Source organism: Streptococcus equi subsp. zooepidemicus (assembly GCF_015689395.1).
GTDB lineage: Bacteria > Bacillota > Bacilli > Lactobacillales > Streptococcaceae > Streptococcus > Streptococcus equi.
Genome location: NZ_CP065054.1, coordinates 2073959 through 2131629 on the forward strand (window position 1 = coordinate 2073959; position 57671 = coordinate 2131629).

The 57671-nt window shown below is 39.5% G+C and carries 56 protein-coding genes and 1 pseudogene (2 of these 57 running past the window's edge); 23 read left to right on the forward strand and 34 right to left on the reverse strand.

The window, feature by feature from the left end; all coding sequences use genetic code 11:
• On the forward strand, positions 1-352 hold the final stretch of the coding sequence (gene argS / locus I2432_RS09840) for an arginine--tRNA ligase (protein ID WP_206158792.1). The gene continues 1340 nt to the left of window position 1, outside the view; only the last 352 of its 1692 coding nucleotides appear in the window; its start codon lies beyond the left edge, outside the window; its stop codon occupies positions 350-352.
• Between the two features lie 47 nt (positions 353-399).
• On the opposite strand, the gene I2432_RS09845 is transcribed toward argS, so the two are convergent.
• The 8 genes from I2432_RS09845 to I2432_RS09880 form a co-directional block, all read right to left on the reverse strand.
• Positions 400-1794: an ATP-binding cassette domain-containing protein gene (locus I2432_RS09845; protein WP_206158793.1), complete on the reverse strand. Its 1395-nt coding sequence runs from the start codon at positions 1792-1794 to the stop codon at positions 400-402.
• Positions 1795-1965: 171 nt separating this feature from the next.
• Positions 1966-2880, reverse strand: a complete 915-nt coding sequence (locus I2432_RS09850; protein WP_206158794.1) for a YitT family protein — start codon at positions 2878-2880, stop codon at positions 1966-1968.
• Positions 2881-3023: 143 nt separating this feature from the next.
• Positions 3024-3905, reverse strand: coding sequence for a YitT family protein (locus I2432_RS09855; protein WP_206158795.1), 882 nt, complete (start codon positions 3903-3905; stop codon positions 3024-3026).
• A 15-nt stretch (positions 3906-3920) separates the two neighbouring features.
• A complete protein-coding gene (locus tag I2432_RS09860) occupies positions 3921-4868 on the reverse strand; it encodes a YitT family protein (RefSeq protein ID WP_115251416.1) in 948 nt (315 codons plus the stop codon).
• Positions 4861-6609 (reverse strand): aspartate--tRNA ligase, encoded by a 1749-nt coding sequence (aspS, locus tag I2432_RS09865; RefSeq protein ID WP_206158796.1) that lies wholly within the window; start codon positions 6607-6609, stop codon positions 4861-4863. Before aspS ends, I2432_RS09860 begins: the two co-directional genes overlap by 8 nt.
• 156 nt (positions 6610-6765) lie before the next feature.
• Positions 6766-7506 carry an ABC transporter permease gene (locus I2432_RS09870; protein ID WP_052495596.1) on the reverse strand — a complete coding sequence of 247 codons (741 nt, stop codon included), beginning with the start codon at positions 7504-7506 and terminating at the stop codon, positions 6766-6768.
• On the reverse strand, positions 7493-8413 hold the full coding sequence (locus I2432_RS09875; protein ID WP_042671458.1) for an ABC transporter ATP-binding protein: 921 nt from the start codon (positions 8411-8413) through the stop codon (positions 7493-7495). Before I2432_RS09875 ends, I2432_RS09870 begins: the two co-directional genes overlap by 14 nt.
• 10 nt (positions 8414-8423) lie before the next feature.
• Entirely contained in the window at positions 8424-9542 is a 1119-nt protein-coding gene (locus tag I2432_RS09880) for a ThiF family adenylyltransferase (RefSeq protein WP_206158797.1), read from the reverse strand.
• Positions 9543-9604: 62 nt separating this feature from the next.
• Here I2432_RS09880 and I2432_RS09885 point away from each other — a divergent pair, with 62 nt between their 5' ends.
• Both I2432_RS09885 and I2432_RS09890 read left to right on the forward strand, forming a co-directional pair.
• Positions 9605-10513 carry a LytR/AlgR family response regulator transcription factor gene (locus I2432_RS09885; protein ID WP_231140702.1) on the forward strand — a complete coding sequence of 303 codons (909 nt, stop codon included), beginning with the start codon at positions 9605-9607 and terminating at the stop codon, positions 10511-10513.
• Positions 10503-11795 carry a sensor histidine kinase gene (locus I2432_RS09890; protein ID WP_206158798.1) on the forward strand — a complete coding sequence of 431 codons (1293 nt, stop codon included), beginning with the start codon at positions 10503-10505 and terminating at the stop codon, positions 11793-11795. The genes I2432_RS09885 and I2432_RS09890 overlap by 11 nt, the downstream gene beginning before the upstream one ends.
• A 204-nt stretch (positions 11796-11999) precedes the next feature.
• Here the strand turns inward: I2432_RS09890 and hisS are convergent, their stop codons facing one another.
• Positions 12000-13280 (reverse strand): histidine--tRNA ligase, encoded by a 1281-nt coding sequence (gene hisS / locus I2432_RS09895; protein WP_206158799.1) that lies wholly within the window; start codon positions 13278-13280, stop codon positions 12000-12002.
• Between the two features lie 59 nt (positions 13281-13339).
• Complete coding sequence (locus tag I2432_RS09900; RefSeq protein WP_206158800.1) at positions 13340-14170, reverse strand: hypothetical protein; 831 nt, start codon at positions 14168-14170, stop codon at positions 13340-13342.
• 268 nt (positions 14171-14438) lie between these two features.
• On the opposite strand from I2432_RS09900, the gene rpmF reads away from it, so the two are divergent.
• Together rpmF and rpmG are read left to right on the forward strand one after the other, a co-directional pair.
• Entirely contained in the window at positions 14439-14621 is a 183-nt protein-coding gene (gene rpmF, locus I2432_RS09905) for a 50S ribosomal protein L32 (RefSeq protein WP_012516460.1), read from the forward strand.
• A 15-nt stretch (positions 14622-14636) separates the two neighbouring features.
• A complete protein-coding gene (gene rpmG, locus I2432_RS09910; RefSeq protein ID WP_001265622.1) occupies positions 14637-14786 on the forward strand; it encodes a 50S ribosomal protein L33 in 150 nt (49 codons plus the stop codon).
• Positions 14787-14890: 104 nt separating this feature from the next.
• Here rpmG and I2432_RS09915 read toward each other — a convergent pair whose 3' ends face one another.
• On the reverse strand, positions 14891-15640 hold the full coding sequence (locus I2432_RS09915) for a Panacea domain-containing protein (RefSeq protein ID WP_043039543.1): 750 nt from the start codon (positions 15638-15640) through the stop codon (positions 14891-14893).
• 4 nt (positions 15641-15644) lie between these two features.
• Positions 15645-16289 carry a nucleotidyltransferase family protein gene (locus tag I2432_RS09920; protein ID WP_206158801.1) on the reverse strand — a complete coding sequence of 215 codons (645 nt, stop codon included), beginning with the start codon at positions 16287-16289 and terminating at the stop codon, positions 15645-15647.
• Positions 16290-16700: 411 nt separating this feature from the next.
• On the opposite strand from I2432_RS09920, the gene I2432_RS09925 reads away from it, so the two are divergent.
• The 9 genes from I2432_RS09925 (at position 16701) to I2432_RS09965 (ending at position 29724) form a co-directional block, all read left to right on the forward strand.
• The gene (locus I2432_RS09925) at positions 16701-18527 is read left to right on the forward strand and encodes a cell surface protein (protein ID WP_206158803.1); all 1827 of its coding nucleotides are present in this window, start codon (positions 16701-16703) and stop codon (positions 18525-18527) included.
• Positions 18528-18778: 251 nt separating this feature from the next.
• Positions 18779-20581 carry a sensor histidine kinase gene (locus I2432_RS09930; protein WP_206158805.1) on the forward strand — a complete coding sequence of 601 codons (1803 nt, stop codon included), beginning with the start codon at positions 18779-18781 and terminating at the stop codon, positions 20579-20581.
• The gene (locus I2432_RS09935) at positions 20559-21158 is read left to right on the forward strand and encodes a response regulator transcription factor (protein ID WP_115251423.1); all 600 of its coding nucleotides are present in this window, start codon (positions 20559-20561) and stop codon (positions 21156-21158) included. Before I2432_RS09930 ends, I2432_RS09935 begins: the two co-directional genes overlap by 23 nt.
• 107 nt (positions 21159-21265) lie before the next feature.
• A complete protein-coding gene (locus I2432_RS09940; RefSeq protein ID WP_206158807.1) occupies positions 21266-22192 on the forward strand; it encodes an AvrD family protein in 927 nt (308 codons plus the stop codon).
• Complete coding sequence (locus I2432_RS09945; RefSeq protein ID WP_012516469.1) at positions 22185-22961, forward strand: AAA family ATPase; 777 nt, start codon at positions 22185-22187, stop codon at positions 22959-22961. The genes I2432_RS09940 and I2432_RS09945 overlap by 8 nt, the downstream gene beginning before the upstream one ends.
• A gap of 8 nt (positions 22962-22969) precedes the next feature.
• A complete protein-coding gene (locus I2432_RS09950; protein WP_115251425.1) occupies positions 22970-23641 on the forward strand; it encodes an ABC transporter ATP-binding protein in 672 nt (223 codons plus the stop codon).
• 16 nt (positions 23642-23657) lie between these two features.
• Positions 23658-25931: an ABC transporter permease gene (locus I2432_RS09955; RefSeq protein WP_206158809.1), complete on the forward strand. Its 2274-nt coding sequence runs from the start codon at positions 23658-23660 to the stop codon at positions 25929-25931.
• A gap of 497 nt (positions 25932-26428) precedes the next feature.
• A complete protein-coding gene (locus I2432_RS09960; protein WP_206158811.1) occupies positions 26429-28423 on the forward strand; it encodes an LPXTG cell wall anchor domain-containing protein in 1995 nt (664 codons plus the stop codon).
• 458 nt (positions 28424-28881) lie between these two features.
• Complete coding sequence (locus tag I2432_RS09965) at positions 28882-29724, forward strand: DUF368 domain-containing protein (RefSeq protein ID WP_206158813.1); 843 nt, start codon at positions 28882-28884, stop codon at positions 29722-29724.
• A gap of 86 nt (positions 29725-29810) precedes the next feature.
• Here the strand turns inward: I2432_RS09965 and I2432_RS09970 are convergent, their stop codons facing one another.
• Positions 29811-30437: an NUDIX hydrolase gene (locus I2432_RS09970; RefSeq protein WP_206158815.1), complete on the reverse strand. Its 627-nt coding sequence runs from the start codon at positions 30435-30437 to the stop codon at positions 29811-29813.
• Between the two features lie 202 nt (positions 30438-30639).
• Between I2432_RS09970 and I2432_RS09975 the strand changes: the two genes are divergently transcribed.
• Genes I2432_RS09975 through I2432_RS09985 form a run of 3 tightly spaced genes read left to right on the forward strand, consistent with a single transcriptional unit; the run spans position 30640 to position 32473 of the window.
• Positions 30640-30966 (forward strand): PadR family transcriptional regulator, encoded by a 327-nt coding sequence (locus I2432_RS09975; RefSeq protein ID WP_021321234.1) that lies wholly within the window; start codon positions 30640-30642, stop codon positions 30964-30966.
• Positions 30953-31399: a hypothetical protein gene (locus tag I2432_RS09980; RefSeq protein WP_206158816.1), complete on the forward strand. Its 447-nt coding sequence runs from the start codon at positions 30953-30955 to the stop codon at positions 31397-31399. The genes I2432_RS09975 and I2432_RS09980 overlap by 14 nt, the downstream gene beginning before the upstream one ends.
• Positions 31400-31417: 18 nt before the next feature.
• On the forward strand, positions 31418-32473 hold the full coding sequence (locus I2432_RS09985; protein WP_037579716.1) for a DUF1700 domain-containing protein: 1056 nt from the start codon (positions 31418-31420) through the stop codon (positions 32471-32473).
• Between the two features lie 102 nt (positions 32474-32575).
• On the opposite strand, the gene I2432_RS09990 is transcribed toward I2432_RS09985, so the two are convergent.
• Complete coding sequence (locus I2432_RS09990; RefSeq protein WP_206158818.1) at positions 32576-34855, reverse strand: YhgE/Pip domain-containing protein; 2280 nt, start codon at positions 34853-34855, stop codon at positions 32576-32578.
• 132 nt (positions 34856-34987) lie between these two features.
• On the opposite strand from I2432_RS09990, the gene I2432_RS09995 reads away from it, so the two are divergent.
• A complete protein-coding gene (locus I2432_RS09995; protein WP_111692878.1) occupies positions 34988-35521 on the forward strand; it encodes a TetR/AcrR family transcriptional regulator in 534 nt (177 codons plus the stop codon).
• A gap of 453 nt (positions 35522-35974) precedes the next feature.
• On the opposite strand, the gene I2432_RS10000 is transcribed toward I2432_RS09995, so the two are convergent.
• The 12 genes and pseudogenes from I2432_RS10000 to mnmA form a co-directional block, all read right to left on the reverse strand.
• A complete protein-coding gene (locus I2432_RS10000; protein WP_206158819.1) occupies positions 35975-36322 on the reverse strand; it encodes a type II toxin-antitoxin system RelE/ParE family toxin in 348 nt (115 codons plus the stop codon).
• Positions 36312-36599, reverse strand: a complete 288-nt coding sequence (gene relB / locus I2432_RS10005; RefSeq protein WP_012516482.1) for a type II toxin-antitoxin system RelB/ParD family antitoxin — start codon at positions 36597-36599, stop codon at positions 36312-36314. The genes I2432_RS10000 and relB overlap by 11 nt, the downstream gene beginning before the upstream one ends.
• Positions 36600-36703: 104 nt before the next feature.
• Positions 36704-37059, reverse strand: a pseudogene (locus tag I2432_RS10010) (ArpU family phage packaging/lysis transcriptional regulator).
• Positions 37060-37084: 25 nt separating this feature from the next.
• The gene (locus I2432_RS10015) at positions 37085-37393 is read right to left on the reverse strand and encodes a DUF1492 domain-containing protein (protein ID WP_043030268.1); all 309 of its coding nucleotides are present in this window, start codon (positions 37391-37393) and stop codon (positions 37085-37087) included.
• 349 nt (positions 37394-37742) lie between these two features.
• Positions 37743-38354, reverse strand: a complete 612-nt coding sequence (gene rpsD / locus I2432_RS10020) for a 30S ribosomal protein S4 (RefSeq protein WP_012516485.1) — start codon at positions 38352-38354, stop codon at positions 37743-37745.
• Positions 38355-38790: 436 nt separating this feature from the next.
• Positions 38791-39063 (reverse strand): Veg family protein, encoded by a 273-nt coding sequence (locus I2432_RS10025; RefSeq protein WP_012678721.1) that lies wholly within the window; start codon positions 39061-39063, stop codon positions 38791-38793.
• A 16-nt stretch (positions 39064-39079) separates the two neighbouring features.
• On the reverse strand, positions 39080-40456 hold the full coding sequence (gene dnaB / locus I2432_RS10030) for a replicative DNA helicase (RefSeq protein WP_172454094.1): 1377 nt from the start codon (positions 40454-40456) through the stop codon (positions 39080-39082).
• A 20-nt stretch (positions 40457-40476) separates the two neighbouring features.
• Positions 40477-40929, reverse strand: coding sequence for a 50S ribosomal protein L9 (gene rplI, locus I2432_RS10035; RefSeq protein WP_012516488.1), 453 nt, complete (start codon positions 40927-40929; stop codon positions 40477-40479).
• Positions 40926-42902, reverse strand: coding sequence for a DHH family phosphoesterase (locus I2432_RS10040; protein ID WP_206158821.1), 1977 nt, complete (start codon positions 42900-42902; stop codon positions 40926-40928). Before I2432_RS10040 ends, rplI begins: the two co-directional genes overlap by 4 nt.
• An 84-nt stretch (positions 42903-42986) precedes the next feature.
• Positions 42987-44888 (reverse strand): tRNA uridine-5-carboxymethylaminomethyl(34) synthesis enzyme MnmG, encoded by a 1902-nt coding sequence (gene mnmG / locus I2432_RS10045; RefSeq protein WP_206158823.1) that lies wholly within the window; start codon positions 44886-44888, stop codon positions 42987-42989.
• Between the two features lie 2 nt (positions 44889-44890).
• Positions 44891-45355, reverse strand: a complete 465-nt coding sequence (locus I2432_RS10050; protein WP_206158825.1) for an NUDIX hydrolase — start codon at positions 45353-45355, stop codon at positions 44891-44893.
• 204 nt (positions 45356-45559) lie between these two features.
• Entirely contained in the window at positions 45560-46681 is a 1122-nt protein-coding gene (gene mnmA / locus I2432_RS10055; protein WP_043041253.1) for a tRNA 2-thiouridine(34) synthase MnmA, read from the reverse strand.
• A 283-nt stretch (positions 46682-46964) separates the two neighbouring features.
• Between mnmA and sdaAB the strand changes: the two genes are divergently transcribed.
• Genes sdaAB through I2432_RS10070 form a run of 3 tightly spaced genes read left to right on the forward strand, consistent with a single transcriptional unit; the run spans position 46965 to position 49189 of the window.
• Positions 46965-47636 (forward strand): L-serine ammonia-lyase, iron-sulfur-dependent subunit beta, encoded by a 672-nt coding sequence (gene sdaAB, locus I2432_RS10060; RefSeq protein WP_206158827.1) that lies wholly within the window; start codon positions 46965-46967, stop codon positions 47634-47636.
• 11 nt (positions 47637-47647) lie between these two features.
• On the forward strand, positions 47648-48520 hold the full coding sequence (gene sdaAA / locus I2432_RS10065; RefSeq protein ID WP_012516494.1) for an L-serine ammonia-lyase, iron-sulfur-dependent, subunit alpha: 873 nt from the start codon (positions 47648-47650) through the stop codon (positions 48518-48520).
• Between the two features lie 33 nt (positions 48521-48553).
• On the forward strand, positions 48554-49189 hold the full coding sequence (locus tag I2432_RS10070; protein WP_206158828.1) for an HAD hydrolase-like protein: 636 nt from the start codon (positions 48554-48556) through the stop codon (positions 49187-49189).
• Positions 49190-49250: 61 nt separating this feature from the next.
• Here I2432_RS10070 and I2432_RS10075 read toward each other — a convergent pair whose 3' ends face one another.
• The 8 genes from I2432_RS10075 to yfmF all read right to left on the reverse strand — a co-directional run bounded on the left by I2432_RS10075 (position 49251) and on the right by yfmF (position 56717).
• A complete protein-coding gene (locus tag I2432_RS10075) occupies positions 49251-49862 on the reverse strand; it encodes a transglycosylase SLT domain-containing protein (protein ID WP_037579670.1) in 612 nt (203 codons plus the stop codon).
• Between the two features lie 254 nt (positions 49863-50116).
• Complete coding sequence (locus tag I2432_RS10080) at positions 50117-50926, reverse strand: energy-coupling factor transporter transmembrane component T family protein (RefSeq protein WP_206158830.1); 810 nt, start codon at positions 50924-50926, stop codon at positions 50117-50119.
• Positions 50919-51761, reverse strand: coding sequence for an energy-coupling factor transporter ATPase (locus I2432_RS10085; RefSeq protein WP_206158832.1), 843 nt, complete (start codon positions 51759-51761; stop codon positions 50919-50921). Before I2432_RS10085 ends, I2432_RS10080 begins: the two co-directional genes overlap by 8 nt.
• Positions 51737-52576 carry an energy-coupling factor ABC transporter ATP-binding protein gene (locus I2432_RS10090; RefSeq protein WP_206158834.1) on the reverse strand — a complete coding sequence of 280 codons (840 nt, stop codon included), beginning with the start codon at positions 52574-52576 and terminating at the stop codon, positions 51737-51739. Before I2432_RS10090 ends, I2432_RS10085 begins: the two co-directional genes overlap by 25 nt.
• Positions 52577-52578: 2 nt before the next feature.
• Positions 52579-53121 (reverse strand): CDP-diacylglycerol--glycerol-3-phosphate 3-phosphatidyltransferase, encoded by a 543-nt coding sequence (gene pgsA, locus I2432_RS10095; protein WP_206158836.1) that lies wholly within the window; start codon positions 53119-53121, stop codon positions 52579-52581.
• Positions 53122-53133: 12 nt separating this feature from the next.
• Positions 53134-54138 (reverse strand): helix-turn-helix domain-containing protein, encoded by a 1005-nt coding sequence (locus tag I2432_RS10100; RefSeq protein ID WP_014623681.1) that lies wholly within the window; start codon positions 54136-54138, stop codon positions 53134-53136.
• A gap of 49 nt (positions 54139-54187) precedes the next feature.
• Positions 54188-55471 carry an EF-P 5-aminopentanol modification-associated protein YfmH gene (gene yfmH, locus I2432_RS10105; RefSeq protein WP_206158838.1) on the reverse strand — a complete coding sequence of 428 codons (1284 nt, stop codon included), beginning with the start codon at positions 55469-55471 and terminating at the stop codon, positions 54188-54190.
• Between the two features lies 1 nt (position 55472).
• On the reverse strand, positions 55473-56717 hold the full coding sequence (yfmF, locus tag I2432_RS10110; RefSeq protein ID WP_206158840.1) for an EF-P 5-aminopentanol modification-associated protein YfmF: 1245 nt from the start codon (positions 56715-56717) through the stop codon (positions 55473-55475).
• Positions 56718-56931: 214 nt separating this feature from the next.
• Here yfmF and yaaA point away from each other — a divergent pair, with 214 nt between their 5' ends.
• Positions 56932-57345 carry a S4 domain-containing protein YaaA gene (gene yaaA, locus I2432_RS10115; protein ID WP_111710909.1) on the forward strand — a complete coding sequence of 138 codons (414 nt, stop codon included), beginning with the start codon at positions 56932-56934 and terminating at the stop codon, positions 57343-57345.
• Between the two features lies 1 nt (position 57346).
• On the forward strand, positions 57347-57671 hold the 5' end (the start) of the coding sequence (recF, locus tag I2432_RS10120) for a DNA replication/repair protein RecF (protein WP_206158841.1). The gene runs 785 nt beyond the window's last position; only the first 325 of its 1110 coding nucleotides appear in the window; the start codon lies at positions 57347-57349; the stop codon falls past the right edge of the window.

The following is a 57671-nucleotide window of genomic DNA, read 5'->3' on the forward strand; positions in this document are numbered from 1 at the left end:
TCCTTACGTCCAATATGCACACGCGCGTATCCAATCTATCCTGCGTAAAGCAAGCTTTACACCAACTGCCGATACAAGCTATAGCCTTAAGGACCCTGAAAGCTGGGAAATCATCAAGCTTATCCAGGACTTCCCTCGTATCATCAAGCGTGCTTTTGATAACTTTGAGCCATCAATCATGGCAAAATTTGCTATTCATTTGGCACAAAGCTTTAACAAATATTACGCTCATACCCGTATCCTCGAAGACGATCCAGAGCGTGACAACCGCTTAGCACTTTGCTATGCAACTGCAATCGTCCTCAAAGAAGCGCTTCGTCTATTGGGTGTTGAAGCACCAAACGAAATGTAGACTAACAAGCCTAAGCTAGTGAGAATAAGCTAGCCTAGGCTTTTTTGCTAGTCTTCAAAATGATAGGCTATTAAACGATGGTCCTTAACCTCATAAATTTCTGTTGCTACCTTATTAACAAATGCTAGGTCATGAGAAATCAATAAAAGAGCAGCTGGATAATCAAGCAAGCAAGACTCCAAGGCCTCAATAGCGACAAGATCCAAATAAGTTGTCGGCTCATCTAAAATCAAAAACTGATGATCTGTCAGCAAGGCAGCCACTAACGCCAAACGAACCCTTTCCCCACCAGATAAGACAGCTACCTTTTGATTGGCCTTATCATAATCAATGCCCATCATAGCTAGATAATTTAAAATGGTTACCCTATCTTGATTGGACTGCCGACTAATGAGCTCTACTGCTGTCTGATCCAGCTCCCAGTCAGCCTGGTCCTGTTTAAAATAGGTTATCCTTAGATTTTGCGCATAAAATCCAGACAAGGCCTGGGCTGCAAGCTGATCTAAAAAGCTGCTTTTACCAGCCTTGTTTCTCCCGATAATCGCTATCCTGCTATGTGATCTGATCACAATACCAGGATAGTCAAACAATAGCTGATAGTCCTTTGTAAGGGTACCTTCTTGTAGGTGTAAAAGAGTATTTGGTAGTGTACCTTCGTTTGGATCCTTTTTTAATTTTGCCCAAGCCTTTTTGCGCGGACTGTTAACCTCTTTCATTCGAGTGAGTCGATGTTCCATAGCTTTAGCTGCTTTTGCCATAGCCTTGGCCTGTGAATCATAGCTGCCCGCAAAGGAATTGGTTTTCCAATCTGACCGAGAAACCGACTTTTTCTTTACAGCCATTTTGTTGGCCTGCACTTTTTTTCTGGTCAGGCTTTTTTTCAACTGATTAGTCTTTCGTCGGTATTCCAAGAAAGCTCTTAGCTGCTTATCCTCCTCCAGCTGTCTAGAACGCTGATAATCATCATAATTGCCATGATAAATCTTGATCGTTTGATGCTCAAGTAGCCATATTTTCTGACTTACTTGATTAATCAAGTACCTATCATGACTGACCACCAGCAAGGTTCCTCGGTAGCGCTTCAATTGATTAATGAGCCAATCACGATTAGCATGGTCTAAATAAGAGCTTGGCTCATCTAAAATTAACAGAGAAGGCCTTGCTTGAAGAGCCTCTTTTAGGTAAGACATCGCCCTCTCACCTCCAGACTGAGGGCTAGCTGACTTGATTTGCGGAACATAAGCAATGTCCCCATGCACCTGCAAAAAGCCGCTATAATCGGTGCTTTCTCCGATAATTGTCTTTAAAAAGCTAGTCTTTCCAACTCCATTGTCACCAATGATGAAAACCCTCTCGCCTTGGTTTAACATGAGAGAATCTATTGTCAATAAGTTTTTTTCTGCTGTATCTAAAACATAATGCTGAATATTAAGCGCTTCCATATTTATTCCTTTCTATCATCAGAAAGGCCTGAAAAAGTGCGCACAAAAAGCCATGATTTCCAAGCCTCAAAGCAGACACTAATCCCTTGCTTTTAATCATAGATTAGTGCTTGACAATGAGTTAATTGTTAATCATGGCTTTTTTCAACCTCTTATTTCTGCTTATTTTCTTTATTTTAACATGTTTGATTTTTTCTGTAAAGCCTTCTCAATTGGCTTGTCAAAATTTTTGCGACGAATCTTGAAGTCTGAGCTGATTACCTCATCAACATCAATAATAGAGATAAAGGCGTCTGGATCTAGCTCTGCTAAAATACGCTTCACCTCTCGCACCTCTGTTGGATTGAGCGTCACGTACATAATATTATAATCATGACCAGAATAAGCACCTTGTCCCTTTAAATAAGTCACTCCTCGATTGATTTCTGTCAAGATAGCCTGCGCTGCAGCCTGCGACTGCTTTGTGATAATAATCATACCACGAATAGTATAGCCACCATTTTGAACAACGCTAATCATCTGGCTAAAGACAAAGCTGGCCACTAATGTATAGAGCATATGCTTCAAATCAACATAAGTGAGAGAAGCTGTCAGTACCAAGGCATCTACAAGTAACAGGGTTTGTCCCAGCTTAGCGCCAAACTTTTCCTCTGCAATGCGGGCAATAATATCAGTCCCACCAGTTGTCGCTCCATATCGAAAAACAAGGCCACTACCAATTCCTGCAAACAAGCCTGCAACAACCGCAACAAGCATCATATCATTCTCTAAACCAAGCTCCATAGGCACCTTTTGCCACAGCCAGATAAAGACTGACATAAGAACGGTTCCATAAATCGTTAAGGCTAGGGAGCGCCTTCCAAAAATCTTAGCCCCTAACATAAATAAAGGCAGATTAAATAAAAGTGACGAATAAGCCGGATTGATCCCAAAATGAGCATGCAAAATCAAGGTAATCCCAGCTACGCCACCCTCAGCCAATTCATTAGCCATGTTGAAATTAACAAAACCAAAGGTATAGATGGCAACACCCACCGCAATCAATAATAGCTCTCTTACACGATGCCGTTTGTCATGATTTGTCATTCACTTTCCTCACTATTCCTTACATGTGTTAGGTACCAGATGAAAGCTCAAGAACTGCCCTTTAATAGCTACACTACAATAAGCTTGACAGCCCAGCGCTTTCATTAGCATAATCAAAGGCTATGAATGTGATATCCCAGCCTTTATATTTTTTTCGTTTTATGATATTTACTTTTTGTGGCGATAAATTCCGGACTATTGACTTCATTCACATCAAAGAAGGAAACAAAGGCATTGGGATCAACCTGTGCTATAAAGGCCTTTAGCTCTCGAACGTCTGATCGGCCTAAAGCTACATAAATAACCCGTTTCTCACGACCAGAGTAAGCACCCTCACCATGTAAATAGGTGACTCCTCTACCTAGCTCCTCCATAATGAATTCTGAAATAGCCTGAGAATAATCTGAAATAATAAAGGTTCCGCGTGCAGAATAACCACCATTTTGCACTAGATGAACAATCCTGCTATACATGAAGCTAGCAATCAAAGCATACATCATCTGCGGTATTGAAATATAAGTCAAGGAAACCACCATGACAAAAATATCAATTCCTAATAAGGCTTGATTGAGCTGCAAGCCAAACCTATCCTCTATCAGCTTAGCAATAATATCTGAGCCACCAATCGTTCCACCATTTCTAAAGACAATGCCGCCTCCTAAACCGCCAAGAATTCCTGCCAGCAAGGACACTACTAAATTGTCATGATCTAAGTCAATAAAAAGGGGGAGCTGTTGAAACAGCCAAACAAACCAATAAAGTGATAAAATACCGGTCACAGTATACACCATTGCCCGTCTGCCAAAGAGCCTTGCACCCAACAGGACGAGAGGCAAATTAATCAGATAACCTGTTATTGAAGGATTGATCTGAAACAAGGCATTAGCAACCTGCGTCAGTCCCGCTAGCCCATTAGCAGCAATACGATTTGCCATGTAAAAGTAGACAAAGGCAAAGGCATAAATAGCTGAGCCAAGAATAATAAAACAACAATTTTTGAGCTTCAAGCTCTTATTAGCTGGCATATCGATACCTATTTCTTAGTTTTCATCTGATTCGACAAAGCGACCAATGATTCTAACATTTTCAGCAACAGAAACAAAAGCATTTGGATCTGTTTTAAGCATCAGCCACTTAAATTCACTATATTCCTCACGTGTGAGAATCGTAATTAAAACAGCCTTATGCTCATGCCTGTAGGTGCCTTCAGCGTCATTGATACTGGTTACCCCTCGGTGCAGCTTTTTATGAATCATGTGAATCACCTTGTCAGGACAGCTGGTCACAATGGTTGCCTGCATTTTCTTTTGCTTGGTAAAAATCGCATCAGTCACTCGACTAGAAACGAAAATAGTCACCATCGAATAAAGCGCATACTGCCAGCCAAACAACAGTCCTGCAAAAGCCATAATCACACCATTGATCATCAATGAAAGGTTACCGACATCTTTTCCTGTTTTCTTTCTAAGTGTTAGGCTGATAATATCCGTACCACCACTAGAAATGCGAGACTTGAAGCCTGTACCGATCCCCAAACCCATAACCAAGCCACCAAATATAGCATTAATCAGTGGGTCAGTCGTCAAGGTCACCTGAGGCATGATTTGGATAAAGAAAGAGCTCATACTAACGGTAATAAAGGTAAAAATCGTAAATTTATGACCAATCTTATACCAAGCTAAGACTAAAAGAGGAATGTTAATCACGTAAAAAGCTAAAGCAACAGGAATCTCAAAGCCCCATAAATGGTGGCTGATGGCAGAGATAACCTGAGCAAGCCCTGTTGCACCACTTGAGTAGACATGACCCGGTTGGAAAAAGAAATTAACAGCTATACTAGACAATATGCCATAGAGTAAAGAGGCCGAAATTTTCTCTGTATACTTCTCCTTGGAAATGCTTTTTACGGCATGAAGCAAGCCAATTTTTTTGGCTCCTCTATTAATCAGGTATTTTACTCTTTTCCTATAGGTTGTTTTTTTAATCATGATGTTCTATTTGAAGCTGAAGCTCCTCTAATTGCTTTTCAGATACCAGACTAGGCGCCTGTGTCATTGGATCAGATGCTTTATTGTTTTTAGGAAAGGCAATAACCTCTCGAATGTTGTCCTTACCAGCAAGCAGCATGACAAGCCGATCAAGACCAATAGCAAGACCACCAAGTGGTGGGAAGCCATACTCCATAGCCTCTAGTAAGAAGCCAAATTGCTCATTGGCCTCCTCAGCTGTGAAGCCTAGTGCTCTAAACATACGCTCTTGCATGTCTTTTTGGTTGATACGAAGGCTGCCGCCGCCAAGCTCATAACCATTTAAGACAATATCGTAAGCAACAGCGCGAACCTTAGCTAAATCACCCTCTAGCTCATGAGCTGACTCTGCTGTTGGTAATGTAAATGGGTGATGGGCAGACATGTAACGCCCTTCCTCTTCTGACCATTCAAACATTGGCCAGTCAACAATCCAAAGGAAATTAAATTGATACATGTCAATCATGTCAAGCTCTTTAGCAATACGTGTCCGAAGCGCTCCCAGAGTATTATTAGCCACCTCTAGAGTATCCGCAACAAACAAGATCAAATCATTATCCTCAAGCTGTAAAGCTTCTGTCAACTTACTTTCCACACTTGTCAAGAACTTAGCAATTGGTCCAGCAAATGCACCATCAGCTACCTTCAGCCATGCTAGTCCTTTAGCCCCAAATTGCTTAGCAAATTCTGTCAGCTTATCAATGTCCTTTCGCGAGTAGCGATCCGCATGTCCCTTGACAACAATTGCCTTAACAGCCTGTGCCTCAGAAAATACCTTAAAGTCAATCTCCTTGACAAGGTCTGTCAAGTCTTGTAAAAGCATATCAAAGCGTGTATCTGGCTTATCTGAGCCATAATGATTCATGGCGTCATCATAAGCCATGCGCGGAAATGGCAGCTTAACCTCTATGCCCTTTGTATCCTTCATAACCTTTGCAATCATCCCCTCAACAATATCTTGGATTTCTTGCTCAGATAAAAATGACGTTTCCAAGTCAACCTGTGTAAACTCAGGCTGACGATCTCCTCGTAAATCTTCGTCGCGGAAGCACTTAACAATCTGGTAATATCGATCAAAGCCCGCATTCATTAACAATTGCTTTGTGATTTGTGGGCTTTGCGGTAAAGCATAGAAATGTCCCTGGCTGATACGGCTTGGTACAAGGTAATCACGCGCTCCCTCTGGCGTTGACTTTGTCAACATCGGTGTCTCAACATCAATAAATCCAAGATTATCCAAGTAATTACGAATAACATGCGTCGTTTTGGCACGAAGCTTAAAGCTTTCCAGCATTTCTGGACGTCGAAGATCTAAATAACGGTAGCGTAAACGCATATCGTCACTAACCTCAACACCGTCCTTGATTTCAAACGGTGTCGTTTTAGCTGTATTAAGAATGGTTAAGCCTGAAACCTTTAGCTCTACTGCACCCGTAGCTAGCTTATCATTAGCCTGCTGACGTGCCTCAACACTTCCTTCAACCTCAATCACGTATTCGCTGCGTAAGCGCTCAGCAGTCGCCATCACATCACCTGAAACGTCCTCTGGATTAATAACCAGCTGCATCACTCCCTCACGATCACGCAAATCAATGAAAATAAGGCCGCCCAAATCACGACGGCGACTTACCCAGCCTTTTAAAACAATCGTTCTTCCAATATGTTCCTCTCGGACGTGTCCTGCATACATGCTACGCTTCATAAATAAGATACCAAGAGCAAATAAAGAGTCGACACTCCCTACCTGTCTTTGTTCCTTTCTCTAATTAAAAATATCATTACCACTTATTATAACAAAAAGCAATTAAAAACCCCACCCATTTGAGTAGAGTTTTTAAGAAATAGCAGAGCCCATACCTTAATTTTGCCTGTTTAGCCAATTGACTGAAAGTAAGGCAGTGGCAACCAGCCATAACAGTAACACCACAAACTTGATAACTGAAATGGAATGTCCCAAATAAACCGTCTCTCGAATCAAGTCTCCTGATGGTATAAATGGCAGAAAATGATATCCCCTTAAAATCACCTCAGGTATACGTTCTGCAGGATACATTATAGGTGAAAACAATAAGCCAATCATCAACAATAATTGGGTTATCAGCGTCATTGTACTTGGAGTTGACCAATAAGCAATGGCAAATCCCATACTGATCATTGTCATTAAAACTAATGGCAAAATGAGAAACGTCGCTAAGGACAGCTGGGGCAATATTTGAAATTTTAAATAAACAACCGCAATTGACACACCAACACCAATCAAAGCAGTTAATGTCCAAATCAATAGATCAGATAGCAGGATCAAGCTTCTTAGGACGGGTAATGTTTGAATATAGCTCACAATGCCATCTCTTTTATCACTACTGATTGATTGTGCTGATACCGTACAGCCAATGGTAATCATACCAATCGTTACTGAGCCAGAAGCAAGATAGTAGACTGTTTGCACAGTATCATCAGCAATAATAAGCGAATAACCGTAAACCAGTGCAATTGTCATAAAAAATTGAATAACGCTACACAATAATATCAACGATTTATGGCGAATAAAGCTCCAATTTAACAAGCTTAGAAATTGGTAAGTAACACTAATCTTCTTCATCTGACAGCTCCTCATAATAATCATTTAACCCTAGCGTCGTAATACTATATTGAACAATGGTATCTGATGACAAATGTATGCCTAACCAATTCAATAATGCTGTCATTTCCTTATTATCCATTATTGTTATAGCTTCATTGTCATCCCCACCAAGTGAGTAAGCAAATGGGTATTCTTCCAAGGCTTTTTGATCTCTAAATAAAATGGATATTCTACTCTTTGGATTACTAGATAGATTTCTTACTGCTCCTGAGCTTTTTACTTCCCCCTTTTCAAGCAAATAATAAGCATCTGCATATTTTTCAACCTCTAAAATATTATGGGTGACAACAATAACGATATGTCCCTTTGCCGCCATCTTTTTTAAGTATAACCATAATTTTATACGTCTTATAGGATCAACATCATTTGTCGGCTCATCTAGTAAAACAATCTTCGGAGCAGCAATAACAGCCATTGCAAACGACGTCAATCTTTTTAGTCCACCAGAGAGTTTCTCTCCGACAGTATTTTGCCACTTAATAAGACCGAGTTCTTGAATTAATTCCTGAACCTCTGTCTCCAATAATTTTCCGGACAGCCCCCTGATCCTTCCAATTGATGAAATAGCTTGTTTAATTGTGATTCCTTTTAAGGGAGCATGTAGCTGAGGCATCATTGACGTATTTTTTCTAGCAATTTTAGGTGATTTGACAAACGAACAGTCTAGAAATGAAATATCACCCACATCAGGTTTTATATTACCAATAATCTGGTTTAGTAGGGTTGTTTTACCAGCTCCATTATGACCTATCAAGGCTGTTATTTCACTGGATTTAAAGACACAATGTAAATCCCTATTGGCATAAGAGCCATCTCTGGCATACCTTTTTGAAAGTGACCTCACCATTAATTCATATTGTTCCATTGATTAACTCCTACCCATAATGACTAAATATTTCCCAATCATTACTGTTGCCATGACCACAAGTCGGACACTCTTTGAAACGTGGCCAAGGCTTATGTGTAAATGAAGCACCTGTTTCATAATTTATTTCAAACTGAGTAGATTTACTCATAGGTATACAAAAATTTGTCAATATTCTTATTGCCTCATCTACTATTGCTCCACTTAACTGAAAAATTGCTGGTCCATAGGCTACTGTGGGGGGATTAAAGTTGATTTTTTGAAATTCAACAAATTGATCAATAAAATTTGGTGAAGTCTTAGTATAGTGGATATTTAAACAATCAAAGCAGCCTGTTTCTCTAGGAACAACACTATATACTCTGCCTCTACTTACTTGAGAGCCACCAAAAACACAAGGGACACCAGCTTTTATGATAGCTTCATTAACCCTCCTTTGAGCTACAAAAGGAAGCTCATCAATAGCACAAATGACTAAATCAATATCTACTAATAAATCTAAAACATCAGTAGTTGAATTGATTTTTTTATCTATTGTAGTTAATTTAACAGATGAATTCATTTTTTCAAACTCTCTTTTTGCTACTACAGTTTTTAATTCACCAATATCACTTTCTTTATATAGCATTTGGCGCCCTAAGTTATTTCTTTCCACTCTATCGTAATCCACAATAGTTAACTTTTTAGGTCCTAACCCTGCTAATAGTGTCAAAATATTTGAACCACCACCCCCTAAACCAAGTAGTAATATTGAACTATTGTTAATTTTCTTCTGAACAGCCAAACTATCTTCATAACTATCAAGATATCTTCTGAAATAATTCACATTTGACATATATCTGTCATCTACTGAGTCATTTTGCCCAAACTCCTCTATTAATCCTTCATTAGCAAGCAAATCAATCCCATATTCAATTGCTGATAACGTGATATTGGGAAATAACTCCTTCATTTCCTTAAAGATAATATTTAACTCTGTTCCATTTAAACGTGTTACTAATTCCCACAACTCCCCCGTTGGATCATTAAATTCCGTCGTAATATTAATTTGAGCGCCTATTCGAAACATGGTATCACTCAATTTATAAATTGGATAAATATCTTTAATACAAGGTCTGCTATAATTCATTTTTTACCCTCCTAAAAATATTAAAGTAGGCTGATAAAAACAGCCCACTTTAGAGTATTTAAATGACTACCCATGAAACTTCCATTGTCTCCATCGGTTTACGCACTGTTACTTCAGTCATTATTGCTCCCTCCTTTTATAGATTCATTTTATCAAAACATTCAGTCTATTATTATTATTTTGTAAAAAATAGCGCTTTTCATGTCATTTTTGGTATACTAAATACCACAGTCTATAGGATTATGGGGGGTACCATGCTTAAAATTGCTCTTTGTGATGACAATAAAGCTTTTGCAACAGCTGTAGAAGATCTATTATACCAATATAATCAATTAGTTCCAGTCGAGTTAGATATTTACGAAGATCCTTATCAATTAATACAGTCACTGTCTAATGATTATCATATTTTTCTTCTTGACATTGAAATGGATAATATGTCTGGAATAGCATTAGCCGAGCATATTAGGAAAGATAACCTCTCTGCTATTATTATCTTTTTAACAAGCCACAAAGAATACATGGAAAACATTTTTCACGTGCAAACCTTTGATTACCTGATTAAGCCTTTAAATGAACCCTATTTTTTTGAGTGCCTAAATAGAGCTCTAAGGGTTTTAGAGCTTGACAAAAAATTTTTTACCTTTTCATCTTGCCACTCCTACTATAGCTTAAGCTTAAACGATATTATCTATTTTGAAAAGGAAGGACGAAAAGTACTCATTCATACCAAGGACAAGACCTACTCTACCTTTTTATCAACCAAAGCATTACTAAAAGAGCTTCCTGAACAATTTATCCAAACCCATCATTCTTATGTATTTAACGTCAATTACTTCTATAAATTTGAAAATAATGACATAACATTAACTATTGATAACACGCGCTTTTTTACCATTCCTATCAGTCGGAAATTTAAAAAGGGTATTCAGGAAAACATCTTTTCTAAGCTAAGGAGAGTAAATGGTTATTAACGCTATTTTTCACCTTTATACGTCAGTTGTTAATATTGTGATTGTTAATTATTTTTTTCGTCAGAAAAATGGTCAGCTAGCTACCTTTAAAAACATAGGTTATCTCTCTTTTTTAGTATTCATAGAATGCTGCACTCATTTTTTTGTATCAGGAAGCTATGCCTCACTGATAACCCTGACTTGTTCTTTGGTAACATCACTGATAATATCTAGTAGCTATCGTTACTCCATGAAACAGTGTATCTTTTGGTCTGTTACACTTCAAAGCATAGGTATCTTGCTAGAAGCAAGTTTAGGGATCGTTTTAATATCTCTTAATTATCAAATCTCTTCTATCAGTGGGACATTTTTATTCATAAACCTGCTCACCATATCCAGTAGTATCCTTATATTTGTATTAAAGCAGCTCTTTTTAAAGACTACAGACAATTGGCTTGATGAGCAAACACAAACCAACTGGATACTAAAGCTATCTATTATTCCAATGATAAGTCTTTCTCTGCTACTGCTACAGCTTCTTCGATTAAAAGAAGAACCTTTATTTGACTTGTTTACAATACTACTAACACTTGGATTTATCATTATCACGATTACTTCGCTTTATCTGTATACTTACATTTCAGAGCAGCATTTACAAATGCAAGACATTAACTTAGATAGGGTGCGATTCCAGTCAGAGCTGAAGCATTTAGAAAATGTCAAGGAAAATCAATTAAGCATTAGAGCTCTTAAGCATGATCTACATAATCAAAACATTGTCCTATTAGGACTTCTGGAGCAAAAGCAGTACGCTAAAGCCAAACAATTACTGAATCATAACCTTAACCTGCTAGATGGGACAGATACTTTCTTTACCAATGATACTATTTTAAATTATTTACTTAATCAAAAAGCAGTAGTAGCCAAAAAAAATGGTATTGTGTTAGATATTCACTGCCTTATCCCTACAAACATAAGCCTAAAGACTGAAGTTATTTCAGTTATTATAGGAAATCTACTTGATAATAGCATTGCTGCAACTATTCGCAATCAAAATAAAGGTGAAAAGCAAATACAATTAAAGGTGAGGCTCTTTAAAAATCAGCTCCACATTGATATCGAAAACTTTTTTGATCCAAAAGAGCTTGCCTCCAGAAGTCAACGGAAAAAAGACGGATTGGGAATTAAAAATGTTCAAAAAATTGTTCAACAGTATTATGGACTATATCAGCAAACCATAGATAATAACATCTATAAAGTCAGCATTATCTTCTCTAACATTGTTTTAGTTTCTCAACAATAGCATTACCCCACCACCAGCTATAAGTATAGCTGCTGACATTCCAAATAAGGGTGCTTTCAAACTGACTACTAAAGATGGGAAAAATAATCCTTAGTATAGGTATAATATCACAAAATCACACAATATCATTGCTACTAAAGCAACGACATTGTGTGATTTTTTAATATCTTAATAACTCATGCCACTTTTTTCAGTTTTCTTGCTTTACTGAACACATTCTGCAAAAATGCTGGCAAAATCTGTTTGGATTTGGTCAAAGCTAACTGTCATTTCTTGACGGGTTTGATTATGCTTAAGGACAGCTTGACCTGCTTTGATTTCACTTTCACCCAGGGTGATGACTACCTTTGCCTTGAAAGTGTCAGCTGACTTGAATTGTGCCTTGATTTTACGTCCGAGATAATCACGTTCTACGATGAAGCCCTGACGGCGAATGGCCTGTGTCAAGGCTAGCGCAGCCACATTGGCGTCAGCCCCTAAAACAGCTATATAGACGTCCAAGCCTTCTTCGACTGGCAGTTCAACGCCTTGCTTATCAAGGATAAGCAAAAGACGCTCCAGACCAAGTCCAAAACCAAAGCCAGGGGTTGCTGGTCCACCAAAGTACTCCACAAGACCATCATAGCGACCGCCAGCACAGATCGTCAGCTCAGACTGATCCACCTCTGTTATGAATTCAAAAATCGTGTGGTTGTAATAATCAAGCCCACGCACCATATTGGTATCAATAACATAAGGAATAGTAAGTGCCTCAAGCATGCTGCGCACAGCATCAAAGTGGGCTTGGCTCTCCTCATCAAGATAATCAAGAATAGATGGGGCATTTGCTACCGCGGCCTTATCCTCTTTTTCCTTAGAATCAAGCACGCGCAGAGGGTTTTCATCTAAACGGCGCTGACTATCCTTGGACAAGGTCTCACGCATTGGAGATAGGTAATCAATCAAGGCCTGACGATAGGCTGCGCGACTAGCTGCATTTCCAAGGCTATTCAAATGCAAGGTCACCTCTTTAATACCAAGCCTTTCAAAGAGGTGATAAGCCATGGCAATCGTCTCAACATCAGTGGCAGGATTGGCAGAGCCAAAGCACTCTACACCAATCTGGTGAAATTCACGCGAACGGCCGACCTGCGGACGCTCATAACGAAACATTGACCCAATATAATACAGCTTGACAGGCTTTTGAACCTCTGGCGCAAAGAGCTTGTTTTCCACATACGAACGAACAACTGGGGCTGTCCCTTCTGGACGAAGCGTGATATGACGGTCACCCTTATCATAGAAGTCATACATTTCCTTGGTCACAATATCAGTGGTATCACCTACTGATCGGCTAATGACCTCATAATGCTCAAACATAGGTGTTCGGATTTCACCATAATGGTATTGCTTAAAGGTTTCACGTGCAACACCTTCAACATATTGCCACTTAGCAGCAGCCACAGGCAAAATGTCCTGTGTCCCTTTTGGTTTTTGAAGCTTCATATTATTTCCTCTTTTACTAGTATTTATATATTTTACCATAGAATAGCTTCATTAGTCTGTTAAAGTACAGAAAAGCTACGGACCAATTTACCGCCTCGAATATCTAAAACAATCATATCTTGGATATCTCCACTTCGACTAGATCTACTCACCCTGTCAAACCCCACTTTATAATAGCCATCCCACAAGCAGGTAAAGTCTAGACTTTTTATTCTATCAGAAAAATCCAACCTGGGGCCAGACAAATCGTCTTGTTCCTCTTCTGACATTCGCCAATCAAAATCTATACGAATTTCCAACACGTGATTTTTCAAATACTTTGAAACATCAATATGATAATAGCCACCTATTGATAGCCCAGCTTCTCTATTATTAGATGCATCTTGAGATAATTCATTCCTGCCTCGTACAACATCTTCCCTAATCAGCTCTCCATCCGAATCAGAAATCGTCTGGACACTTTGTCCTGTTACGGATATAAGCTTCAAATCCTCAGTCTCCAACTCGCTAAATAGTTGTTTGATCTGAGCAGCTTGCGCTTTGACAGCTGGTTGCTGCCACATAGCTTCTTCCCTAATTCCCATGTCAACTTCTGCATCAGCCAAATCTTCCTCAGGTGATTTATAGGTAGCAATCGAAATACTATCCTTCAGACTAATAACCTTACCGTCTACTTCTTCGCTGTAGGTAAAATAAAGTCTCTCACTACCTGTCTCAATCATCTTAGTATAGTCGTCTACAGTGATTTTCCCTTGGTATCCTAAGGTTTGAAATTTTTTAATAATAGTGGGGCTATACTCTGTTACAACACGTTCTTTTTCTGCCTGTGAAACACCACAACCAGTCAAAGCAACGACAAAGCATAGCAGACTTAATAATTTTCCAAACATCTTAATCTCCTAAAATAACCACCTTTGTCTCATTTTACCATTTTTTAGGATTTTTGGAGAATAGCAGAGCTTTTTAATAAAATTTTTGTCAAGTAACTTTACTTTACATAAAAGATATGATATGATACTGAGGTTGGCAAAAGCCATAACATCAAACAGATAACAATGGGCCAAAGATTTGAGACAGATAGGCTAGCATAAGATCATGCTCACCCACTCGTCACCAATCTTTTAATAGACCCTTGATCATTTAACGGAGGATAAAAAAATGGCAGTTCCTGCACGTCACACGTCAAAAGCTAAAAAGAACAAACGTCGTACACACTACAAATTGACTGCACCATCAGTAAAATTTGATGAAACAACTGGAGATTACTCACGTTCACATCGTGTCTCACTTAAGGGATACTACAAAGGACGTAAAATCGCTAAAGCTAACGCAGCTGAATAATAGAAGGGAGATACCATGCGCGTAAATATCACACTTGAACATAAAGAATCTGGTGAACGCTTGTACCTTACTTCAAAAAACAAACGTAACACTCCAGACCGTCTTCAATTGAAAAAATACTCACCAAAATTACGTAAACATGTTGTGTTTACAGAGGTAAAATAATTGAGTAAATCAAAAGCCCTTGAAATCAACGTTTCAAAGGCTTTTTTCTTTTGGTTTTGATGAGACAACTGAGTATTCTCAGCTAATACAATAAGCAAAAGTACTTATGGTAACAATCTTTCATATCTGCCTTGGGCTAAAATAACCTCATCAGTGATCTCACAATTTAACTGTGGACGAAAAACAGTCTGCCAAGGTCCTTTTTCAGAGTGCGTCAGCTTAACCAATTCTCCTCCTGTTAAATCTCCATATTGTTTCACAACATCTAATAACACAGGCACAATCTTCTTTGCGTCTTCGACCAATAGCATTCTACCTAAGGCTTGCGGAAGATGTATGTCTTTTAAAATATATTCTGTATGATCATCGATATCTATCACTTCAGAACCATATTTTTTAAAGCTGTGATACACCTCTTCTACTACAGGACCATATTGAAAAGCAACTATTTTTTCATCAAATAAGGATTCACCATAGGCAAGAAGATATGTTTTATAGGCAAGATAAACTAACTTTTGCAATTGTAAGTGTGAGAGTGGACGCATTGCTAAGAAAAATTTAGCAACATCAATGGCACTAATTTTAGAGTCGGATTGTAAAACCTGTTCAAATTCATCGAAGTCTTGACAAACCATAATATCCTCAAAAAAGGAATCTAACTCAATGACACTTTGCCAATCAGCACTATCTGTAACAAAAGAATGCACACCAACATCATCTCTATTGATATGACTCAGCCGCTGCATTTTTTCTTCAATAGCAACATGATCCAATTGACCTTCTGTCGCTAAGTGAAAGCCAACTCTCTCACCTCTTGCATATGAACTAGCAACTAAAATAAAATGCTGATACATATGGTTATTCCTCCTTTTCTAAATTAGCATCAAAATAATTTTGGGGTAGTGATATATATTGTCGTTTTTGCTTATGCTCTTTATGTGACAGCTCATTTAAGCGTGATTGCTCTGGATCCCAAATCTGTAATTCCCATGGAAAAAACCGATTATTTCCATTTTTAAAATATAGATGGATACCTTTATAGTCGCCATCTGTTCTTAAATACAATTTAGCAATATTAGTCACTCGATGATCATTTTGCAAAGCATCAAAAACAGCTTCTAAGTTATTGACCAAGATCCTAAATCCAAGAAAATCATTCAAGCATTTATTTAAGGGAATCCTTCCAAACTCATGATTCTCGCTCATGTAGTATAAAAGTTTCTCACTAATAGATTCTGCTTGCTTTATTCTCCATCTAATGCCTATAAACTGATGTCGTATGCTTGAGACTTGACTAATATTCCTATTTAGCCTTGCTTTATAAGAAACGATGAGCTCTTGGAACTCCCTATCAATACGATTGTTAACGACTACCGAACTGACACTCTTTTTCAAATTAAAGCATAGAAGAGCTCCTAAACCCGAAGAAAATGAATAGTGTAATCGATTGATTTCACTAATAATCTCAACAACACTTTCATATTGATAAGCTGCAATAGGCAATCAGAAACCTCCAAAAATAGCAAAAAACACAAGTATCACATCTGTCACCTGTGCATACCTCTATCCTACTAGCTATAGTCTATCTTTTTAAAGAATACTTGTCAACATTTCTACACCTGAAAGCATTTTGAAGCAACAATGTCAGCTAAGCCCAGCGTAGCCTTGCCAATCTTATGGTTTCCCAAGCACCGATATAAAGCTGTCATCTTCATCAAGAATTTCCTGATCAGCCTTGAACAAGATCAATTATATCATGATAAAATCAGACGTTTAATGATTGGATTAAAAAAAAAAAAAACGAAACTACGGAGGCGAATTGCCCAAAACGTATTCACAGCCTGCAAACGTCATGTTAAGATTTTTTGGAAGAATTTTAGAAAAAAACATTCGACGATATGTGAGGACTAAATCATGAAAAGACAATCAAACATCAGACGCTTGTGTCACCAAGCATTAGCAGCTACCCTCATCACAGGGAGTCTGATGGGAACAGGATTACTTGGAAATAAAGTTGTGTATGGAAGCGTAAGCACAGATGCAGAAAGGATAGAAAAAGCTTTACAAACGGGTAACGGGACACTTTCGTCAGAACTTAAAAAAATAACTGATCCCAATACGTTACTTGGACTACTGGTTGTTTTATCTGGTGATTTCGGTTTAGATACAGAAAGTAATAATCTTGCAATAGGACCACTTGCTGCTTTAATTAAACGTTTTAATAATGGTGGTATTGGGAATAATCAATACAATAATAACGCTAATAGAAAAGCGCTTTTTAATGAGATAAAAAGCAGAGTGTTAGCATTAGATGATGCTAAACAGTCCGAATGGGCAGCTAAACAAGATAAAAATAACCTCGAAAAGAAATTAAAAAGCGTTAATGATGCTTTCAAATCAGCAGTTGAGGCTTCAAATAAACTACAACAACTATTAGGTACTGAGCAACAAAAAACTAAAAAAGCTATTGAACAAGCTAATACTGCCAAAGAAACAGCTAAAAAAGCAACAGCAGCTAAAGAAAAGGCTGAAAAGGATGCCAAAACTGCTCAACAGGAAAGTGAACAAGCCAAAAAAGCTGCTGACCAGGCTGAAACTGAGAAAAAGAAAGCTGAAAGCGAAGCTAAAAAGGCCAGAGAAGAAACTAATAGATTAAGGGGAGAGGCTGAAAAATCTAAAACAGCTTTAGAAGCTCAAAAACAAAAGCTTGAACAAGAGATTAAGCAAGCTACAGAAGCTAAAACAGAAGCTGAACAAAAGCTAAAGGAGCTTCAAGAGTCTTCGATGAAAAATGACACTGCCGCCCAACAGCTCAAAAAAGAAAAAGAGGCCCTCGAAGCAAAACTTCAAGACCTTCAAAAACAAGCTAATGAAAAAACAACTGAAATTGAAAAGCTAAAGCAAGAGCTTGAAAATAACAAGAATAACAGTGGTCAGCTAAATCAAAAAGAAAAAGAGCTTCAAGAGCAACTGAATAAAGTTCAAGAAGAGCTGAAACAAAAGGAAATGGAGCTTGAAAAAGCTAAAGAACAGCTGAAGCAAGAACAAAAACCTCATGAAGGTGGCGGAGATTCTGACACTTCCAAGACAAGAATCACTGAGCTGGAACAACAGGTTCAAACACTAACCAAGGAAAAAGAGAACCTATCATCAACCCTTGAGTCAACAAAGGCTCAATTGTCAGAGACTCAAGCAAAGCTATCAGAAGCTCAAAAACAATTGACTGCTGCCCAAGAAAAGTTAACAACACTTGAAGCCGAGAAAGCAGCGCTTCAACAGCAAGTTGATACCATTTCAAAACAGCTATCAGAAGCGCGTGACCTTAGCGAAAAAGAAAAAGCAGCACTCCAAGAGCAGATTAATAAGCTAAAGGCTGAGATTGAGCAAAAGACCAAGGAAATTGAAGCTTTGAAGCAAGGCATGCAATCTCACCAAGGTCAAGAAAAGCCAAAGGATCCAAAAGTACCAGAAGATCCAAAAACTCCTGAGAAAAAAGATCAGCAACAAACACCTGAAAAACGTAGTATCCCTTGGACTGCTCTGACACCAGCTAAGCCAATTGACACTACCAAAGCTCCTAAGAGCTCAGCACCTAGCTCACAAACTGGGGTAGCAACACCTAAAAAGCAATTGCCAGCAACTGGTGATACAGCGACACCTAGCTTCTTTACCGCTGCTGCTATGGCAGTATTGGCTAGCGTCGGTGTCCTAACGCGCTCACCTAGACGCAAAAAGGATTAAAACAACCGTTAATAGGATATCAGGAAAGCCTTCTATGACAGTCATTATTCATAGGAGGTTTTTTATACCAAATAGACCTTTTATTGGCTTTTCATTTGATTCTTGATGGATTTTACTGCTAATTTCTGGCTCACCATCGTTGCATTCGTCTCATTATTTACAAATTTATTTGGTTAATATTGAAAATATGTTATGATTAATGTATTATTTTGGTATTATTTTTAAAAAATATTATTTTAGAATGGTAAAAAATGGAGGTAAGAGGCGCAATGGGTAACCGTCAGATGAGGCTGAAAAAATACTTCCTCAGATTTTTATTGTTATTATTTGCTGCAATCTACATTTATTTTTCCTCTTTTGCCTATCAGCATGCCTACCTTGGAATAAGTGCTGATTACGTTAATCATAGCTGGATTGTCAGCAATATCCATAATGGCGGGGAGGCTAGCTCCTCAAGGCTAGCTGTTGGGGATAAGATTTTAGAGATAGACCACAAAAGCAGTCAGGACAATCCTTTGCTAAATAAGCTGTTAATTGTCGAGCAAGCAACCTCAATGACTGTTTTGCATCAAGGCAAACAAAGGCAGATTGTCTTTAACAAAACAAATGGATCCAAAAAGATATTTCTGATGTTTAGCCTATTGTCACTCATCTTATTTGTCTTATCCTATGGCTATTCTAGAAGGCATGAGATCAGTCGAACTAGTCAGAGGTATTACATTTTTACCTTTTTAACATCGTTATTACTGGTTTCGATTATTCCATCAAGCATGGGAAATGTTGTTGCCCGCTTGATTTTAGTGATTTACATCACTTTGTTTCCCTTTTTTATTGATATGTTTTGGAGAGCAGGTACGCTGCAACAAGAATCCGTTAAATTTTCAAAATTTTCAAAACTGATCATCACCTATTCTGCTGCAACCCTCTGTTTATTGTTATATTCTAAGTGGTTTTCAGTTCCGCTCATCGTTACCATTTATTTGGTTCGAGGGATTTTCTATATTAGCTTTACCTTTTTAGTGGCTTTATTTTTAATCACCTTAGTTAAGGATATCAAAAACAATGCTTTTCCCAGACTCAATATTGTCCTGTTGGTTATTCTGTGCTTGCTGCCATTGTTTATCGGCTATGTGTTTCCTCTGCCCTACGATATCCCTTTTATGTACACGATACCCCTATTGCTGCTTCCGATTTTAGCGATCATCAATAACCTAATCATTAACAGGCTCACGACCTTTCGCTTTCATTTGCCAGTTCCAGTCCTCTATGTGCTCATTGCCATGCTAGGCACTGTGATGATCATTTGCTTGTATCTCATATCAGACTTTATGCCTAAGTGGTTAATGATTAGCTACAGCTTTTTACTAACCCTGTGCTCGATACCAATCGTAAAAGACCTGATTTTTTTAAATATCAGAACAGGCTACCAGCTGAGCAACAAGTCTATTTTCCTAGCAGTTGAGGCCGAAAGAGAGGATATTTCGATCTATCTGCATGATACGATCATACAAGACATTATTTATTACAAAAAAAGGCTGGAAAATATGGACGCCGTCTCAAAAAAGGCTGCTTCAGATATTCTTGATGATGTAATCTTTGAATTAAGGGAGCTGTGCTCAAATATTTATCCCCTGATGATTCAAGAGCTAGGCTTAAAGAACGCTATTTTAGACATCATCGCTAAATTTCAGAAAAAAGAATCTGTTATTATCAACGACAATATCCAAGTGGAGCAGCTTGATTTTGGGCAGCCCATTAATAATTTTATCCTCAGATCAATACGGGAGCTGATTAATAACAGCATTCTTCATGGCAATGCCAAGGAGATAGGTATACACATCTACAATGCTGAGCAATATGTGGTGATCAAGATTGTTGATGGCGGGCATTTCAAGATTGCTCGTCAGACAGAAGCGCCTCACTTTGGCTTAACTGTTATCGCTGAAAAGCTAGCATTGCTGGGTGGTCAATTGCTTGTTGACAAGCACCCTACGACTATTGTCATGCTCATTCCTAGAAAGCAGGTGAATTATGATAAAAATAGCAATCATTGACGACCACGAATTAGTTTTACAAGGCCTATATGATCGGTTAAAAAAGGAAACACATTTTGAGGTTGTCGGCGCCTTCACAAGCTACCAAGATCTGTTGTTTTGCTTGAAATATAAGTCTGTTGATGTTTTGATCATTGACCTCATGCTAAAGGATATCCATGGCTTTGACTTAATTGCACAAATCAAGCAGAAATACCAGATCGTGCCAAAAATGATTTTAATTTCAGGCTTTTATGAGCCCCTGCTGCACAAAAGAGCCTTGGATCTAGGCATAAAGGCATTTCTTCCAAAGGAATGCTCCTACGACGAATTAATTAGCACTGTCTACAATGTTTCAAAGGGAAATCAGGTGATTCCAGATGACTTGCTGCAAAAGCAAGAAAGCCATCTGCTAACCGAGTCAGAGATTGAGATATTGAGACTGATCTCAGATGAATACTCGAATGAAAAAATCTCCAAAAAGCTCTATATCAGCAGAAGGACTGTTGATACCCATGTTTCAAATATATGTGCCAAGCTCAATGTAACAAGCCGAGTGGGGGCAGTACGAGAGGCGATTAAGCTAAAGCTGATTTGATAAATCAGCCAAAAAAGGCAGACAGATATTCGTAAATTACGGATGTCTGTTTTTTGATAGTGTTTTATCATAAGCCTTGGTTATAAATAAGAAAAGGAGAGAAACTAATGGTTGATGTCGATACATTACTTGGTGACCACAAAACAAGGTATTTTGGTGATGGTCACAAAAGAACAAGCTACAGTATTAATCATGATCAAAATAACCAAGCTTACGGAACAATTACCCAATCGGGTGTGTGGTCAAATAAATCTGATAAGGTGATTCAGCCACATCTAAGCACCTTAGATGGCATTGTTCTAGCTAGTCTAGCAGCTGAAGGATATCTAAAAGAGCAATATGAAGCATGTGAAGATTTTTATTTATCTAAGTTTTCAGTCAAATCAGGCAGAAAGCCAATTGAAGATTTAAACAGGGTTCCAATTGTTATCCAAAAAAGCTCTTTCAATGGGGATAAGGCAAACTTTACGGTGTCAGTGCTGGATATGACTGTTAAACTAGTGTTTAAACGCATTGATACCTATGCAGTAAAAAACAACAAACCAACTGCAGAGGCAAAGGATTACTTGTCAAACCATTTAAAGGACATTCACCATCATATTTACGATGTTAACTTTTTAGACGCATTAGATATAGCAGATAAGTGCTCTATTTTTTGTAAGGCTAATAAGGCGGTGCGTCATGTCAGTAATTATAAGGGCATATCCTCTCAGCTATCCAGCAGCTATTCCTTATTAGAGCTCTTGATTATTTTCTCACAGATGGCTGAAATGCTGGCATATTATGCTGATGATATTGATAGAAGGTACAGTGAGACCTTGTGGATGAAAAATGTATCAGCTGAGCTCGTTGAGCCAATACCTGATGGTGAGCTGGCTCTTTTAGGTAAAATTACTAAAAACAAATTACTTGATATGAAAGGCAAGGACTGGAAGCTGTTTGAGATGTCAGGCACTGACACACAAAATCGAGTGAGAATTTCAAGTAAAATAGCCCATCAATTACCTAGTTCGGAGATGCTTAACAATGCTTAATAAAGAAATCAGACTTGTCATATCAGGCACCTATTCTACTGGTAAGACAACAACAGCAACAGCTCTGTCTATTGCGACAGGTATACCTTTGATTAATGCACTTTCAGCCAGAGAGATCCTGACCGACCTGTACCCAGGCAGACGCTTTCAGGATATGAATGCAACTGAGCTCATGGCTCTAGGATTAAAAAGATTTGAGGAGCGGGTGCGCGAGGAAGCCATTTTATACCTCCAGCATACCAATTTTATCTCAGATGGCTCAGTGCTAAATGAATGGATCTATGGGACAGTACGAATGAAGGTAGGCTTAAATCCGGGCTCTGGCTTCATTCATCGAGCTGCAAAGGCTATCCTTGGACTTCCTGGAAGAGGCTTTTATAAAAAATACATGAATGCCTATGGGCAGGTGGCAAGGCTGCATTCTCAGCAATGGTACACCGATGTTGTTCATCTTCCTGTTGAATTTCCTATGTCAGCTGATGGGCATAGGCCGGTCTCTGAGAGGTACCGGACACTATCAGACAAAGAAATCAGAGAAGGCTTTCTCTCCATTGGAAAAACACCGGAGCTTGTCAGTGGCAGTCAGGTCGAAAGGCTGCGAAAAATCATTAACCTATATGACCTGCCGGTTGTCGTTCCAATTGACGAGGCAGTCACTCAAGCAGAGGAGCAAATCAGAACCAACAGAGAAGCTGTCTCCAAGCGGATCATTGAGCAGTATAAAGAGCCTTCATTAAAAGAAAAAATAAAATTTATATCAGAATTTTAGGAGTGTAGATGATTTCATTTAAGAATATTAGCAAGACATACCAAGTCGGAGACCAAGAGGTTAAAGCATTAGATGATGTTTCCTTTACTATTGAAAAGGGAAGGTTTACCGTTATTTTAGGCCCCTCTGGTTCAGGAAAGAGCACGCTCTTAAATTTACTTGGAGGAATGGACCGGGCAAGCAAGGGAACCTTTATCTTTGAGGGAAAGGACATTACAGCCTTAAATGATAAAGCATTATCTGATTATCGCAAAGAGGTCGTAGGCTTTGTCTTTCAATTTTATAACCTTGTTCCAAGCCTAACAGCCTTAGAAAATATTAGTATCGCCGCACAGCTAACCGGAAACACCGCACAATCAGAGGTATTGTTGGATAAGGTGGGGCTATCTCATCGGAAAAACAATTTCCCTAGCCAGCTGTCAGGCGGAGAAATGCAGCGCGTATCCATAGCAAGAGCCCTGGCAAAGAAGCCCAAGCTATTGCTATGTGATGAGCCTACCGGTGCCCTTGATTCCAAAACAGGACAGCACATTATGCAGCTTCTTCAGGAGGCGTCAAAGGACGAGGACGTAGCGGTTGTTTTGGTGACACATAACACTGAGTTTAAAGCCTTTGGAGACACCGTTATTTACCTAAAGGACGGAAAGATAAGCTCGATTGATCATAAACAATCAGTTTAGAGGATTGGAGCTAAACATGAAATATCTTAATTTAAAGCTAAGGCGAGATCTAAAGCAGCATTGGCAGCAATTCTTTTCAGTGTTCTTGATGTCCTTATTAAGTGTTTTAATATTTGTTGGCCTACAGGGGGCTTGGCATGGACTGGAAAAAAGCTTAGACAACTATATATCCGCCTCTCATTTGCCAACCGTTTGGGTACAAGCAACAAAGCTATCGAAAAAAGACATTGAACAAATAGAAGCCCTAAATCAAGTCAGCAAGGCTAGACCCAAGATTAGGGTCACTGCGGCTATTGACTCTGATAGCGACCTAGAGCATTACTTAACGCTAGATTCATTACAGACTACCTCAGATCAGGTAACACGTGTTGTAGCCGGGGAGGCCTTTTCAACCAAAGAAACCGATAAGATATGGCTAAACAAAGAATATGCTGACGCTAATCACCTATCCCTCGGTGATAAGATCAGCCTAACAATATCAGGTCGGTCATTTAGCGTGACCCTTGCGGGCCTTGTCCAATCAGCAGACAGGATCTACTTTACAGGTAGCTTAGAGTATATAGCTCCTAATTATGATAACTATGCCTACGGCTACATCTCAAAAAAGAGCTTAGCTAAGCTCCTTCAGACGCAGCTGCCTGATAATATGATTGACATTTACACCTCATCTGACGATATTCGAGACGACATAGAGAACATTTTAGGCAATAAGCTCATCTCTTATTACAATCAAACAACCTTAACTGACGTCTCTGAGGCAGTCGATAGGGTAGGACAGATTAGGAATCTCTCTTACTTGTTCTCCTTTATTTTCATCTTACTAGCTATTCTATCTATGTTTACCACTATTAGACGTCTCATCGAAAGTCAAACAAAGGAAATTGCCATCATCAAGGCCTTAGGCTATTCTAACATACAGGTCAGTGGTCACTACATTTCCTTTGGCTTGTTAGTTGGAACATTAGGTGCTCTTGTTGGTCTGCTGGTATCTCCTGCTATGTCTTGGTTTGTCCTGGAGACCCAAAAGAGAATGTTTTCGCTTCCTAAGTGGGAAATTGCTTACTCTTTATCTTCTCTAGTGGTTGCTTTACTGGTGGTTATGATTTGTGTAACATCTGCTTACTTTGCTTCTCGAAAAGCCATCAAAGGGCTGCCAGCAGTATTCTTACGAGGAAAAAACAGGGAAGTCAAGCATATTTTGCTCGAAAAAATCAAGTCCTTATGGCGCAATATTTCCGATGAGGCTAAGTGGGCTATACGTGATGCTTTGACACACCGCATCAGAATTTTAATGGGGATTATAGGGGTAGCTGGCAGTATGATGCTTTTAATTGCCGGTATTGGCATGCCTATCTCTATGAATCACCTTGTTGATAAGGCCTATAACAAGGACTTTAGCTACGCCAAACGCTTGACGGTTTCTGACTACGAGTCGGCCAATAAGGCCTATAAAGGCCAATGGGTGCAAATCAATCAAGCCCACTTCTCAAAAGACGACGGCTACAATCGTCTCTTGATCATTATCAGCAAAGGAAGCCTTGTTAATGCCACAACAGAAGATGGTGACAAGATAAAAGAGGGAGGCCTCTATGTTACCAACAGCTTTGCAAAGCTAGCCAATATCAAGGTGGGAGACAAGCTATCTGTCACACCTTACCAGGATAAGCACCAATATTCCTTTAATGTTAAGGGAATTCTAACCAGCGAAACCAATCAAGGTGCCTATATCATGGCTGATACCTTCAAAAAAGCAGGCGGAGCTTTTCACCCACACACATTGTTAGTAGATAAGCATGCTTCTGCTTCTACAATTGCTCAGGATCAGAATGTTTTAACCGTCATTGATAAGTCCAGCCAAGAAAGCAATGCCTATGACCTTGTCAATAGTCTAATGAGTGTCTTTTTGATGATCATTGGCTTTGCCTTGCTGCTGGTCATCGTTGTGCTGTATAATCTAGGCTCCTTAAATTTTGTAGAGCGTACAAGAGACTACGCAACCCTTCAGGTTCTAGGATTTTCAAAAAGAAATCTCCAAAATATAACAATGCTTGAAAATCTCATGACAACCTCTGTGGGCTGGCTCTTGGGAATTCCTATGGGGATTTGGTTTTTAGAGCAGTATGTTGCTACCTTCTCGACGATACGTCTTGAATATACCGCTTATGTCACTTGGCAGGTTCTGCTGGCGGCAAGTGTCCTTGTCTGGCTAACATCATTAATGACCACTCTTTTCATCAGTAGAAAGATTAGAACAATTGACATGGTTGATGCCTTAAAGGGAGTCGACTAACCTCACTTTATCACATACCTGACTCTCTCTTTTATGGTTAAGCATCATCACTGCACCAGTTCTGATAGGAGGACTGATAAAACAACCATTGTGCTGTAACAAGCACTGTCATTACATAGCAACACCCCTAAAAACAAGCATCAGATTTGGTGCTTGTTTTTGAATTTATTGCTAATGCTAAACGCAACGATTATCACAAGTCATACAGTACTCGCTTATAGCAGCAATGCCAATAATGACTGATTTTACCAAATATATTCTCACATGCAACGCATTTGAAGCTAGTGAAGCGTCTATAAAGCCATATATCAGCAAAAAGCAACGATATAAACATGATAAAATCAGACGTTTGATAACTTAATTAAAAAAAAAAAAAAACGGAACTACGGAGAAAAAGATGAGCACTGTCGTTTCTCGCTATCAACTGCCATGTTAAAATCTTCTTTGTGAAAGAATTTTACAAAAAAATAATCATTCTATCACCAAAGGAGAGAAAAATGATAACCAAAAAACAGAGAAAACAAAAAAGACACTCAAGCATCAGACGTTTATGCCACCAAACCCTAGCAGCTACCCTCATCACAGGAAGCCTAATGGGAACAGGATTACTTGGAAATAAAGTCGTGTACGGGGATGTGGAAAGCGATGCCAAAAAAGTATTAGCAACATTGCGAGAAGGTAATCATAAAGAGAAATTAAAAAGGACTCTTAGATCAATTGGTGATGACAGTTTGTTATTATTATGGTTACTTGTATCAGGTGATTCTAGTTTAGATGAAAGTCAAAAAAGTTTTCAATATTTATCAATTTGGAATAGTGGATCTAGAGTTGGCAATGTCATTTCGCCTGTTGACTATTTTAAACAAGATAGAAAAAATACCGAAAATAGACAAGCTGTTTATAGTGAATTTAAACAACGTGTAGAAGAACGATCTAAAAAAGCTAAGGAAGCCGCTGAAGCTTTAGAACAAAAAGGACAATTAGAGCTTGCATTTAAGGACGTAGATCTACGACTTAAAAAAACTGAGGAAGCATTTCGATTGACAGCTAAAATTCAAAAAAATTTGCAAAAAGAAAATAAGAAAATCAAATCAGATCTAGACCAAGAAAAACTAAAAACAAAACAAGCTGAAGAAACTGCCCAACAAGCTAAAAACAATAAAGAAAAAGCAGAGGCTGAAGCTAAAAAAGCTAATGAAAAGACTAAAACTGCTGAAGAAAAAGCTAACCAAGCGGAAGCTGCCAAAAAGAAGGCTGAAGACGAGGCTAAAACCGCTAAAGCAGAAGCTCATCAGGCCCAGGAAGAAAATAATCGACTAAAGAGCGAAAATGAACAAGCTAAGCAAAAAGCCACTCAAGCAGAACAGGCTAAAAAAGCTTTAGAAACTCAAAAAGAAAAGCTTGAACAAGAGATTAAAGAAGCTCAAGAATCAAAAAACAAAGCCGAGCAAAAATTAAAAGACCTACAAGAATCAGCTAGTCAGGGCAGTGAATTGTCTAAACAACTGTTAAAAGAAAAGCAAGAACTAACAACAAAACTTCAAGACCTGCAAAAACAAGCTAATGAAAGATCAATTGAAATTGACAAGCTAAAACAAGAGCTTGAAAATAACAAGAATAACAGTGGTCAGCTAAGTCAACAAGAACAAAAGCTTCAAGAGCAATTGAACAAAGTTCAAGAAGAGCTGAAACAAAAGGAAATGAAGCTTGAAAAAGCTACAGAACAGCTGAAGCAAGAACAAAAACCTCATGAAGGTGGCGGAGATTCTGACACTTCCAAGACAAAAATCGCTGAACTGGAACAACAGGTTCAAACACTAACCAAGGAAAAGGCAGATCTGTCATCAACCCTTGAGTCAACAAAAGCTCAATTGTCAGAGACTCAAGCAAAACTATCAGAAGCTCAAAAACAATTGACTGCTGCCCAAGAAAAGCTAGCAACACTTGAAGCCGAGAAAGCAGCGCTTCAACAGCAAGTCGATACCATTTCAAAACAGCTATCAGAAGCGCGTGACCTTAGCAAAAAGGAAAAAGCAGCACTCCAAGAGCAGATTAATAAGCTAAAGGCTGAGATTGAGCAAAAGACCAAGGAAATTGAAGCTTTGAAGCAAGGCATGCAATCTCACCAAGGTCAAGAAAAGCCAAAGGATCCAAAAACTCCGGAAGCACCAAAAGAACCAAAGATGCCTGAAGCACCAATGAAGCCAGAAGATCCAAAGACTCCTGAGAAAAAAGATCAACCACAAACGCCTGAAAAACGTAGTGTCCCTTGGACTGCTCTTACACCAGCTAAGCCAATTGACACTACCAAAGCTCCTAAGAGCTCAGCACCTAGCTCACAAGCTGGGGTAGCAACACCTAAAAAGCAATTGCCAGCAACTGGTGATACTGCGACACCTAGCTTCTTTACCGCTGCTGCTATGGCAGTATTGGCTAGCGTCGGTGTCCTAACGCTCTCACCTAGACGCAAAAAGGAGCAAAACAACCGTTAATATAGAGGCTCATATCTGGATTGAGTAACAGCAAACCCGACATGAGCAAAAACAAATGTCTAACAAAAAATCACTGATATTAATACTTTAAACAAAGTCTTTGAGTCAAGCTAAACAGGCTAGTCTGCCTATTGGCTTGGCTCATTTTGTGATTGTGAAACACACCAAGGTCAAGTTTATTGACCTTCTATTTTAGACTAGCCTTTTCTCTTGTATAGCGTAGATGTGACGCTCTCTAGCTTACTCAAGGAGGCATTCAACCATCTTCATATAGTATTTGTCATGCTTCTTCCAAAGACTTTTGGTAGCTTCAACGCTCTATATAAATGAATGAAAAAAGATAAACCACACAAAACTGCGGGTTGTTTTTATAGTTGCGATAGCTCTTACAGATATGAAAAGTCAATACAGCTATTAAAAATATGGTACAATAGGGGTACGATTTTTAGGAGGCATGTATGGTTTCAGTTCTTTCACGAGTGATTAAGGGAATGATTATTGCGCTTGGCTTTATTTTACCGGGAGTATCTGGAGGAGTATTAGCCGCTATCCTTGGGATCTATGAGCGTATCATTGCCTTTTTGGCTCATATACGTGAGCATTTTGTTGAGAATGTTCTCTTTTTCCTACCTGTTGGGGTCGGTGGTATTTTAGGGATTGCCCTCTTTTCTTACCCTGTTGACTATCTGCTCAAGCACTATCAGGTACCAGTCTTATGGGGCTTCGCTGGAGCCATCATAGGAACCGTACCTAGCCTGATAAAGACTTCGACAAAAACATCTCAGCGTGACCAAGTTGATTGGCTCTGGCTAGTATTGACCTTTATCCTATCAGGACTGGGACTTTATTTCTTAAATGATCTCGTTGGGACAATACCTGCAAGCTTTGCTGCCTTTGTCCTAGCTGGTGCTCTGATTGCTTTAGGTATTTTGGTACCTGGTCTTAGCCCGTCTAATCTTTTATTAATTTTAGGACTTTACTCACCTATGCTGATTGGCTTTAAATCACTTGATTTGGTAGGAACCTTTTTACCCATTGCTATTGGTGGCTTATTAACCATGCTAGCTTTTTCCAAGATTATGGATTTTGCTCTCAAGCACTACCATTCACGCGTTTACCACTTTATTATCGGTATCGTCCTATCGAGTACCCTGCTCATTTTGATTCCAAATAGCAGCAATGAAGAAGCTATCTCTTACGCCGGTGCAGGTCTTGGCACCTGGCTAATGGCTCTGCTATTATTTGGCCTTGGTGTCTGGCTTGGTCTATGGATGAGCCAGCTTGAGGAAAAATACAAATAGCAGTCGATACAGCAGCAAATACCTCTAACAGTAGTATTAAGATCAAAAAACGAATGACTAGCTCTCAGCCTTATCACCAGCTGTGACTAGCATTCGTTTTTTAATAGGTCATCATGCTGCCTTGCCTCTGTCATGATTTCTATAAAACGGTTCGTCAATTGAGCAGTTATCCCCCAGATAGGCCTTTCTAAATGCTCATAAAATAATATCTGACCTTGCATGTTCCTAAACCTGTATTGCTCTCCATTAGGGATACGATCCAACGGAAAGTCTGACGAGATTATCGATTGCATTTGTAAAGGATAAACAGTGGGAGCTTGCGCCATGAGCTTCTCCAGAGACACCGTAAACAAGCTGTCAACCTCTTCATTGACCCTAAGCCTTCTCCAATCATCAATAGCCAGCTCCGCAACAAAGCAATGAATGCTACGAGTCGGCTGAACTAAATAGTCAATCTCACCCCAGACATGAACCTGCTCAGGCTCTATATTGAGCTCCTCTACCGTCTCACGAATAGCCGCCTGCTGATAGGTCTCACTCTCCTCCACGCGCCCACCAGGAAAAGAAACCTCCCCTGGCTGAGAGACGTGTTGGCTTCTGATTTCATACAAGACCTGCCACCTCCCTTCCTGCCAAATCAAAGGCAAGCAAACCGCATAACATCGCTCCTCACCCAAGGGCCTGGCCTGATAATGTTCAATAATACTCTTCATCTGTCCTTCTCCTTATCATATCCAGCACTAGCTACTTCCATAGTATAAAATAGCAATCCTTTGGTCAAGAAATGGCTACGATTGCTCTCTATAATATATAAAATTTTTATATATAAAATATTGACATATCAAAACAGAAGCTCTATACTTAATATATAAAATAATTATATATATAAATACGAGGCAAGAAGGGAGCAACCAGATGTATTTTCCAGTATCTGCTACCTTGATTGAATTTTTGATTTTATCTATTGTTGACAAGCATGATTCCTATGGTTATGATATCAGCCAAACCATTAAGCTTGTCGCTAATATCAGGGAATCAACCCTATACCCTATTTTAAAAAAGCTAGAGAAATCAGACTATTTAACCACCTATAGTCAGGAACATCAAGGTCGCAAGCGTAACTACTACACCATTACAGCCAAAGGCGAAAAGCAGCTGATTTTCTTAAAGGAAGAATGGCAAAGCTACAAGACTACCCTAGATGGCATTATTGAAGGGAGATTAAGGCATGACAAGAGCTGAGTACCTAGCAGAGCTAGACAAATACCTACGAAAATTACCTAAAGCAGATTATTATGAAGCTGCTGAGAACTCAAGGCAGCTAGAACTTAACGAAGGCAGGATCAAAGACTCTTCTATCACTGTAGCTGATACAAAAGAAGAAAACGACTATGACTATACAGACCCCTCCGAGCTTGCTATAAATCATGTCACAATTAAGGGGAAAAACACAATTAATGGCGGCGATATTAATATCAATACCACATTAGCAAATCTAAGAGATATTGCTTATCATGTCACAACAAGAGGTAGTATCAAGCTCAGCTCTCGTTTTTCAAACGCCAAGCTTAACACAGACGCAGCAACAGGAGCTACTTCATTTCACTCTGACATAGCCAATACTGTCAATCAACTTGACATCACTGTCAATCAAGGCGACCTATCAATTCATTAATCAAGGGAGGATATCATAATGACTAAACAAGATTTTCTAGACAAGCTAAAGCAGCAGATCAACCATTTACCTCAAAAGGATTACCAAGAAATCATTGACCATTTTACAGAGTATTTTGACGAGGCTGGTCCTGACCATGAGCAGGCTATCCTTAAAGAACTGGGAAATCCAGAGGACATTGCCAAGGAGCTATTAAAAGCCTTAGATCTCCCCGAAAAAACAGACGAAGATGACTGGACGAATTGGGAAGTTGACAACAAAACAAAGTCAGAAGCAAGCTCACAAAAGCTTGAGCCAATAGTTGACATTCGCTACAGTCTGCTCAACCATGATTTAACCATTGAAGTTGCTGACATTCCTTACCCTACTATTTCATATGATGATAACCGCATCACAATAAGCCAAGATAGTGACGGCATGCTCAATATCATTGAAGACTCAGCTGTACCAACAATACAATATGGCTTTCATTTCCTAGATCGCTGGCTGGCAAAATATCAAGCCATTATCTTGACACTACCCGTCAACCACCACCTGAAAAAAATCTCTGGAGAAAGTGATAACAACGATGTCACCATAAGCCATATACATTGTGATAGCATTAGCTCTAACACTTACAATGGAACGATTTCTATCAGTCATTTATCAGATAGCACTGTCAACCTGATCAGCAAAAATGGGAACATTATTTTAGAGCATTGCCATATCCAGTCTAGTAAATGTCAAGCCAAAAATGCTAACCTAATCTGTGACAATAGTACCCTAATAAATTGCCAGCTAAGCAATGACAATGGAAACATCAGATTAGAAGCAAGTCAGCTAACAGAAACCTCCGTTGAAAATAAAAATGGTAATATCATAGGGCAGCAGCTATCCTTTTCCAATGACATCACTATCATCAATAAGAATGGAATCATTGACATCAATTGTCCTAGAGAAAATCTCAGCTACTATGACGTAAAGGCTTCAAATAATAATGGATTTGTAACGATCAGTCAAGAAGCAGGTCGTCAAACGCCCTTTAAAGCCCAGCTTACCATTTCCAATAATAATGGACTTATCTCCGTAAACTAAACCAGCCATTAAAAAAGCTTCTAGAAAGAGCTCAAGCCACAATTTCTAGAAGCTTTTTACTATATCTACTGTTCAACGATAGCCTGTCAGCTCAGCTATTAGCTAGGACGACTGCTTGTCCTTTGGACGATAAATCAGCACTCCTATAGTCATAAAGCTTAACAAAAAGCCAACCAATATACCCGTCTCTAAACCTATATGGGCTGTTAATGATATTGTCTGACGAAGGCCAGAGACAATATAAGACATTGGAAGATAAGGGTGGAGAATCTGAAAGATCTGACCACTCAACTCAATAGGATAAGAACCACCCGCAGCACCAACCTGTAGTAGCAGCATAATTAACGAAGCAAAGGCACCATATCGGGCATCCCAGCCGACCAATGCAGTCACTAAAGCCATCAAGGTCCAGCCACTCAGCATAATAAAGCCTAAGGTCTTGATACCGTCATTAGCTTCAAAGCCTAGCAGCTGAAGCGCAGCGTAAAGAATAACAGAGCCAACGGTCGAAATCATGCCATTGATCAGTAATTTTTGCCTTGCCCAATCCCATCTATCTTTAATCGGCTTACCAGATAAGGCCTCTGCAAAAATAATATTTGTAGACAAGGCAACTACCATTAGAGACACAGCAATCATATAAGGAGCCATGCCAATACCATTGGTCCTAACCTTATCCTTGTCCTTCTCTGATAATGCTACTGGATCAGATACCATATCAGCATTCTGATCCTCTACCCAAGCCATTGAAAGCTGGTCAGAAGCTTTTGACAGTGAGGTCGTTAAGCTTGACAGACCTGTTGACAAAGTTGTCAATCCACCTGTCAACTGAGAGCTACCAGAAGAGAGCTCATTGGCTCCAAACGCTAGCTGATTAGCGCCTGCTGTAAGCTGTTGACCACCTGCTAGTAATTGACTAGATTGATGGTTAAGAGCTGTTGCCCCTGTAGCAAGAGTAGACAGGCCTGCTGTAAGAGCTTCATTCTTAGCTGTCAATTGATTAAAGCCACCAGCAAGAGCTTGACTTCCTGATAAGAGCTGGGCTGTTGTTGCTGAGTGAACAGCCCTTAAACCAGTTGAAAGCTCTGACAAGGCCTTACCTGTACTAGGTAGGATTTGATCAGCTTGATAAGACAGCTGATTAACAAGTGCTTTAAAGTTCCTCAGTTGATCAGCTGCACCAGCACTTATTGACATAGCCTCTAGCTCCTCAGACAACGCTTGCAATGATGTCAACATAGCCTTTGCCGATGTTGTCGCTTTAGTTGAAGTATTGGAAATAGCTGAGCTCAGTTCCTCTTGCTGCTCAGAGCTGAGACCTTGATAGGTAGCTGTAGCTTGTAGAGCGGCTAGCTGATTGTTCTTATCAGCAGTATCGTCTGCTATAAGCTCCTGCACTAAACGCGTCATATCAGCTAAATGCTTAGCAATGGCTCCTGAGTCCACATTTGGTGCCAAAGACAAGGAAAGATTGGTATTTAGCTGCTGGATAGCCTGATTAAGCTTTGGTAGGCTAGCCATTAAAGCTTGAATATTAGCTTGTTTGTCTTGAGACAGATCACTTCCTAGAGCCAATTGGGTCAAGCCAGCATTTAACTGATTAGCACCCTTGGATAATCGAGAGACACCATCTAGATACGCTGGCATATCAGCTGCTAGCTGTCCTAAGCCAGTATCAAGCTGACCAACACCAGCTGTATAGGCAGCTATACCACTAGATAGATTGTCCGCTCCTTGAGATAAGCGAGCACTTGATTCAGATAAGGTGTTCAAATGCCTTGACATTAGCTGACTGCTTGTCCTAGCAGTTACTAAGCCAGCGGCTAATTGCTGACCGCCATCTGAAGCTTCCTTTAGACCAGATTGGAGCTGATGCATGCTTTTAAAAACAGAAGTGATATAGGTCTTCCTTATATTTTTAGAAACAGTCTCTCTCAAGTGATTCATAGCAGATTCACCCATTTTAGACGCGATAAAGCTGTGCCCCTTACTGGTTTGATAGCTGACAATTAGCTTCTCTGGCTGCTGATCTAATAGCATAGTAGCCTTTTGTGACAAATCCTTTGGCAACGTAATCGTCATATAATAACGACCCTTTTCCAAGCCCCTCTGTGCAGCACCTGCAGCCACAAAATGATAATCCAATTCCTTGTTTTTAGACATATTGTCTACCATATCTTTACCAATAGTCAGTCTCTTGTTATTTAAATAAGCAGGCTTATCCTGATTCACAACTGCTACAGGCAACTGATCAACCCGACCATAAGGATCCCACATGGACCCTAAAAAGGACAAATTGTAGAGAGCTGGCACTAGAGCAACCCCAATCATTGTCACTATTACCTTACGATTTTTGATTATTGCTTTTAATTCTTCTAGCATTATTTTTTCTCCAAATAGACATACTGTTCAAAAATTATGATAGAATATATTATACAAATAAAGTGACATTTTACAAGGTAAAAAATAAACTTTTTAGACATAATGTCTATAAGTGTTCAAAAGGAGATAATGATGGATAGCCGCAAGCAACAAACCAAGAAGGCCATTCTTAATGCAATGGTGAGCTTACTAAAAACAGAAAGCTTCGATGATGTAACAACTGTTCAGCTGGCTAAAATGGCAGGCATTAGTCGTTCTGGCTTTTATACTCACTACAAAGACAAATATGAGATGATTGATTACTATCAGCAAACCTTCTTTCACAAATTAGAATACATTTTTGAAAAAGAATACCAAAACAAGGAGCATGCCTTTTTAGAAGTATTTGAATTTCTCAAGCGAGAGCAACTACTATCTGCTCTGCTATCCTCCAATGGTACCCGAGAAATCCAAAGCTTTATCATTAACAAAGTTCGTCTATTGATCACTACCGATCTTCAGGACAAGTTCAGTAAGGACATCTTATCCCCAACCGAAAGAGAATACCGAAGCATCTACCTAGCACATGCCTTTTTCGGTGTCTGCCAAAGCTGGATTGCTAAAGGAAAAAAAGAATCCCCTCAGGAAATGACTCATTTCGTCTTAAAAATGCTATCTAAAACATAACCCTACGCTGATGATGCCAAATCCAGCACCAAAAAAATAGCTTTGTAAACTATTTTTTCTTGAGTTTATAATGATCTTTATGCCTAACAATACCGATCTCCAATCGTTAGAATTTTGGTCTAATCTTTTGGGATCGGTACATAAATCAGCTAACAGCTCAACCAAAAAAGCCCACTGTTGTAGGCTTCTTACAATATAAAGTCTTATCTTAAAGCATTTTGTTGTACAGTTAAGATTACTTAGCTTTACACGTTCTTTACACTCCCTAACCCCTGATATGATAAGCTTTCTAACCAAATAACTTATAATTAGACAGTGTTAAATACTCCCCCAAAGTTCGCAAAAAGGGGAGCAAAAAAAGGGCCTTTCAGTAGCCCTAAGTTATGAGTTCAGCAGGCAAGAAACTAGCACCGCTCCAAGGTGCTTTTTAAATTGTCTTGTTTCTAAAAGCGTTTATTTTTTCCTGAACAGTCTGATATAGTCTTGCTTGCTATGGAGAATGTCAGATACAAAGACGGCTTTTCTGTCCTCTAAAATATGATAAAAAGCTAGGTAATCCCCTAAAACAATGCAACGGGTATTGTAGGGTGGATAAATGGCTTCTCCTACTCTCTCGTCTGCATTAAATCCTGCTTCTGGAAAAAATTCAAGGCGTTCTAAACCGTAAAGGATATTGTTAACGGTGCTAGCGCCTGCCTGCTCTGAAAAGTACACAGTTGCAATATAGCTTTTTATACTCCGTAGCTGCTCCTGTACGGTTTCAGGAATAATAAGGCTATAAGGTTTGTGATCAGATACCAAGGTTAGCCCTCACTTCACTAGCATTATATACGCGTCCATGTTCTAAATCATCAAAGCTTTGAGCAATTTCAGCCCGTAAGTCTGCAAGTAGTTCAGCTCGTTCTTTATCGGCGTCAGTCTCAAAAGGCAAGGCGTTATTTTGTACAATGTTTTCTAAAAACAAATTAAAGCTAGCTGTCATATCAAGATTTTGCGCTGTGATAACGGCTTTAGCTTTTTCTAGTAAATCGCTGTTGGTTTTAAAATTAACCTGCGTATTTTTTTCTAAGACTTGCATAGTAGCACCTCCTTAAAGGTATTATAGCACTATGAACTATATATGTATAGTCATATATAGTTACATGCTTACTGATGTTCAAGAAGCAATAATATTTGCCCAGATTATTTTAACACCCCACCCCTATAATGCTCCGAAAACTCAAGCAAAGCTCTTTTCTTAGTGTTATAGTACCAGCTTTGGTTCTCATTAAGTTCTTCTATGATGTCCTGTTGAGGTTTTTTCTCACTGATCAAATAGCATTCAATTAGTATTTTCCTGTATTCTAGCTTAGATAGTGGTTAATGGCATGCTTAATAGTCTAGCTCCTCTAGGGCACATTCTCGGCTTATTTCAAGGCATTTTCTGCTCGTGGAATTAATAGCTTGTAACGCTTGTTATACGTTAAATTAAGGCTATTGGCGACACGTTGCCATCTATGGAACTCTTTTAATTTACGAATGGCATTCTTCTTGCTCATCTAATATCTTTAAAGCTTCTCTGTGTCATTTGAAAACAGTATTCCTTGAATAACCTAACTTATCAGGTATCTCGTCCCATGATAAGTCGTCCACATATCTAGCCTTAATAACAGCTATCTGTTTCTCATTTTGTAAGGTGGCAATCATGGCTAGTCTCTTATCACGTTCTTTGCCTAAATACAAGAGTTGCTTAGCAGTACCTTTTTCAATGTCCTTTACCTCGGGGTTATGAAAAGTATTTATCAGCTTGATGTCTTTGTCTCGTTGCTCCTCAAATAAGGTCATTAAAGCAAAGAGTAACTGCAATTCTTTGAGTTGTTCTTTAGCCCCCATGATTCGCTCCTTTATGGTAAAATAGATTTATTGAATTATTAACCAAGGTAGCTAGCATAAGCTGGCTTTTTTAGCTTCAAAAATCGTCTCTAAGCGTTTTTTTGAAGCTAGCAATATAAAAAAGTTATCAACCTACCAGATAGAAGCGCTAAAACCATGGTTTATTTTAGCCTGAGAGGGTTATTCTTTGTGGTAGGGTTCTTAGCTAAAATTATCTGTGAAATGCTTTAGAATAAGGCTTTGAATCTTTGTTAAAAATTTCAAAAAGGGGAGCAAATCCAGAAATCAACGATTTAAGACAAAGCAAAAAGCCCACTGTTGTAGGCTTCTTACAATATAAAGTCTTATCTTAAAGCATTTTGTTGTAGAATTCAACGACAAGTGCTTCATTGATTTCTGGGTTAATTTCGTCGCGCTCTGGGAGACGAGTTAATGATCCTTCAAGCTTTTCAGCGTCAAATGAAACAAAAGCTGGACGTCCAAGAGTTGCTTCAACTGCCTCAAGGATTGCAGGAACCTTCATTGATTTTTCACGAACAGAGATGACTTGGCCAATCTCAACGCGGAATGATGGGATATCAACACGCTTACCATCAACAAGAATATGACCATGGTTGACAAACTGACGTGCTTGACGACGAGTAGTTGCAAGACCTAAGCGGTAAACCACATTGTCAAGACGACGCTCTAAAAGAAGCATGAAGTTGAAACCAAGAGTTCCTTCTTTGATTTTTGTAGCTTGTACGAATAGGTTACGGAATTGTTTTTCCCCCATACCATATGAAAAGCGAAGCTTTTGCTTCTCAGCAAGCTGCAAGCCATATTCTGAAAGCTTGCTACGGTTGTTAGGGCCATGCTGACCAGGTACGTAGTTACGACGTGCCAATTCCTTACCTGTGCCTGTCAATGACAAGCCAAGACGACGTGATTGTTTCCATGATGGACCAGTATAACGTGACATGTATCATGTCCTCCTCTAAAAAATATAACGAGGAAATAACTGTTTGAAAAATCCTGATTCGTGCAGGAGGTTTTCGCCTAAACAGCAAAGGTTACTCAATTTAGTTAACCGCCTGTTGACGAGCTTCATATTTTTCTGCTGTTATTTCACACAAAGCTAATTGTAACATGAAAAAGGTATTGATTCAAGGTTTTTTTACATTTTTAGTATCATATCATCAAAAATGGTTAGTTGTAAGCTCAAAGATTGGGACCTAGTACCAAGAGCTTCAGAGTAGCTGCTTTTCAAGAAAGCTAGTCCCTATTATTAACCAGGACTTTATTAGCCAGGACTTCAGCCATTTGCCAATAGGTCCTCCTAGGCTTCAAATTGATACATATCTTTACACAGCTGTCAACAAAGTGTAAAGAAAAAGCCCTAAATGGGCATTGATTTTTCAATCAAAATAATGAATCAGTGTTTTTTCCGTCAAAATATCTGAATAGGTATAAGACTCAACATAAGAATTATTCGCTTCCCCTGAAGCATCTGGGTTCCCCTGATACTCAATGATAAATAAAGAAGGGTAAACCTCTATCAATCTGCCAACCTTATTTTTTTCACGCTTACGACCATTTTCAAGTGTTAACTCAACCAACTGACCTTCATGAGCCTTAATGTCTTCCTTTATTTTTTTCATTTTGGCAACATCTGTAAATGCATCACTCATTCTCTTTCCCTCTTTCTTATCTTTCCTCAAATTGAGCTATTGTCGAAAATTTATTGTATTCCTTTTGAAACATCAGCTTAACTGTCCCACGCGCACCTGCCCTGTTTTTCTCAAGAATCACCTCAATTGTATTATCCTCAAGGATTTCCTCTGTGCTGTCATTTTCTTTACGATAATAATCGTCTCGGTACAAAAATGCAACAATATCTGCGTCTTGCTCAATAGAGCCAGACTCACGAATATCAGATAAAACTGGACGCTTGTCCTGCCTTTGCTCAACTCCACGAGAAAGCTGACTCAAAGCAATAACGGGCACCTTTAATTCCTTAGCTAAAATCTTCAGCTGCCTCGAAATATCAGAAACCTCTTGCTGACGATTTTCAGGTCTTGTACCAGTAATCAGTTGGAGATAATCAATGACAATCAGCCCTAAGCCTCCTTCAACCTCCTGAGACAATTTACGTGCCCTAGCTCTAATTTCAGTGATCTTAATGCCAGGTGTATCATCAATATAGATGGGTGCCTCTGCTAAAGCCCCCTGAGCAATGGTTACATTATTCCAATCCTGGTCAGTCAATTGACCAGTTCTCAAGCTATGTGAATTGACCATTCCTTCAGCTGCCAGCATACGATCAACAAGGCTTTCAGCTCCCATTTCTAAGGAGAAAATGGCAACCGCTCTCTTTTGCTTTGTACCAACATTTTGAGCAATGTTTAAGACAAAGGCCGTCTTACCGACCGCAGGACGGGCTGCTAAAATAATCAGTTGATCTGGGTGTAAACCTGTTGTAATCTTGTCAAGGTCCCTAAAGCCTGTTGGTAAACCTGTGACGTCTGATGTCTGCTTAGAACGAACCTCGAGATTCTCATAATTAATTTTTAAAACATCTGAAATCTTACGAAAGCCACTACGATTACTATGCTCACTGATATCAACCAAGGCCTTTTCGGCACTTGCAATAATATCCTCCGAGTCAGATGTGCCCTCATAGGCTAGGTTTACAGTCTCTGTCAACCTGTTGATAATGTCACGCAGCATAGCCTTTTCAGCTACTATTTTAGCATAGTATTCTGCATTGGCACTGGTAGGTACACTATTAACCAACTCAACAATATAAGACAAGCCACCAATATGTTGAAGGTCCCCTTGGTCATCAAGAATCGTCCTCACTGTTGTTGCATCAATAGCGTCATTTCGATCACTAAGCCTTATCATTGCCCTGAAAATGACCTTGTGAGAATACTTATAAAAATCCTCTGGACCGATAAATTCTCTAACGGTAATCAACTTGTCTGGCGAAATAAAGATAGAGCCTAGTACAGATTGCTCGGCCAGTAAATCTTGGGGTTGAACTCGTAACTCAGCAACTTCAGGCAAACTCAGCACCTCCAAATCTTTTTTAGGCTGATGTGCTATGCCTCAGCAATGTTTAGCTTTATTTCAGCTATCACTTCTTTATGCAACTTAACTGGCACCTCGATAAGACCAATAGCACGAATAGGGTGATCTAAAACAATATGACGCTTGTCAACCTTGACCTTAAATTGCTTTTGCAATTCCTCGGAAATTTTCTTGGCTGTAATTGAGCCAAAGGTACGCCCATCTGGTCCAACCTTTTCCTTAAACTGAACACGAGTCTTTTCGTCATCTAGGATTTTCTTAACAGCCTTAGCCTCTGCTAGGATTTCAGCCTGTGCCTTTTCCTCAGCTTTTTGTTGCCCTCTTAGCTGGCCAATTGCTTGACTGCTAGCTTCCCTTGCTAGATTTTTCTTAATCAGAAAATTCTGAGCGTAGCCAGTGGGAACCTCCTTGATTTCTCCTTTTTTTCCTTTTCCTTTGACGTCAACTAAAAAAATGACTTTCATGACTCTACCTCTCTTGTTTCTTTCATTGTGTTATCAATTGTTTCTAGTAACAGCTGCTTAGCCTCGCTCAGACTAATATGCTTCATTTGACACGCTGCTAGGTTGAAATGCCCTCCGCCACCAAGCTTCTCCATTATTCTTTGGACATTGATTTTACTACGACTTCTTGCTGATATAGCAATCTTATCAGCTCCTGTCTCTACAATAACAAAGCTAGCCTCAATATGGGCCATTGATAGTATGGTATCTGCTGCCTTACTAGCAATGACATTACTATAATATTGCCCAGCAAGCCCGGTTGCAACGATAATGGAGTCGCTAAGGCGCTCACCTCTGAGAATGATCTCATTAACCTGCTTATAGTCATCAAAATCAGTTGCTGAAATATTTTGAATTTCGACGCTATCACTACCTCTGCTTCGTAAATAACTAGCAACATCAAAGGTTCTACTGGTGACACGTGTTGAAAAATTCTTAGTATCCAGCATAATACCAGCCATCAAAACACTTGCTTGAATCTTGTTTAAGCGCTTCTTCGCATTTTGAAACTGGATTAATTCTGTCACTAGCTCTGCAGCACTGCTTGCACCACTTTCAATAAAGGTCAAGATAGCATTATCTGGAAAATCATCATCTCTTCGGTGATGATCAACGATAATAACATCTTGGAATTGCTCGTAAAATTCCTTAGACAAGGTTAAGGAAATCTTAGAGTGATCCACCATTACTAACAGTGATCTAGGGGTCGTAAGCCCCATTGCTTGAGAAACACTGATAAGACGTGTCTTACCATCAGCCTGTAAGCGCTCGATAGCTCTTTCAATGTCTGGACTCATCTCATCCGGATTATAGACAGCAAAGCTGTTTTCAATAATGTTACTAGCAAAAAATTGCATACCAACAGCCGAGCCTAAGGCGTCCATGTCCAGTTTACGGTGACCTACGATAAACACATTATCAACCATTTTGATACGGTCTGAAATAGCTGTCATCATGGCACGCGTCCTAGTCCTAGAGCGTTTAACCGTAGAAACAGAGCCGCCACCAAAATAGACAGGATTTGTATGGTCTGCATTTTCACGAATAACAATCTGATCTCCGCCTCGGACAAGAGCAATATTCAGATTCTCAAGAGCAACCTGACCAATTTGACAGTGATTTTCCTCTCCAAAGGAAATGCCCATACTTAGGGTCAATGGTAGCTGCGCTTCTTGGGCTTCCTTTCGGAACTGCTCTAAAATAGAAAACTTATCGTCCATCAGCCCTTTTAAGATCTTATAGTCTGTAAAAAAGTAAAAACGATCCATATTAACACGTCGATAAAATACCTGCTTAGATTCCATAAACTCAGCTATGAAATTAGCCACAAATGAATTTATCTTTGACGTATCAGCATCAGATAAGTCATCTGTAATGTCGTCATAATTATCCACAGAAATAATACCAATAACTGGCTTTAGCAAGCTAGAATCTGCTGATTGTCTATTACCAACAGAGCTATCAAAAAAATAAAAAATGCCTGATGTAACGTCAATATAAGACGTGTATCGATTGCCAGAAACCTCAAAGGTTTGAGAAATATCACTTTTACGCTTATCAGTGAGAAGCTGTTGGATCGTTTGTTCCTGTAAAAAACCGTCCTCATCAGTGAAAATCAGCTCTGCGTAAGGATTGTACCACTCAATAGCATTGGTTTCTTGATCAAACTGAATAACACCAACTGGCATGTTATCCAGTAACGTTTTTAAATTATTTTCTGTTTGTTCGTTCAATAGCTCAATATGGTCTAAATCAGACAATTCGTAAACCTTTTTTTGATACCAAAGCAAGGCCGCAACAAACAACAACACTAAAAAAATAGCTAGTGTGATCAGCATTTTTGATTGCATGATCCTAACACATAAGGCTAGTAAGCCGAATAAAATCAACTCCATCATAATTAAATGAATGGTTTCAAAACGAAATCTTTTCATCTTTAACCTCTTAATCCCGTATTATACCATAAAACAGCCCTGAAATACAGAGCTGTCAGTGGTTTTGAGATTACAATTTGATGACTATTGTGTTTTACGACGAGCCTTTCCATTACCTTCAAGATAAACCATTAAAATGCTAATATCTGCCGGATTTACACCTGAAATGCGACTAGCCTGACCAATGGTTTCTGGATTGATTTTTTTAAATTTTTGCCTTGCCTCAGTAGCAATTGAGTCAATAGCGTCCCAATCAATGGTCTTAGGAATCCGCTTTTCCTCCATACGCTTCATTTTAGCAACCTGATCAAGGGCCTTTTTGATATAGCCTTCGTATTTGATCTCAGTTTCTAGTAGCTCAATCAGCTTAGCATCTAATCCCTCAGCAGCAGGACCTATAAATGACACTACAGTGGCATAGTCAACCTCTGGTCGACGCATAAATTCCTTAGCTGTCATTGCGTCCGTCAAGGGCTTAAAGCCAAGCTTTTGAACACGAGCATTGGTTTCTTTGATCGGCTTTAATTTGATACTATCTAGCCGCTTTAATTCATTGTCAAATTGATTTTTTTTGATTTCAAAGGCAGACCAACGCTCATCGTCAACTAGGCCAATTTGACGACCAATTTCAGTCAATCGCATGTCCGCATTGTCATGACGAAGAATGAGACGATATTCTGCGCGTGATGTCAGCAAGCGGTAAGGCTCCAAGGTACCTTTGGTTACCAAATCATCAATCATTACACCAATATAAGCGTCACTGCGCTTTAAAATGAGCTCAGGCTTGCCCTGAACCTTCAAAGCAGCATTGATACCAGCGACAAGGCCTTGACCAGCAGCTTCCTCATAGCCTGAGGTTCCATTAGTCTGTCCGGCAGTAAAGAGGCCTGAAATCAATTTGGTTTCAAGTGTAGCTCGAAGCTGATGAGGCAGCACAATATCATACTCAATAGCATAGCCTGTTCTCATCATCTCAGCATTTTCAAGCCCTTTAATAGAGTGAACCAATTCCTTTTGGACGTCCTCAGGAAGACTTGTAGATAGGCCTTGAACATAAACCTCCTCAGTGTCAAAGCCTTCTGGCTCTAAAAAGAGCTGATGACGCTCTTTATCAGCAAATCGTACAATCTTATCTTCAATTGATGGACAATAGCGCGGGCCAACTCCTTTGACAACCCCTGAAAACATAGGTGCTCGATATAGGTTTTTAGTGATGATATCATGACTGGTCTGATTGGTGTAGGTCAGCCAGCAAGGAATCTGATGAGCCAAATAATCTTTGTCCTTAGACATAAAGGAAAAATGATTTGGAGTTACATCACCAGGCTGAATCTCTGTTTCCTCATAATCAATAGAAGAAGCCTTGACACGTGGTGGGGTTCCTGTCTTAAAGCGCCCAATTTCAAGACCAAGCTTTTTTAAATTATCAGCTAGCGTCACTGAAGCTAGGCTGTTATTCGGACCAGACGAATATTTCAATTCTCCAAGGATAATCTCACCACGAAGAGCTGTACCTGTTGTTATGATCACTGCCTGAGCTGCATATTTTTGCCCTGTTGCTGTCAGCACTCCAACAACCTTACCATTTTCCACTAAAATATCATCAATCATAGACTGGCGAAGGGTGAGGTTTTCTTGCTTTTCAACAGTGTGCTTCATTTCACGTGCATACAGGCTTTTATCTGCCTGAGCCCGTAATGCTCGAACTGCCGGTCCCTTACCTGTATTGAGCATCTTCATTTGGATATAGGTTTTGTCAATATTTTTCCCCATCTCTCCACCAAGAGCATCAATTTCGCGAACAACAATGCCCTTAGCTGACCCTCCAATAGAGGGATTGCAGGGCATAAAAGCCAGCATATCAAGATTTATCGTGGCTAATAAGGTTTTACACCCCATACGGCTAGCCGCTAAACTGGCTTCAACACCTGCATGTCCTGCTCCTACAACGATGACATCATAGGATTCTGTAAATTCATGTACCATATCTACTCCTTTATCTCAATATGTTTTATATGCTGAAGTTGCCCGTCCCAATGCTTTATAGCCCTTTTTAAACAACTAGGATTGAGCCTTATCTTGTCTAGATCATCAAGAGCAACCCACTCACAAACCCTGGCATGACCACCCTCAACTAAAGAAGGGCTAGGATCAGATAATAGACTTACAATATAGTGAAACTCAATCTGATGAAAGTTCACTCCCTCTAGACAAAATTGATTTTCAACCACAAAGGCTAAGTGATCAACTGAAACCTCAGCTCCTACCTCTTCTAGAACCTCACGCTTGATAGCTTCTTCTGTGCTTTCTCCAACATGAATAGCACCACCCAAAAGATAATAGTCCTCTTTGGATGATTTAGCAAGATAAATATAGCCGTCTTTAATTATTAACGCTGAAGCCCTGACACCAAAGCTATGGTCTGCTGTCCTTGTTCTAAAATCATGAACCATCTTTTCTCCTTGACACTGTTCTTAAGCCATAAAAATAGTCAAAACCCGAGAAAGCTGTAAGTCAAAAAGACCTACAATTCCCATGAGCTTTGACCATCATCGTTATTGTTAACCTTATTCTATCAAAATTTGCCAGCTTGTCAAGACTTATCAGATGACAAAGTCGTCAATAATATTGACACATCTGTCAATTGATGTGTCAAGCTAAATATATTGACAAGGCTCGTCATCTTTATATGCCATATCAATAATGCCACCACCAAGACACTCATGACCATCATAAAAAACGACTGCTTGACCGGGTGTAATCGCACGCTGAGGCTCAGTAAAAACAACCTTAGCTTTGTCTTTCTTGACATGGACCGTCACCTTAGAATCTGGCTGACGATAGCGGAACTTTGCTGTGCATTCTAGGGTGAACTCTTCAGGAACCTCTCTTGTAAACTGAATGACAGAAGCGTCAAGACTAGTTGACATTAAGGACTCGTGGTAAAAGCCTTGACCAACATAAAGGATATTTTGTGAAAGGTCTTTTCCAACAACAAACCAAGGCTTGTTATCTCCACCCTGCTGACCACCAATGCCAAGTCCCCCACGCTGGCCAATAGTGTAATACATCAAGCCTGCATGCTCTCCCATATCACGACCATCAACAGTCATCATACGTCCCTTTTGAGCTGGTAAATAGTGACTGAGAAAGGTCTTAAAATTCTTCTCACCAATAAAGCAAATCCCTGTTGAGTCTTTTTTCTTTGCTGTTGCAAGGCCTGCTTGTTCAGCAATAGCACGTACCTCTGATTTTTGCAGGTGACCCAAGGGAAACATGGTTTTTTGGAGCTGCTCTTGTGATAATTGGCTTAAAAAATAGGTTTGGTCCTTGCCCTTATCAAGACCACGCAGCATATGGACTATACCATTTTCATCACGTTTAATTTGGGCATAGTGACCTGTTGCTACATAATCAGCACCCAATGTCATCGCATAATCAAGGAAGGCTTTAAATTTTATCTCCTTATTGCACATGACATCAGGATTTGGGGTGCGGCCTGAACGGTATTCTGCTAGGAAATACTCAAACACCCTATCCCAATACTCTTTTTCAAAATTAACAGAATAGTAAGGAATACCAATCTGATCGGCTACGGCTGCCACATCTTTATAATCCTCAGTCGCCGTACAAACACCAAATTCATCTGTGTCGTCCCAATTCTTCATAAAGACGCCAATCACATCATATCCCTGCTCCTTTAACAGTAAGGCAGTTACAGATGAATCAACACCGCCACTCATGCCAACAACAACACGCGTTTTCGAGTTATCTGTCATCGTTTATTCTCCCATCAATATAAGATACAAGGACACGAAGAAAAGCATAGAACGAATCAACTCGCCTAAACAAGGATCTGGCAAATTGTTCATTTCTACATTTTTTTCTTTGTCCAAATGTTTTCTCAAAGCTCGATTTGAAGGTCGATTTTGAAGCGCCGCTAGACGCATGACTATTATAACAGTATTGTCTCTTATTTCCAACAATATCTTTTTTCATAACAAACGACATTTGATTAGCGATTTGTTATAATAAAAAGGATAAAAAGAGCATGGAGCATATATGAACACACAAAAATTTCAATCAGTTTTTGACATCATTGGACCAGTGATGATTGGACCATCGAGCAGTCATACCGCTGGTGCTGTTAGAATCGGAAAGGTTGTCCACTCCATTTTTGGAGAAATTCCTGATGAGGTGACCTTTCATCTATACAATTCATTTGCTAAGACCTATCAAGGCCATGGTACCGACAAGGCACTAGTAGCTGGTATTATGGGAATGGATACAAATAATCCAAGCATCAAGGATTCTCTTGAAATTGCTCATCAAAAGGGCATTAAAATTTATTGGGATATTTTAAAGGATAGCAATGCTCCCCACCCAAATACCGTAAAGATTAGTGTCAAAAAGGCTGATAAAACAATGAGCATTACAGGTGTGTCAATTGGAGGAGGAAACATTCAGGTCACCGAGCTAAATGGTTTTTCCGTTTCCTTATCGATGAATACTCCAACCTTAATTATTGTTCATCAAGATATTCCTGGAATGATTGCTAGGGTTACAGATATATTGTCAGCTAGTGATATTAATATCGCTCAAATGACTGTTACTCGAGAAAGTGCAGGTGAGAAAGCCATTATGATTATTGAGGTTGATTCTCGTGATTGTCAAGCTGCTGTCAAGCAGATTGCAACTATTCCCAACCTGCATAATGTCAATTTCTTTGACTAGAAAGGTATGTCATGTTTTACACAATTGAAGAGCTTGTCAAGCAAGCTGATGATAGATTTGATGGTAATGTAGCAGAGCTAATGATTGCTACAGAGGTTGAAATGACTGGCCGAAGCAGGGAAGAAATCCTATCTATCATGTCACAGCATTTACAGGTAATGAAGGATTCTGTTGTCAGCGGATTGACAGCAACCAAATCTATTAGCGGCTTAACTGGCGGTGATGCTCTTAAAATGGATCATTACATCAAAAAAGGAAAGGGGCTTTCAGATCAAACCATTTTAACAGCTGTGAGAAATGCTATGGCTGTCAATGAGTTAAATGCAAAAATGGGACTTGTTTGTGCAACACCGACTGCTGGAAGTGCGGGCTGTCTACCTGCTGTCCTTGCTGTTGCTATTGATAAGCTCAAGCTATCAGAAAAGGAGCAGCTGGACTTTCTCTTTACAGCAGGTGCCTTTGGCTTAGTCATTGGAAATAATGCCTCTATCTCTGGAGCAGAAGGAGGCTGTCAAGCCGAGGTGGGCTCTGCCTCTGCAATGAGTGCTGCAGCCCTTGTTAAGGCAGCAGGTGGTACTGCTTATCAGGCTAGCCAAGCGGTAGCCTTTGTGATCAAAAATCTATTGGGTTTGGTTTGTGATCCTGTTGCTGGCTTGGTCGAAGTTCCCTGTGTTAAGCGTAATGCATTAGGATCAAGCTTTGCTCTTGTTGCTGCTGATATGGCATTGGCTGATATTCAGTCACAAATTCCTGTAGATGAGGTCGTTGACGCCATGTATCAGGTTGGTGCCGCAATGCCAACAGCCTTTAAGGAGACAGCTGAGGGAGGATTAGCAGCAACCCCAACAGGTAGACGGTATAGTAAAGAGATTTTCGGAGACTAATATAATCACGTAAAGATAGACTGAGGAGACAGTATGAAAGCAATCCTATTTGACTTAGATGGTACTTTGGTGGATTCTAGTATAGGAATACTAAACGCCTTTGAATACACCTTTCAAAAAATGAAAATCCCTTGTCCTGATCATAGCATATTATCGTCTTATATCGGACCACCCTTAGAAGCAACCTTTTCAGCATTTTTCAAGGATCAGCATGATGTCGAGCTTGCTATAACACACTTTAGAGATTTTTATAAGGAATCAGGTATTTACCAAGCAAGGCTTTATCCTGAAATCACAGAGCTATTAGATACTCTCTCACAAAAAAACCTTGACCTTTATGTGACAACTAGTAAATATGAGCCTATGGCAAGGCAAATGCTTCAGGATTTAACAATTAGCCATTATTTCAAGGCTATCCTAGGCTCTATTCCTAATCGTTGCCACAAGTTGGATATCATCAAGGCATGCTTACAAGATTTTGCCATTAATAAAAAAGAGGCTATAATTGTCGGAGATACCAAATTTGATATGATTGGTGGCAAACAAGCAGGTATTGCAAGACTTGGTGTTACTTGGGGATTTGGTTGTCAAGAGGATTTACAAACACATGGCGCACAATACATTGGAGAAACACCCCAAGAGGTGATTGGGATTATCCAATCATTGTAAAGCGATACTAAAAACCTATCATCACACGAGATGATAGGTTTTTTAACGATGTTATCTGTTCTTAGTAGCCCCAAGCTGACAAGCCTTGTGCACGATAGGCATTTAAGGCTGAATTTACCTGATCCTGAACGGTTGCAGTTGATCCCCAGCCTGGCATGGTTTGGAATAAGCCTGAAGCACCTGAAGGATTAGCTGCGTTAGGATTTCCATTTGACTCGCGAGCGATAATGGCTTCCCAAGTAGCTTGTGGAACACCAGTAGCTGCTGCCATTTGAGCTGCTGCTTCGCTACCGATAGCCCCTGCGGTATTGCCGTTAGAAAGGACTACTCCATTGCTATAAGCCACTGGTGTAGCTGCATACTGAGCTTGAGGAGCAGCCTCTTGCACAGCAGGACTAGCTACCTCAGAAGCTACTGGTTCCTGAGCTGGTGCTACATCAGCAGAAGAAGCCTCTGCTTGCTCAGCTGGCTGCTCCTTGGTTGCAGCCTTTGCTGCTGTTGATTTTTTTGCTTTATGATGTTTCTTCACAACCTTAGTGTCAGAAGCTTTAGCATAGGAATCAGTGTTTACATTTTCACTTGAAAAAGCAAAGACTACTGCAAGTAAAGCAATAGCAGCTGCTACAATGCCAAAACTAACATAACGTTGTTTCAAAATGTCTTGTTTAAACATTAAATAAATACCTCACTTTTCTCTGCTATCCATATTAACTGTTAATTATTACTTGTCTATTTAAGATATATTAAAAATATTACAGCAATATTGATATTACAAGTTTTCTAGCCTGATATCAGTGTCTTTTGAGCTTAAAAAGCCCAAAATAAAAACAATGCCTAAGCTCAGCTCTGTGTAACAGATGATTTAAGCATTGTTATTATTAACGAATTCTAGTGCTACAGCCTAACAAATAGTTTGCTGTAATATAGCTAGGTGAGCCCTGAGGGGCTTTTTAAGTAGAAAAGGAAAATCCCCAAAATAACTACCAAAGCAATGGCTAGGGTGTCTTTTAATTGCCAGCTTAGCAGGCGGTATTTTGTTCGACTGTCACCGCCTTGATAGCCTCTAGCCTCCATAGCGATCGCTAAAGCGTCAGCTCTTTTAAAGCTTGAAGCAAAAAGAGGAATCAAAATAGGGATAATCGACTTTACCTTTTGAATAAGATTGCCTTCTCCAAAATCAACACCTCGCGCTTTTTGCGCATTCATAATACGAGTTGTATCGTCCATCAAGGTTGGAACAAACCGTAAGCTCAAAGACAACATCAAACCGATCTCATGGGCAGGTACCTTAAACCTAACTAAAGGCTTCAACAGCGCTTCGACAGCATCAGATAAGCTTAGTGGGGTGGTGGTTAGGGTTAACAGCGTGGAAAAGAAAATAATCAAAACAAATCGCATGAAAATCAAAATGGCTTGACTTAATCCCAAGCTTGTTATCTTAATTATTCCAAGCTGAAAAAGAACTGATCCTCCCTGTGTAAAAAAAACTTGAAAAAGCGTTGTAAATAGGATAATACCAATCATAGGCTTAACACCATTGAAAAAGAAAGACCATTTTATCTGTGACAAGAAAATCAGCAGCAAGGTAAATGCTAACAGCAAAAGATTAGTTACCACATTATTGGCCCAAAAAATAATGATAATATAGATAATCATAGCAAGCAGCTTGCTTCTTGGATCAAGCCGATGAATAATTGAATTCCCAGGAATATAGCGACCAAGAATGAGTTTATCCATGCTTTAATACCTCTCTTAATTCCTCCAAAGTAATGGGTAAATAGGGTAAATCAAAGCCTTGCTTAGCCAGGCATTGGGCAAAGGCTGTCACCTTAGGGACACCTAATTGCTTTTCTTTTAGCAAATCAATGTGTTGAAAAATAGCCTTTGGCTGACCTGATAAGATGATTTTACCAGCCTCAAGGACATAAACAAAATCAGCATAATCAGCAACATCGTCCATCAGATGTGTTACCAGTACAATGGTCATACCTGATTGATGGAGCGATTTAAAAAGACTCATTAATTCCTTTCGCCCTTTGGGATCAAGCCCAGCAGTAGGCTCATCTAACACCAAAATATCCGGCTGCATCGCAAGAATACCCGCAATAGCAACCCTGCGCATCTGCCCACCAGAAAGCTCAAATGGATTTTTACCAAATAGCTCCTCTGAAATCCCTACTAGGGTTAATTTTTCACGCGCTAAAACTTCCGCCTCTTTCTGAGAAACACCGAAATTTTGTGGTCCAAAGGCAACGTCCTTCAAAACAGTTTCCTCAAAAAGCTGGCTCTCAGGAAATTGAAAGACTAGACCAACCTGCTTACGAATAGGCTTAATATCTTTATTTTTTGACTGACTAGTTATCTCCTTGCCTGCTACCGTAACCCTGCCGGTGGTCGGCAGATGCAAGCCATTTAAGAGCTGCATAATCGTTGACTTGCCTGAGCCAGTATGACCAATAAAAGCCGTATAAGAGCCGTCTACAATATCAAGATTAACGTCAAAAAGGGCACGCCCCTCAAAGGGTGTCCCTGCTTGATACGTGTAGCTTACATTTTGGAAATGAATTGACATAGCTGTTCCTCTAATTCCTTTTCTGTGAGATAGGCTCCCTGTATAGGGTAGCCGTCCTTTTTTAGCATATTAACAACAGAAGTTGTAAAAGGAATATCTAAACCTAGATTGATCAACTGATTGCCCCTAGCAAATAGCTCCTGTGGAGTTGAGACAGACTCAACACGCCCATTGTTCATCACCAAAGCTCGATCACTAAGAGCCACCTCATCAAGATCATGTGTAATAGATATAACAGTTAGTTGGTATTCTTGTCTAATAGATTGAATTGTCCGAATCAGCTCCAGACGCCCCTTTGGATCCAGCATACTGGTTGCTTCATCTAAAATGATGATCATTGGCCGCATGGCAACAGCACCTGCAATAGCAACCCGCTGCTTTTGACCACCTGATAATCTGGAAGGCTCCTTATCCTTAAAAGCCTCCATACCGACCAGCTGCAACGCCTGATGAACACGCTCTATCATCTCTTGATGGGAAACACCTTTGTTTTCAAGACCAAAAGCAACGTCATCTTCGACAGTTGCACCAACAAATTGGTTATCAGGATTTTGAAACACCATGCCAATTTTATGACGAATGTCCCAGACATTGTCCTCTGTAAGAAGATCACCATCAACAAAAATCTGGCCAGCTTCTGCTTTCAATAGCCCATCAATTAACCTAACAACGGTTGACTTGCCTGAGCCATTATGCCCAATGATAGACAACCACTCGCCTTGTTTCACATGAAACGTCACATCATCTAGGGTACATCGCTCCTGGTCCTGCTTATACTTAAATGTAAGATTCTTAACTTCAATAATATTTGACATTGTTATTTAAAGGTATCCTTAAAAAGAAAGCTTGCTCCTTTGAAATAATCGTAACCTGAATAAATCGTAAACAATAGAGCAATATACAGCAAAACAGTGCCTAAAACAGTCCAATGACACAGTAAAAAAATGATGGAAAGCATCTGTGCTACTGTTTTGATCTTACCAGGCATAGCAGCCGCTAGGACCTCACCTCCAGTCTCAACCAGTAGCAAACGAAGTCCTGTAACAGCTAGCTCACGACAGATAATAACCGCTGACACCCAAGCCGGTACCAGCTCTAAGCCCACTAACATAATAAAAGCACTCATGACAAGCATCTTGTCTGCCAACGGATCAGCAAATTTACCAAAATTAGTAACAATCTGCCACTTACGTGCAAGGTAACCATCTAAATAATCGGTCAGGCTTGCCACTGCAAAAATAATCGCTGCAAAAGTATGCCAACCGACTGTCTTTGACAAAGAAGTGATCAACAAAAACAATGGAATCATGACGATACGGGCTAGAGTTAACAAGTTGGGAATATTTTCTTTTTTGATCATGCTTATACCTTATTATTGTATCTTCAGTGTGATATAGCTGATATCAGTGCTTGTCATTGCTGATAAATCTAGGGGCTGACCATCAATTGCTACTGAAACACCCTTTGTTACGCCTAGTGTCAACAAAGATTCTGTTGTCTCAGCAGGCAAGGTAGTAGAATAAGATGGATTGTCCTTTGTTAGGGTCATACCAGCCTCACCAATTTCCGAATTAGTGAGGGAAATCCAACTGCTCTCAGCATCAGTTAGCGACACTGTAACATCAACAGCTTCTTTTGATTTAGTAATATTAGCAATCAAGTAATTCTCTGCGCCCTCTGTTGTGATCACCGTCTTAGGCTCAGATGAGCTGGACGCTGTTGAGTGACTGCTTTGTGATGATTTAAGAAAAGACATCTCAGCCTCTTTTGCTTTTTGACCTTTATCAAATTGCTTCCAAACAGCAAAGCCAATAACACCAACAATAGCCACAGCAATAAGACCTAGTAAGGCTGATGGAAAGGCTGATTTTTTCGTTTTAGCACTATTTCCATAGCGACTTAGTCTTGAAGCACTGGTCTCTCTAGTCCGTCTATGGTCAGTAGCCTTAAAGTGACTAGCTGTAGGAGCTGATTTGCTTGAGGATAGTGACGTCTTGACAGGAATCACTAGGGTTTCTGGTTGAGTCCTTGAAGGCTCTGGTTGAGCTATTTTTTCAGAATAGCTATTCTCTTGTAGCCTTTTTTTGCTGAGCTTTTCTTCAACGATTTGTGTGACTGATGGTGTACCTGTTTCCTTTTTAAAGCTCACCTGCAGCTGATACAAGCGTTTTAAGCTATCAAAGTCTAAGCCAACAATATCAGCATATTGCTTTAGAAAATGACCAAACTTTTCTTCTGGAATGATTTTGAACTGGTCAAGCTCCATTGCCAATAGATAATGCGAGGAAATGCCAGTTTTAGCTTCAATTTCGTCTAATGTTATGTTTTTTCCGACACGTGTTTCTCTTAATAATTCACCGAGACTTGTTTCTCTCATACGAGTACCTCAAAAATATTGTAATAAGACCATTATAACAGATTTTAAGCTATTTGGGAAAGACTGTAAAATCTGAAGTAGCTGCATGCTCAAAAAACAAGCTTCCTATTTCGATAATATCCTTTAAAGCTAGGGTCTCAATAATCCTAGGAATATCAAAATAGGTCTCTTGCTCTGATAAATGAAGGCTAAATTGGCTTGCCAGCTGATCAATAGCGTCTAAGCTTTGCATAAAATCCCCATACATTTCCTTTTTCACTAGCTCTAAGTGCTTCTCATTAACGTCTCTTGAGCATCTAAAATCGGAAATCTTTTTTCTAATGCTGTTAGACATTGCAATAGGCTGACTAGTATCTGAAGAAATCAATACAAATTGGAAATCCCTTTGAATGTCAACCTCTATATCAAAGGAGTCGTCTATCTTGCCCTTTTCATACCAATCCTGATAGGCTTTTGACGTCCAGCCAAGGAGCATCGCTAGGAGCAGTCTAAGAGCTACCTGATAGGTGAGTAGAGAATACTCGCTTGACATTAGCTGACCGCGAAAGCCGACTGCTAATTTGGCAGTCGCAACGTCCATATCAATAGATCTAGACTTGATCACAGGATAGTAGGTCAATGGAGCTACCTGTACATCATACTGCGTCTGACTTGGTTGACTATATTGAAAGGCTTCAATAGCTGTAAAGATTTCTTCAATGTCAATATCGCCAATAATCGTTAAGACCATGTTAGAAGGGTGGTAAAAATAAGCATGGCTGTCAGCCAATAAAGAGCCTGTAATGTCCCTGATAGACTCCTTGGTCCCAGCAATATCAACAGCTAAGTTGGTATTGGGAAAGAGGTTCTGTAAGATACCACTGTAAGCCTGATAATCAGGATCGTCCTGATACATCTCAATTTCTTGGGTGATAATATGTTTTTCACGATTAACCGACTCCTCTGTAAAGCTAGGAGCTGCTACAAATTCCTGCAAAAGTCTCAGACTTTCTTGCCATTCATTGACAGTTGAAAAGAAATAGCTCGTTTTATCAAAGGTTGTAAAGGCATTTGTTTCTGATCCTAACTGTGTAAATGTAAGAGCAATATCATTACCGTCTTTATCCTCAAATAGCTTATGCTCTAAGAAATGAGCAACACCTGGCGGTAAGTCAACCCTTTGACAACCAACTGTAAAACTTGTATCAAGAGAACCAAAATGAGCAGTCAGCATGGCTGTTTTCTCAGAATAGCCCTCCCTTTTTATCAAATAAACCCTTAAACCATTTGCCAGTTGACCGTAGTGTAAGGTCTCTTTAATGCTGGGATAGTCTTTTTTCAGTAGTGGTGTCATCTTATTTTCCCTCTAAAAAATATACAGCTTGCAGCTTGAGCAGGTTAGCTGTCCTGACAATATCTAGCTTGCTAACCTTGTCAATCTCGTCAATCCAGCTTGACAAAGTATAGGAAGGATCTATATAAGATCTCATATATTCCAGCTCGATCAAGGCTTTACTATTATCCTCAGATAGCAAGGCATTGTTTTTTAGCATCAGCTTTGTCTTCTTGACAAGGCTGCTTGAAAAGCGCCCCATCTTGATGTCATTGAGCTCTTTAACCATTAGCTGCAGGGCTCTTGTCCGGTGCTGTCTATCTATGCCAGCATAAGCCTCAAACAAGCCTGTGTAAACATCAAATCGACTGCCAATATTATAGGCCAGCCCCTCCTTCTCACGAATTTGAGTAAAGAAGCGAGAATGCGTAAAGGCTCCTAATAGACCATTTAACACAACTAAGGCATAATACTCTGCTTGCCCATAAACCAGCGGAAAATGATAGGCTAACTCTAAAACAGACTGATTAAGCTGCTTTTGCTCGACTAATTCGTTGACAACATTGACAGGCTGCTGTAAATAAAAGAAATCTAGCTTTTTCCTGCGTCCCTCAAAGGGAAATTGATGTAACAACTGTACCATACGATAGTCATCAAAATCACCAAGGATAAAAATATCAATCTGATCCTCATTCAACATTTTATGAAATTCTTGATAGCTTGTGTAGGCTGTTTCCTTAGCAATTAACTCAGAACTACCATATTTTGACAGCTGCAGGCTATCATTAGCATAAAACAATTGCTTGGCTTTTAGGGCACTATAATAAAAGGAATCCTCCTTATCTGCCTCGACATAGGTCATCAAATGTCTTTTTTCGATGTCAAATAGTTTGGGCTGGTACTGAGCCACTGATAACAAGGGAGAAAAAAGGATATCCTTTAGAAATTGAATCATTTCGTCTAGAAGCTTCTCCCCATAAAAAGCATACTGATCCTGAATAAAGGTAATGTCAATATCCACAATATGAACCAAACCCTTGGTTGACACATGGGTTGACAGGCTTGCTCCATACATTTGTGCTAATTTTTCTCTAAATTGCTTGGCAGTAGGATAGGTATCGTTAGCCGTTGCTAACATTTGAGCTACTAAGACTCTCTTTGCTACCGTTTTTTGATTAAAATCACCTGAAAAGCGAAACGTTATCTGATTCGTTTTAAATGTTTTGTTTTTTATCAGATGAAGCTGAACTCCCTGAATAAGTTTCATAATATTTCCTTATTAATAAATGTGTGATCTCTAGAATTATACCATTTTTATCGCTATTCGTTGAGTGTTAACATCAGTCTGCTAGCCTATTTTGACTCTTTATCAGAATGCTATCCTGTGGCTATAGTCTAGACTTTAGAAGGTCAGCATTTCAGCATTATTGTTTAGTGGCTTTTTATGCTATAATGACTTGAATGATAAATTGGAGATGACTATGACATACACACTATTTACTGACTTTATTACCCTACAAGCTTTATTAAAGGAGCAAGGTATTATCCAAAGTGGTGGTGCCATTAAAGGTTTTTTAGCTCAAACAGAGGTTTTTTTAAATGGTCAAGAGGAACAACGACGTGGCAAGAAGCTAAGGGTCGGTGACGTCATCACCATTCCATCACAGCACATCAGGATTGAGCTTGTAGCGCCTAGTCAGGCCGAAAAAACAGCCTATGAAGCTGAAAAGGCAGAAAAAGAGCGAGTTGCTAAGATGGTTAAACAAATGAATCAGCAGGCTAAAAAAGCACAGACCAAGCAAGCTGCTGCTACCAAAAGCAAGCATGGACAAGCTATCTCAGCTGTAAAAGCTAAGGCTAATCAACAAAAGCCTATTCGCTTCCCAGGATTGTAGCATGTGGATCAAAGAACTAAACCTCACCCATTACCGTAATTATCAACAAGCCTCAGCAGCCTTTTCACCAGGCTTGAATGTTTTCATTGGTGACAATGCGCAAGGAAAAACAAACTTTCTTGAAGCTATTTATTTTTTGTCAGTAACAAGAAGTCATCGCACCAAATCTGATAAGGACTTAATCTACTTTGACGAAAGGGATTGCTCTATATCTGGAACTCTTGAGCGCCTTAGTGGTCGTGTTCAGCTAGAAATACTACTGTCTGATAAAGGACGGATCACCAAGATTAACACCCTAAAGCAGGCAAAGCTTTCTGATTATATCG

Bases quoted from the DNA above. Each gene is read 5' to 3' on its own strand.
- I2432_RS09845 (WP_206158793.1), bottom strand. From the start codon at position 1,794: ATGGAAGCGCTTAATATTCAGCATTATGTTTTAGATACAGCAGAAAAA.
- I2432_RS09850 (WP_206158794.1), bottom strand. From the start codon at position 2,880: ATGACAAATCATGACAAACGGCATCGTGTAAGAGAGCTATTATTGATT.
- I2432_RS09855 (WP_206158795.1), bottom strand. From the start codon at position 3,905: ATGCCAGCTAATAAGAGCTTGAAGCTCAAAAATTGTTGTTTTATTATT.
- I2432_RS09860 (WP_115251416.1), bottom strand. From the start codon at position 4,868: ATGATTAAAAAAACAACCTATAGGAAAAGAGTAAAATACCTGATTAAT.
- aspS (WP_206158796.1), bottom strand. From the start codon at position 6,609: ATGAAGCGTAGCATGTATGCAGGACACGTCCGAGAGGAACATATTGGA.
- I2432_RS09870 (WP_052495596.1), bottom strand. From the start codon at position 7,506: ATGAAGAAGATTAGTGTTACTTACCAATTTCTAAGCTTGTTAAATTGG.
- I2432_RS09875 (WP_042671458.1), bottom strand. From the start codon at position 8,413: ATGGAACAATATGAATTAATGGTGAGGTCACTTTCAAAAAGGTATGCC.
- I2432_RS09880 (WP_206158797.1), bottom strand. From the start codon at position 9,542: ATGAATTATAGCAGACCTTGTATTAAAGATATTTATCCAATTTATAAA.
- I2432_RS09885 (WP_231140702.1), top strand. From the start codon at position 9,605: ATGACTACCCATGAAACTTCCATTGTCTCCATCGGTTTACGCACTGTT.
- I2432_RS09890 (WP_206158798.1), top strand. From the start codon at position 10,503: ATGGTTATTAACGCTATTTTTCACCTTTATACGTCAGTTGTTAATATT.
- hisS (WP_206158799.1), bottom strand. From the start codon at position 13,280: ATGAAGCTTCAAAAACCAAAAGGGACACAGGACATTTTGCCTGTGGCT.
- I2432_RS09900 (WP_206158800.1), bottom strand. From the start codon at position 14,170: ATGTTTGGAAAATTATTAAGTCTGCTATGCTTTGTCGTTGCTTTGACT.
- rpmF (WP_012516460.1), top strand. From the start codon at position 14,439: ATGGCAGTTCCTGCACGTCACACGTCAAAAGCTAAAAAGAACAAACGT.
- rpmG (WP_001265622.1), top strand. From the start codon at position 14,637: ATGCGCGTAAATATCACACTTGAACATAAAGAATCTGGTGAACGCTTG.
- I2432_RS09915 (WP_043039543.1), bottom strand. From the start codon at position 15,640: ATGTATCAGCATTTTATTTTAGTTGCTAGTTCATATGCAAGAGGTGAG.
- I2432_RS09925 (WP_206158803.1), top strand. From the start codon at position 16,701: ATGAAAAGACAATCAAACATCAGACGCTTGTGTCACCAAGCATTAGCA.
- I2432_RS09930 (WP_206158805.1), top strand. From the start codon at position 18,779: ATGGAGGTAAGAGGCGCAATGGGTAACCGTCAGATGAGGCTGAAAAAA.
- I2432_RS09935 (WP_115251423.1), top strand. From the start codon at position 20,559: ATGATAAAAATAGCAATCATTGACGACCACGAATTAGTTTTACAAGGC.
- I2432_RS09940 (WP_206158807.1), top strand. From the start codon at position 21,266: ATGGTTGATGTCGATACATTACTTGGTGACCACAAAACAAGGTATTTT.
- I2432_RS09945 (WP_012516469.1), top strand. From the start codon at position 22,185: ATGCTTAATAAAGAAATCAGACTTGTCATATCAGGCACCTATTCTACT.
- I2432_RS09950 (WP_115251425.1), top strand. From the start codon at position 22,970: ATGATTTCATTTAAGAATATTAGCAAGACATACCAAGTCGGAGACCAA.
- I2432_RS09955 (WP_206158809.1), top strand. From the start codon at position 23,658: ATGAAATATCTTAATTTAAAGCTAAGGCGAGATCTAAAGCAGCATTGG.
- I2432_RS09960 (WP_206158811.1), top strand. From the start codon at position 26,429: ATGATAACCAAAAAACAGAGAAAACAAAAAAGACACTCAAGCATCAGA.
- I2432_RS09965 (WP_206158813.1), top strand. From the start codon at position 28,882: ATGGTTTCAGTTCTTTCACGAGTGATTAAGGGAATGATTATTGCGCTT.
- I2432_RS09970 (WP_206158815.1), bottom strand. From the start codon at position 30,437: ATGAAGAGTATTATTGAACATTATCAGGCCAGGCCCTTGGGTGAGGAG.
- I2432_RS09975 (WP_021321234.1), top strand. From the start codon at position 30,640: ATGTATTTTCCAGTATCTGCTACCTTGATTGAATTTTTGATTTTATCT.
- I2432_RS09980 (WP_206158816.1), top strand. From the start codon at position 30,953: ATGACAAGAGCTGAGTACCTAGCAGAGCTAGACAAATACCTACGAAAA.
- I2432_RS09985 (WP_037579716.1), top strand. From the start codon at position 31,418: ATGACTAAACAAGATTTTCTAGACAAGCTAAAGCAGCAGATCAACCAT.
- I2432_RS09990 (WP_206158818.1), bottom strand. From the start codon at position 34,855: ATGCTAGAAGAATTAAAAGCAATAATCAAAAATCGTAAGGTAATAGTG.
- I2432_RS09995 (WP_111692878.1), top strand. From the start codon at position 34,988: ATGGATAGCCGCAAGCAACAAACCAAGAAGGCCATTCTTAATGCAATG.
- relB (WP_012516482.1), bottom strand. From the start codon at position 36,599: ATGCAAGTCTTAGAAAAAAATACGCAGGTTAATTTTAAAACCAACAGC.
- I2432_RS10015 (WP_043030268.1), bottom strand. From the start codon at position 37,393: ATGGGGGCTAAAGAACAACTCAAAGAATTGCAGTTACTCTTTGCTTTA.
- rpsD (WP_012516485.1), bottom strand. From the start codon at position 38,354: ATGTCACGTTATACTGGTCCATCATGGAAACAATCACGTCGTCTTGGC.
- I2432_RS10025 (WP_012678721.1), bottom strand. From the start codon at position 39,063: ATGAGTGATGCATTTACAGATGTTGCCAAAATGAAAAAAATAAAGGAA.
- rplI (WP_012516488.1), bottom strand. From the start codon at position 40,929: ATGAAAGTCATTTTTTTAGTTGACGTCAAAGGAAAAGGAAAAAAAGGA.
- I2432_RS10040 (WP_206158821.1), bottom strand. From the start codon at position 42,902: ATGAAAAGATTTCGTTTTGAAACCATTCATTTAATTATGATGGAGTTG.
- mnmG (WP_206158823.1), bottom strand. From the start codon at position 44,888: ATGGTACATGAATTTACAGAATCCTATGATGTCATCGTTGTAGGAGCA.
- I2432_RS10050 (WP_206158825.1), bottom strand. From the start codon at position 45,355: ATGGTTCATGATTTTAGAACAAGGACAGCAGACCATAGCTTTGGTGTC.
- mnmA (WP_043041253.1), bottom strand. From the start codon at position 46,681: ATGACAGATAACTCGAAAACGCGTGTTGTTGTTGGCATGAGTGGCGGT.
- sdaAB (WP_206158827.1), top strand. From the start codon at position 46,965: ATGAACACACAAAAATTTCAATCAGTTTTTGACATCATTGGACCAGTG.
- sdaAA (WP_012516494.1), top strand. From the start codon at position 47,648: ATGTTTTACACAATTGAAGAGCTTGTCAAGCAAGCTGATGATAGATTT.
- I2432_RS10070 (WP_206158828.1), top strand. From the start codon at position 48,554: ATGAAAGCAATCCTATTTGACTTAGATGGTACTTTGGTGGATTCTAGT.
- I2432_RS10075 (WP_037579670.1), bottom strand. From the start codon at position 49,862: ATGTTTAAACAAGACATTTTGAAACAACGTTATGTTAGTTTTGGCATT.
- I2432_RS10080 (WP_206158830.1), bottom strand. From the start codon at position 50,926: ATGGATAAACTCATTCTTGGTCGCTATATTCCTGGGAATTCAATTATT.
- I2432_RS10085 (WP_206158832.1), bottom strand. From the start codon at position 51,761: ATGTCAATTCATTTCCAAAATGTAAGCTACACGTATCAAGCAGGGACA.
- I2432_RS10090 (WP_206158834.1), bottom strand. From the start codon at position 52,576: ATGTCAAATATTATTGAAGTTAAGAATCTTACATTTAAGTATAAGCAG.
- pgsA (WP_206158836.1), bottom strand. From the start codon at position 53,121: ATGATCAAAAAAGAAAATATTCCCAACTTGTTAACTCTAGCCCGTATC.
- I2432_RS10100 (WP_014623681.1), bottom strand. From the start codon at position 54,138: ATGAGAGAAACAAGTCTCGGTGAATTATTAAGAGAAACACGTGTCGGA.
- yfmH (WP_206158838.1), bottom strand. From the start codon at position 55,471: ATGACACCACTACTGAAAAAAGACTATCCCAGCATTAAAGAGACCTTA.
- yfmF (WP_206158840.1), bottom strand. From the start codon at position 56,717: ATGAAACTTATTCAGGGAGTTCAGCTTCATCTGATAAAAAACAAAACA.
- yaaA (WP_111710909.1), top strand. From the start codon at position 56,932: ATGACATACACACTATTTACTGACTTTATTACCCTACAAGCTTTATTA.